The organism is Niveispirillum sp. GW835-FHT14G11 (assembly GCF_058793615.1).
In genome coordinates this window covers 1-55603 of the sequence record NZ_JBXAFZ010000005.1, presented here as the reverse complement: position 1 = coordinate 55603, position 55603 = coordinate 1, and the positions used below count along the sequence as shown (strand labels likewise).

54 protein-coding genes (1 of these 54 cut by a window edge) are annotated in these 55603 nt (G+C 65.0%); 28 read left to right on the top strand and 26 right to left on the bottom strand.

The annotated features are described in order from the left end of the window. A protein-coding gene (locus AC1Q7F_RS10880) for a TonB-dependent receptor domain-containing protein (protein ID WP_492506606.1) crosses the window boundary here: on the top strand, positions 1-19 show its 3' end. The gene continues 2933 nt to the left of window position 1, outside the view; only the last 19 of its 2952 coding nucleotides appear in the window; its start codon lies off the left edge, out of view; the stop codon is at positions 17-19. Positions 20-156: 137 nt separating this feature from the next. Here AC1Q7F_RS10880 and AC1Q7F_RS10875 read toward each other — a convergent pair whose 3' ends face one another. The 4 genes from AC1Q7F_RS10875 to AC1Q7F_RS10860 all read right to left on the bottom strand — a co-directional run bounded on the left by AC1Q7F_RS10875 (position 157) and on the right by AC1Q7F_RS10860 (position 4611). Next, positions 157-1992: a tetratricopeptide repeat protein gene (locus AC1Q7F_RS10875; protein ID WP_492506604.1), complete on the bottom strand. Its 1836-nt coding sequence runs from the start codon at positions 1990-1992 to the stop codon at positions 157-159. Positions 1993-1995: 3 nt separating this feature from the next. Next, on the bottom strand, positions 1996-2745 hold the full coding sequence (locus AC1Q7F_RS10870; RefSeq protein WP_492506602.1) for a 2OG-Fe(II) oxygenase: 750 nt from the start codon (positions 2743-2745) through the stop codon (positions 1996-1998). Between the two features lie 41 nt (positions 2746-2786). Then, positions 2787-3278: an RNA pyrophosphohydrolase gene (locus tag AC1Q7F_RS10865; protein ID WP_492506601.1), complete on the bottom strand. Its 492-nt coding sequence runs from the start codon at positions 3276-3278 to the stop codon at positions 2787-2789. An 85-nt stretch (positions 3279-3363) separates the two neighbouring features. After that, a complete protein-coding gene (locus AC1Q7F_RS10860) occupies positions 3364-4611 on the bottom strand; it encodes a pentapeptide repeat-containing protein (protein ID WP_492506599.1) in 1248 nt (415 codons plus the stop codon). A 353-nt stretch (positions 4612-4964) separates the two neighbouring features. Here AC1Q7F_RS10860 and AC1Q7F_RS10855 point away from each other — a divergent pair, with 353 nt between their 5' ends. The 7 genes from AC1Q7F_RS10855 to AC1Q7F_RS10825 all read left to right on the top strand — a co-directional run bounded on the left by AC1Q7F_RS10855 (position 4965) and on the right by AC1Q7F_RS10825 (position 15929). After that, on the top strand, positions 4965-8462 hold the full coding sequence (locus AC1Q7F_RS10855; RefSeq protein ID WP_492506597.1) for an indolepyruvate ferredoxin oxidoreductase family protein: 3498 nt from the start codon (positions 4965-4967) through the stop codon (positions 8460-8462). 29 nt (positions 8463-8491) lie between these two features. Beyond that, positions 8492-8734, top strand: coding sequence for a DUF4160 domain-containing protein (locus AC1Q7F_RS10850; protein WP_492506595.1), 243 nt, complete (start codon positions 8492-8494; stop codon positions 8732-8734). After that, positions 8709-8951, top strand: coding sequence for a DUF2442 domain-containing protein (locus AC1Q7F_RS10845; RefSeq protein ID WP_492506593.1), 243 nt, complete (start codon positions 8709-8711; stop codon positions 8949-8951). The genes AC1Q7F_RS10850 and AC1Q7F_RS10845 overlap by 26 nt, the downstream gene beginning before the upstream one ends. 81 nt (positions 8952-9032) lie before the next feature. After that, the gene (locus tag AC1Q7F_RS10840) at positions 9033-9992 is read left to right on the top strand and encodes a LysR family transcriptional regulator (protein WP_492506591.1); all 960 of its coding nucleotides are present in this window, start codon (positions 9033-9035) and stop codon (positions 9990-9992) included. 426 nt (positions 9993-10418) lie between these two features. Next, positions 10419-11588, top strand: coding sequence for an efflux RND transporter periplasmic adaptor subunit (locus AC1Q7F_RS10835; RefSeq protein WP_492506589.1), 1170 nt, complete (start codon positions 10419-10421; stop codon positions 11586-11588). A 167-nt stretch (positions 11589-11755) separates the two neighbouring features. After that, positions 11756-14932, top strand: coding sequence for an efflux RND transporter permease subunit (locus AC1Q7F_RS10830; RefSeq protein WP_492506587.1), 3177 nt, complete (start codon positions 11756-11758; stop codon positions 14930-14932). Positions 14933-15137: 205 nt separating this feature from the next. Continuing rightward, positions 15138-15929, top strand: a complete 792-nt coding sequence (locus AC1Q7F_RS10825; protein ID WP_492506585.1) for an SDR family NAD(P)-dependent oxidoreductase — start codon at positions 15138-15140, stop codon at positions 15927-15929. A gap of 152 nt (positions 15930-16081) precedes the next feature. On the opposite strand, the gene AC1Q7F_RS10820 is transcribed toward AC1Q7F_RS10825, so the two are convergent. Continuing rightward, positions 16082-19618 (bottom strand): glycosyl hydrolase 2 galactose-binding domain-containing protein, encoded by a 3537-nt coding sequence (locus AC1Q7F_RS10820; RefSeq protein WP_492506583.1) that lies wholly within the window; start codon positions 19616-19618, stop codon positions 16082-16084. 289 nt (positions 19619-19907) lie between these two features. Here AC1Q7F_RS10820 and AC1Q7F_RS10815 point away from each other — a divergent pair, with 289 nt between their 5' ends. After that, the gene (locus AC1Q7F_RS10815; RefSeq protein WP_492506581.1) at positions 19908-21002 is read left to right on the top strand and encodes a branched-chain amino acid aminotransferase; all 1095 of its coding nucleotides are present in this window, start codon (positions 19908-19910) and stop codon (positions 21000-21002) included. Positions 21003-21091: 89 nt separating this feature from the next. Here AC1Q7F_RS10815 and pepF read toward each other — a convergent pair whose 3' ends face one another. Next, complete coding sequence (pepF, locus tag AC1Q7F_RS10810) at positions 21092-23008, bottom strand: oligoendopeptidase F (RefSeq protein WP_492506579.1); 1917 nt, start codon at positions 23006-23008, stop codon at positions 21092-21094. Between the two features lie 168 nt (positions 23009-23176). On the opposite strand from pepF, the gene AC1Q7F_RS10805 reads away from it, so the two are divergent. Together AC1Q7F_RS10805 and moaB are read left to right on the top strand one after the other, a co-directional pair. After that, positions 23177-24097 (top strand): 4-(cytidine 5'-diphospho)-2-C-methyl-D-erythritol kinase, encoded by a 921-nt coding sequence (locus AC1Q7F_RS10805; protein ID WP_492506577.1) that lies wholly within the window; start codon positions 23177-23179, stop codon positions 24095-24097. 22 nt (positions 24098-24119) lie between these two features. After that, on the top strand, positions 24120-24650 hold the full coding sequence (gene moaB, locus AC1Q7F_RS10800) for a molybdenum cofactor biosynthesis protein B (protein ID WP_492506575.1): 531 nt from the start codon (positions 24120-24122) through the stop codon (positions 24648-24650). Positions 24651-24669: 19 nt separating this feature from the next. Here the strand turns inward: moaB and AC1Q7F_RS10795 are convergent, their stop codons facing one another. Both AC1Q7F_RS10795 and AC1Q7F_RS10790 read right to left on the bottom strand, forming a co-directional pair. Continuing rightward, positions 24670-25044: a hypothetical protein gene (locus AC1Q7F_RS10795; protein ID WP_492506573.1), complete on the bottom strand. Its 375-nt coding sequence runs from the start codon at positions 25042-25044 to the stop codon at positions 24670-24672. A 14-nt stretch (positions 25045-25058) separates the two neighbouring features. Then, positions 25059-25619, bottom strand: coding sequence for a hypothetical protein (locus AC1Q7F_RS10790; RefSeq protein WP_492506571.1), 561 nt, complete (start codon positions 25617-25619; stop codon positions 25059-25061). 289 nt (positions 25620-25908) lie between these two features. On the opposite strand from AC1Q7F_RS10790, the gene AC1Q7F_RS10785 reads away from it, so the two are divergent. Together AC1Q7F_RS10785 and ftsE are read left to right on the top strand one after the other, a co-directional pair. Beyond that, positions 25909-26757, top strand: coding sequence for a hypothetical protein (locus AC1Q7F_RS10785; protein WP_492506569.1), 849 nt, complete (start codon positions 25909-25911; stop codon positions 26755-26757). A 153-nt stretch (positions 26758-26910) separates the two neighbouring features. Next, positions 26911-27609, top strand: coding sequence for a cell division ATP-binding protein FtsE (gene ftsE / locus AC1Q7F_RS10780; RefSeq protein WP_492506567.1), 699 nt, complete (start codon positions 26911-26913; stop codon positions 27607-27609). Here the strand turns inward: ftsE and pgeF are convergent, their stop codons facing one another. The 3 genes from pgeF to lgt are packed head-to-tail and all read right to left on the bottom strand — an operon-like array spanning position 27610 to position 30298. Beyond that, a complete protein-coding gene (pgeF, locus tag AC1Q7F_RS10775; RefSeq protein ID WP_492506565.1) occupies positions 27610-28374 on the bottom strand; it encodes a peptidoglycan editing factor PgeF in 765 nt (254 codons plus the stop codon). A 2-nt stretch (positions 28375-28376) separates the two neighbouring features. Then, positions 28377-29474, bottom strand: coding sequence for a class I SAM-dependent methyltransferase (locus AC1Q7F_RS10770; RefSeq protein ID WP_492506563.1), 1098 nt, complete (start codon positions 29472-29474; stop codon positions 28377-28379). Next, on the bottom strand, positions 29471-30298 hold the full coding sequence (gene lgt, locus AC1Q7F_RS10765; protein WP_492506561.1) for a prolipoprotein diacylglyceryl transferase: 828 nt from the start codon (positions 30296-30298) through the stop codon (positions 29471-29473). The genes AC1Q7F_RS10770 and lgt overlap by 4 nt, the downstream gene beginning before the upstream one ends. A gap of 182 nt (positions 30299-30480) precedes the next feature. Between lgt and AC1Q7F_RS10760 the strand changes: the two genes are divergently transcribed. The 4 genes from AC1Q7F_RS10760 to AC1Q7F_RS10745 all read left to right on the top strand — a co-directional run bounded on the left by AC1Q7F_RS10760 (position 30481) and on the right by AC1Q7F_RS10745 (position 32854). After that, positions 30481-30741 (top strand): accessory factor UbiK family protein, encoded by a 261-nt coding sequence (locus AC1Q7F_RS10760; protein ID WP_416574317.1) that lies wholly within the window; start codon positions 30481-30483, stop codon positions 30739-30741. A 216-nt stretch (positions 30742-30957) separates the two neighbouring features. After that, positions 30958-31461, top strand: coding sequence for a type III secretion system chaperone family protein (locus AC1Q7F_RS10755; RefSeq protein ID WP_492506558.1), 504 nt, complete (start codon positions 30958-30960; stop codon positions 31459-31461). Positions 31462-31532: 71 nt separating this feature from the next. After that, on the top strand, positions 31533-32339 hold the full coding sequence (gene proC, locus AC1Q7F_RS10750) for a pyrroline-5-carboxylate reductase (RefSeq protein ID WP_492506556.1): 807 nt from the start codon (positions 31533-31535) through the stop codon (positions 32337-32339). A 20-nt stretch (positions 32340-32359) separates the two neighbouring features. Beyond that, a complete protein-coding gene (locus tag AC1Q7F_RS10745; protein WP_492506554.1) occupies positions 32360-32854 on the top strand; it encodes a YbaK/EbsC family protein in 495 nt (164 codons plus the stop codon). A 4-nt stretch (positions 32855-32858) separates the two neighbouring features. Here AC1Q7F_RS10745 and pdxR read toward each other — a convergent pair whose 3' ends face one another. Together pdxR and AC1Q7F_RS10735 are read right to left on the bottom strand one after the other, a co-directional pair. Then, entirely contained in the window at positions 32859-34382 is a 1524-nt protein-coding gene (gene pdxR / locus AC1Q7F_RS10740; RefSeq protein ID WP_492506552.1) for a MocR-like pyridoxine biosynthesis transcription factor PdxR, read from the bottom strand. 231 nt (positions 34383-34613) lie between these two features. Then, a complete protein-coding gene (locus AC1Q7F_RS10735) occupies positions 34614-34913 on the bottom strand; it encodes a hypothetical protein (RefSeq protein WP_492506550.1) in 300 nt (99 codons plus the stop codon). A gap of 199 nt (positions 34914-35112) precedes the next feature. Between AC1Q7F_RS10735 and AC1Q7F_RS10730 the strand changes: the two genes are divergently transcribed. After that, positions 35113-35832, top strand: a complete 720-nt coding sequence (locus AC1Q7F_RS10730; protein ID WP_492506548.1) for a response regulator — start codon at positions 35113-35115, stop codon at positions 35830-35832. Next, positions 35829-37148 (top strand): ATP-binding protein, encoded by a 1320-nt coding sequence (locus AC1Q7F_RS10725; protein ID WP_492506546.1) that lies wholly within the window; start codon positions 35829-35831, stop codon positions 37146-37148. Before AC1Q7F_RS10730 ends, AC1Q7F_RS10725 begins: the two co-directional genes overlap by 4 nt. 35 nt (positions 37149-37183) lie before the next feature. Here AC1Q7F_RS10725 and AC1Q7F_RS10720 read toward each other — a convergent pair whose 3' ends face one another. After that, the gene (locus tag AC1Q7F_RS10720) at positions 37184-38014 is read right to left on the bottom strand and encodes a MipA/OmpV family protein (RefSeq protein WP_492506544.1); all 831 of its coding nucleotides are present in this window, start codon (positions 38012-38014) and stop codon (positions 37184-37186) included. 102 nt (positions 38015-38116) lie between these two features. Between AC1Q7F_RS10720 and AC1Q7F_RS10715 the strand changes: the two genes are divergently transcribed. Next, positions 38117-38281 carry a hypothetical protein gene (locus AC1Q7F_RS10715; RefSeq protein WP_492506542.1) on the top strand — a complete coding sequence of 55 codons (165 nt, stop codon included), beginning with the start codon at positions 38117-38119 and terminating at the stop codon, positions 38279-38281. On the opposite strand, the gene AC1Q7F_RS10710 is transcribed toward AC1Q7F_RS10715, so the two are convergent. Continuing rightward, positions 38269-39072, bottom strand: coding sequence for a MipA/OmpV family protein (locus AC1Q7F_RS10710; protein WP_492506540.1), 804 nt, complete (start codon positions 39070-39072; stop codon positions 38269-38271). The two genes, AC1Q7F_RS10715 and AC1Q7F_RS10710, sit on opposite strands and share 13 nt — an antisense overlap. A 170-nt stretch (positions 39073-39242) precedes the next feature. Here AC1Q7F_RS10710 and AC1Q7F_RS10705 point away from each other — a divergent pair, with 170 nt between their 5' ends. Further along, positions 39243-40424, top strand: a complete 1182-nt coding sequence (locus tag AC1Q7F_RS10705) for a M20 aminoacylase family protein (protein WP_492506538.1) — start codon at positions 39243-39245, stop codon at positions 40422-40424. Positions 40425-40428: 4 nt separating this feature from the next. Further along, the gene (locus AC1Q7F_RS10700; RefSeq protein WP_492506536.1) at positions 40429-40950 is read left to right on the top strand and encodes a protease complex subunit PrcB family protein; all 522 of its coding nucleotides are present in this window, start codon (positions 40429-40431) and stop codon (positions 40948-40950) included. 25 nt (positions 40951-40975) lie between these two features. Here AC1Q7F_RS10700 and AC1Q7F_RS10695 read toward each other — a convergent pair whose 3' ends face one another. Both AC1Q7F_RS10695 and AC1Q7F_RS10690 read right to left on the bottom strand, forming a co-directional pair. Next, on the bottom strand, positions 40976-42376 hold the full coding sequence (locus AC1Q7F_RS10695) for a PleD family two-component system response regulator (RefSeq protein ID WP_492506534.1): 1401 nt from the start codon (positions 42374-42376) through the stop codon (positions 40976-40978). A gap of 36 nt (positions 42377-42412) precedes the next feature. Then, the gene (locus tag AC1Q7F_RS10690; RefSeq protein WP_492506532.1) at positions 42413-42817 is read right to left on the bottom strand and encodes a response regulator; all 405 of its coding nucleotides are present in this window, start codon (positions 42815-42817) and stop codon (positions 42413-42415) included. A gap of 142 nt (positions 42818-42959) precedes the next feature. Between AC1Q7F_RS10690 and AC1Q7F_RS10685 the strand changes: the two genes are divergently transcribed. Further along, positions 42960-44255 carry a DNA polymerase IV gene (locus AC1Q7F_RS10685; RefSeq protein ID WP_492506530.1) on the top strand — a complete coding sequence of 432 codons (1296 nt, stop codon included), beginning with the start codon at positions 42960-42962 and terminating at the stop codon, positions 44253-44255. Positions 44256-44296: 41 nt separating this feature from the next. Here the strand turns inward: AC1Q7F_RS10685 and AC1Q7F_RS10680 are convergent, their stop codons facing one another. The 3 genes from AC1Q7F_RS10680 to AC1Q7F_RS10670 all read right to left on the bottom strand — a co-directional run bounded on the left by AC1Q7F_RS10680 (position 44297) and on the right by AC1Q7F_RS10670 (position 47699). Beyond that, positions 44297-44926: an outer membrane protein gene (locus AC1Q7F_RS10680; RefSeq protein WP_492506528.1), complete on the bottom strand. Its 630-nt coding sequence runs from the start codon at positions 44924-44926 to the stop codon at positions 44297-44299. A gap of 174 nt (positions 44927-45100) precedes the next feature. Then, entirely contained in the window at positions 45101-46147 is a 1047-nt protein-coding gene (locus AC1Q7F_RS10675; protein WP_492506526.1) for a retropepsin-like aspartic protease, read from the bottom strand. Between the two features lie 241 nt (positions 46148-46388). Continuing rightward, positions 46389-47699 carry a hypothetical protein gene (locus tag AC1Q7F_RS10670; protein ID WP_492506524.1) on the bottom strand — a complete coding sequence of 437 codons (1311 nt, stop codon included), beginning with the start codon at positions 47697-47699 and terminating at the stop codon, positions 46389-46391. A 294-nt stretch (positions 47700-47993) separates the two neighbouring features. Between AC1Q7F_RS10670 and AC1Q7F_RS10665 the strand changes: the two genes are divergently transcribed. Continuing rightward, complete coding sequence (locus AC1Q7F_RS10665; RefSeq protein ID WP_492506522.1) at positions 47994-48704, top strand: fused DSP-PTPase phosphatase/NAD kinase-like protein; 711 nt, start codon at positions 47994-47996, stop codon at positions 48702-48704. Between the two features lie 14 nt (positions 48705-48718). Here AC1Q7F_RS10665 and AC1Q7F_RS10660 read toward each other — a convergent pair whose 3' ends face one another. The 4 genes from AC1Q7F_RS10660 to AC1Q7F_RS10645 form a co-directional block, all read right to left on the bottom strand. After that, positions 48719-49297 carry a universal stress protein gene (locus AC1Q7F_RS10660; RefSeq protein WP_492506520.1) on the bottom strand — a complete coding sequence of 193 codons (579 nt, stop codon included), beginning with the start codon at positions 49295-49297 and terminating at the stop codon, positions 48719-48721. A gap of 60 nt (positions 49298-49357) precedes the next feature. Then, positions 49358-49792, bottom strand: a complete 435-nt coding sequence (locus AC1Q7F_RS10655) for a CBS domain-containing protein (protein WP_492506518.1) — start codon at positions 49790-49792, stop codon at positions 49358-49360. 81 nt (positions 49793-49873) lie between these two features. After that, positions 49874-51151 (bottom strand): RNA polymerase sigma factor, encoded by a 1278-nt coding sequence (locus AC1Q7F_RS10650; RefSeq protein WP_492506516.1) that lies wholly within the window; start codon positions 51149-51151, stop codon positions 49874-49876. A 4-nt stretch (positions 51152-51155) separates the two neighbouring features. Beyond that, entirely contained in the window at positions 51156-51512 is a 357-nt protein-coding gene (locus AC1Q7F_RS10645) for a YciI family protein (RefSeq protein WP_492506514.1), read from the bottom strand. 146 nt (positions 51513-51658) lie between these two features. On the opposite strand from AC1Q7F_RS10645, the gene AC1Q7F_RS10640 reads away from it, so the two are divergent. Continuing rightward, positions 51659-51832 carry a hypothetical protein gene (locus AC1Q7F_RS10640; protein ID WP_492506512.1) on the top strand — a complete coding sequence of 58 codons (174 nt, stop codon included), beginning with the start codon at positions 51659-51661 and terminating at the stop codon, positions 51830-51832. Between the two features lie 46 nt (positions 51833-51878). Here AC1Q7F_RS10640 and AC1Q7F_RS10635 read toward each other — a convergent pair whose 3' ends face one another. Further along, positions 51879-52082 carry a hypothetical protein gene (locus tag AC1Q7F_RS10635; protein WP_492506511.1) on the bottom strand — a complete coding sequence of 68 codons (204 nt, stop codon included), beginning with the start codon at positions 52080-52082 and terminating at the stop codon, positions 51879-51881. Between the two features lie 97 nt (positions 52083-52179). Between AC1Q7F_RS10635 and AC1Q7F_RS10630 the strand changes: the two genes are divergently transcribed. The 3 genes from AC1Q7F_RS10630 (at position 52180) to AC1Q7F_RS10620 (ending at position 54986) form a co-directional block, all read left to right on the top strand. Further along, positions 52180-53937 (top strand): monovalent cation:proton antiporter-2 (CPA2) family protein, encoded by a 1758-nt coding sequence (locus AC1Q7F_RS10630; protein ID WP_492506509.1) that lies wholly within the window; start codon positions 52180-52182, stop codon positions 53935-53937. Between the two features lie 231 nt (positions 53938-54168). Further along, on the top strand, positions 54169-54510 hold the full coding sequence (locus AC1Q7F_RS10625; protein WP_492506507.1) for an acyl carrier protein: 342 nt from the start codon (positions 54169-54171) through the stop codon (positions 54508-54510). 50 nt (positions 54511-54560) lie between these two features. Then, positions 54561-54986, top strand: coding sequence for a DUF1489 family protein (locus AC1Q7F_RS10620; protein WP_492506505.1), 426 nt, complete (start codon positions 54561-54563; stop codon positions 54984-54986). A 420-nt stretch (positions 54987-55406) separates the two neighbouring features. On the opposite strand, the gene AC1Q7F_RS10615 is transcribed toward AC1Q7F_RS10620, so the two are convergent. Then, positions 55407-55603 (bottom strand): hypothetical protein (locus AC1Q7F_RS10615; protein WP_492506503.1); only part of this gene is annotated, 197 nt, incomplete at its 5' end.

The window sequence follows — 55603 nt, the reverse complement described above, 5'->3', positions numbered from 1 at the left end:
CATGAACGTCAAGTTCTAATGCTCTCCGGTATCCCGCCCAGGATGGCCTCACCATCCTGGGCGGGGACTGGAAACGACAAAAAAGGCGGCTTTCCCTTGTGGGAGAGCCGCCTTTTTCATGACTGACCGTTACTATCTGCGTTGGCCGGAATGACCTTACGGAACCGGCACGATGTCGAAGGCGACGGTCGTGCGGAAGGCCGGTGCGCTGAAGGGGATGGTGCCGTGCCAGAAGTAGGATGGAAACAGCACCATCATGCCTGGTTGCGGCTGCACGGCCCTGGCCCAGTCCAGCCGGGCCCCGATATGGGCGGCGGGTTCACCGAATTTCAGCCAGCCCATCCGGGTGTCCACATCGGCGCAGACATCGGGCACTTCTATATAATAGACGCCGCTGATCCAGCCGGCTGGATGGACGTGATCGGTGTGATAACCCTGATCATGCAGGCGCGCGGACCAGGAGCCGCTGAACCGGATGGTCCGCGCCATGGCACGGCGTGACAAGAAGGGGTGGGTCGGATCATCGGGTAGATTCTGGATATAGGCTGCCGTCGCCGTTTCGATCATCCGCTGCAGGTCGCGCAGGGAGGCCGGCAGGTCGGGGCGTCCGAACAGGATCTCCGATGTCTGGGTGCCGTGTCGCAGCGTCTGGTCGATCGGGGCATCCACCGTGCTTTCATGCATCTCCAGCAGGTCGGCCAGCAGTCGCGCATTGAAGGCGTTGATGGATGGATAGGCGGGCGGCGGCGTCAGGATCGTTTGCCCGATAAGCCGGTCGTAATCATTCAGCCAGGTCGCCTCCGTCTCCCGCTTGGCCAAGCGCAGTGCCAAGCCGCGCAGGGCCAGCGCCTTCTGGTCGGTGGGCGCCTGACGCAGCAATGTATCGCAACTGTCCAGGGCCAGGACCGGATCACCCATGCGCAGCGCCGCCTCCGCCACGCCCCGCAGGGCGATATCCGCGCCTGGCGTGATGGTCAGCACCCTATTGAAGGCCAGCACCGCTTCGGCCGGGCGATCCAGGCTGAGGTGCAGACGGCCCAGGGCCGCCAAGGCCGGAGCATCACCCGGCGACAGGTCCAGGATGTAACGCAGGGTGGCTTGCGCACCGTCCAGCATGTGGAACCGTATCTGGGCCTGCGCCAGCATCAGCAGGGTATCCAGGGAATCCGGATGCCGTTCAAGGGCGGCCGCGTAGGAGGCCAGCGCCTCTTCATGCCGACCCAGACGCCAGAGCAGGTTCGACAGATTGTCGTGTGCTTCGCCATTGGCAGGATTGAGCGCCAGGGCCTGCCGATAGGCGCCGATGGCTTCATCATTTCTGTTGAGGGCGGTCAGCGCATTGCCGAGATTGTGCCACGTCTCCCAATAGCCGGGATCGAGCGTCAGGGAGCGCTGGTAACAGGTTGCCGCCTCCTCGTAACGGAAGCGATGCTTCAATGCCAGGCCCAGATTCATATGCGCCTTGGCCGAGCCCGGCAGCAGATGCACGGCCCGCTCCAGCGCTTGTGTCGCCTCCTCATGCCGGTCCAACTGCATCAGGGTGACGCCGCGATTAATCCAGGCCGGACCGTAATTGGGGTTGAAACCAAGCGCCTTGTCGATGGAAGCGAGGGCGTCGATGGGGCGGCCAAGGGCCGAAAGCGCCTTGGCCCGGTTGAACCAGGCCTCCACATAGCCCGGATTCTGCCGCAGCGCGGCGTCATACTGTTCCAGCGCCACACCGTGCCGCCCCAGGTCGAGCAGCACGTTCCCCAGGTTGTTCAGCACATGTGGCTGGCGTGGTGACGCCGCCAGGGAACGTCGCATCCATTGCTCAGCATCCACCAACCGGCCGGCGGCCTTGGCGATCAGGCCGCGCAGCTGCATGGCGTCGTTATTGCGCGGGTCCAGCGCCAGGACCCGTTGAAACAGAGCATCGGCCTGATCGCGCCGCCCGGCCTGCTGTGCTTCCAGGCCTTGCTTCAACAATTGCGCAATCTGTGCCTTGATCATGCTTCATTCGCCATTCGTTTTGTCGCGCAACCAGCCTGTCAGGCCATATCGGCCACCGGCGGCGAAAGGGGCGACATAGCTGACATGGTGCCAGATCGGCACATGGAACAGGTTCAGCGTGTTGAAGCAGGGGGTGAACCCCTCAATCACCTTGCCATCCTCATCCATGAATTCCAGGATACCGCCCCATTCCGTGCGCCATTCCGGTGTCATGTTCAGCACATAGGCCAGACGCCGCCCCTTGTAGGTATGGTCGCGGTCGGTATGGCGCGACAGGAAATGCCCGGCCTTGAACAAGGTGGCCTGGGAATCGGCCATGTCGATGGACGGCACCTCTGAGATATAGCGGATGAAGTCGAGAAATTCCGGGCTGTTGAAGAATTCCACGAACTTGAAAACATAGAGGTCGGGGGCGATCTTCTTGTGAAGAAGATCCCAGATCGGGTAATTATGGTAAAGGAACTGATAGTCGTAGCGAGCCTTGTTGTTGATATAGTCGGTTAACCACTGGCTCTGTGCCGGGGTCATCGCTGCCACCTGGATCGGGTGCATGGCGTGTACTTTTTCATCCCCGTCGCTGAAGATCGTGTTCCATTCGATCTCCTTATCAAGGCAATGGTAAAGCCGTTCGGCGACCTGCGGAGGGAAAATCTCTGGGATCTGCACGCGGCGGCGTTGCCGGAGCTGTTCGCGGATAGCGTCGCGATCAAGATCCTTGTTGAGATGGACGGGGGGAAAGGTCCGTTTCGTCATGGTCGTTCCGCGGAAAGGACGGGAGTGCCGGGGCGACGGGGTCAGGGCTGGGCAGTGGCCAGATGGCCCAGTTCGGCCACCACCTGTTCATAGGTGGCGCGCTTGAACGGCACGATCAGTGCCGCCAGCTTGTCCAGCGGTACCCATTGCCAGGCGTCGAATTCCGGATGGGCGGTGGCGATATTGATATCGGCGTCGGTGCCGGTGAAGCGGCAGGCCACCCATTTCTGGGTCTGGCCCCGGTACTTGCCGCCCCAGACCTTGCCGATCAGGTGCGATGGCAGGTCATAGGAAAGCCATTGGCCGCTTTCGGCCAGCAGGGTGGCCTTGGCGGTGCCGATCTCCTCCTCCAGCTCACGCAAGGCGGCATCGGCAGCGGTCTCGCCCTTGTCGATGCCGCCTTGGGGCATCTGCCAGGCGTCGGGCGTATCAGTACGCTTGGCCACGAAGATATGGCCGTCCTTGTTGATCAGCATGATGCCGACGCAGGGACGATAGGGCAGGGTGCTGGGGTCGGGCTTGTGCTTGGCCATTTTTATCGATCTTTGGATTGCTGCTGACGCATGTTGGCTGCCAGCCTAGCCCAGCGGTGGGGCCGGCGTCATCTGTCGCGATGTGTCAACGGCGTGCGCGGCGCAATTCCGGCAAGGTGGCGGTGCCGCTATCCAGCACAGCCCCCCGCAGGTCGGCGGCGGCGAAATTGCCGTCGGCGAAATTGGCCCCTTCCAGCTTCGCACCCCGCAGGTTGGCCCCGCGCGCGTCGGCACCGGCCAGATTGGCCCCGCGCAGGTCGGCGGCCCAGTCGCGGCCCGTGGATTTACCGTCGGCATCCCGCAGGGACACCGGGCCGAATTGTGCGTCGAGCAAGCTGGCCTCCCGCAGGTCGGCCCGCGACAGGTTGGCGCCGTCAAACACCCCGTCCCGCAACTCGGCCCCCCGGAAACTGCACCCTGTCAGCTTGGCCATGCACCAGACGGAACCGCGCAGGTTGGCCTTGTCGAAGCGGCCATAGGTGATTTCCGCTCCGGAAAGGTCACAGCCCGTCAAATCCGCGCCCGACAGGTCGGGGCGCAGCAACACCATGCGCAACCCTTCCCGTCCGTTGCTGATGATCCAGCGCTGATGCTCGGCGATGGCTTCGCGAACGTCAGGTGCCAGTTTGCCATGGTCGGCGCTGAACGCCGCGCCGTCGGTGTAGGCGGCCTTGAAATTGGCAGCGTTGGGGGCAACGTTGCGCAACCTGGCTTCGCGCAGGTCGGCGCGGGCAAAGTCCGCCCCTGTCACCTGCGCATTGTCCAGGATGGCACCCTTCAGTTTGGCATCCATGAAGCTGGCGCCCCGCAGATCGGCCCCGGACATATTGGCGGCGAACAGATGAGCGCCAGACAGGTTGGCGCCTGCGAGGTTGACATTGCGCAGGTCCGCCCCGGAAAGATCGGCCCCGGCCAGCGAGGCACTGGACAGGTCGGCGCCGGACAGATCGGCGGTCTGCACCACCTTCTGCTGTACCTTGCCGACCCAGATTACCAACTGGCCTTGCCGCAGGTCGGCACGGTCCAGACAGGCGCCACGCAGATGGCAACCGGCCAGATTGATACCGCGTAGATCGGCACTGACCAGGCTGGCCCCCACCATATCAGCGCGGGCTAGATTGGCGCCGAACAGGTCTGATCCATCCAGAACGGCCAGACGCAGGGCGGCATCTTCCAGGTTCACGCCGCTGAGCAAGGCGTTACGCATATCGGCACTGGCCAGATTTTCACCGCGCAGATCCTGCGACTTCGCCTCCAGCCGTCTACCGCCGGGACGTCCTTCCAGAAAACGCTGATGCAGGGTCAGCATCTGTCGAAGGTCGAAATCCGCCACCACAGCCTTGCCATCCTGGTTGCCGACACGCCCGTCCGGAAACCTTGATTACCATGAAAGAAGGTTAACGCCGTGCCCGATTCCTATGCGCGAAAGGATAGATCGGGGCGTTGACGCACCGCGCGCGGCTCCCACCCGAATCGGCAATTTCCCGCCGCATTGCGATGTCGCATCGCAGCAGTAATAAACCACCCCATAGCCCGGAAATCCATGCACGAATCCACGCGTCATTCACCCCGTTTCGGATCGAAAATAAGTCAGTAGCATTGACCTATTTTGTGGGTTACGGTCAACCCCGACAGGGTCAATAATCGGGCTTCGATAGAGCGGCCCGATAGGGGAGGGTATTAAGAATGGCCAACGCCGCCCGCACGCTTGCCACCGTCTCTCTAGACGACAAATATACCCTCCAGCAGGGTCGTGCCTTTATGAACGGCACCCAGGCATTGGTGCGCCTGCCCATGCTGCAACGGCAGCGGGACCAGGCGGCGGGTCTGAACACGGCCGGCTTCATCTCCGGTTACCGCGGTTCGCCCCTGGGTGCCTATGACCAGGCGCTGTGGCAGGCGAAGAAATTCCTGGCTAAGGGCAATATTCATTTCCAGCCCGGCGTGAATGAGGAACTGGGCGCCACGGCCGTCTGGGGCAGCCAGCAGGTCAACCTGTGGCAGGGTGCTAAGGTCGATGGCGTGTTCGGCATCTGGTATGGCAAGGGGCCGGGCGTGGACCGGTCCATCGATGCCATCAAACATGCCAATTTTGCGGGCACCAGCCGGCATGGCGGCGTGCTGGCCTTCGCCGGCGATGACCATAGCTGCAAATCCTCCACCCTGCCGCACCAGTCGGACCAGGCCTTTATCCATGCCTTCATGCCGACCATCAACCCGGCCGGGGTGCAGGAATTCCTGGATATGGGTTTGGTCGGCTTTGCCTTGTCACGCTATTCCGGCGCCTGGGTGGGCTTCACCTGCATCGCCGATACGATCGATACCACGGCCATCGTCGATATCGATCCGGCCCGTCTGGTGATCCAGGAGCCCACGGATTTCGAGCTGCCGCCCGGCGGGCTGAATATCCGCCTGCACGACACGCCGCTGATCCAGGAAGCGCGGATGATCGATTGGAAGCTGGACGCCGCCCGCGCGTTCGCCCGTGCCAATCACCTGGACAAGATCGTCTTCGGCCACCGTGCCCCGCGCCTGGGCCTGGTCACCATCGGCAAATCCTATCTCGATGTGCGCCAGGCGCTGGACGAGTTGGAGATCAATGAGGAGATGGCGCAGGCCTGGGGCCTGGGCATCTACAAGGTGGCCATGGCCTGGCCGCTGGAACCCCAGGGCATGCGCGCCTTCGCCCAGACCACCGAGGAATTGCTGGTGGTGGAGGAAAAGCGCTCCGTCCTGGAGTTCCAGATCAAGGAGCAGCTGTTCCACTGGCAACAGCGTCCCCGCGTGCTGGGCAAGACCGACCATACGGGCAAGCCCTTGTTCACGGAGAAGGCGGAACTGAGCCCCGTGGACATCGCCCGCGTGCTGGCCGCGCGTCTGCTGTCCTTCGGGCCCAATGATTACGTAGCGGAGCGGCTGGCCCGCATGGAGCATCGGGTGCGGCAGAGCACGCCGTCATCGACGGTGGTGCGCACGCCGTTCTTCTGCTCCGGTTGTCCGCACAACACCTCCACCCGCCTGCCGGAAGGCAGCCGGGGGCTGGCCGGTATCGGCTGCCATTACATGGTCACCTGGATGGGCCGCGGCACCGACGTGTTCAGCCAGATGGGCGGCGAGGGTGTGCAGTGGATCGGCCAGTCGGCCTTTTCCGGCGAAGACCATGTCTTCGCCAATCTGGGCGACGGCACCTATTTCCATTCCGGGCTGCTGGCGGTGCGCGCCGCCGTCTCGGCCAAGGTCAACATGACCTACAAGATTCTCTATAACGACGCGGTCGCCATGACGGGCGGGCAGCCGGTGGACGGCACCCTGTCGGTCTATGACATCGCCCAGCAGCTGGATGCCGAAGGTGTGGCCCGCATCGTGGTGGTCAGCGACGGGCCGGAGAAGTACGGCCTGGGCCGCGGCCTGCCGCACGGCACCAAGATTTTCCACCGCGACGAACTGGACCAGGTGCAGCGCGATCTGCGCGAGGAGAAGGGCGTCACGGTCATCATCTATGAACAGACCTGTGCCGCCGAGAAGCGCCGCCGCCGCAAGCGCAACAAGTACCCCGATCCCGCACGCCGTGTGGTGATCAACGAGCTGGTCTGCGAAGGCTGCGGCGATTGCTCCGCCAAATCCTCCTGCCTGTCGGTGGTGCCGGTGGAGACGGAGTTCGGCCGCAAGCGTCAGATCGACCAGTCCAGCTGCAACAAGGATTTCAGCTGTCTGAAGGGCTTCTGCCCCAGCTTCGTGACGGTGGAGGGCGGTTCGTTGAAGAAGCCCAAGCCGGCGGCGGCGAAGGGGGAGGATTGGGGCCCGCTGCCCGAACCGGTGATCCCGGTGCTGGACAAGCCCTGGAACATCCTGGTCACCGGCATCGGCGGCACGGGTGTGGTCACCATCGGCGCCATCCTGGGCATGGCCACGCATCTGGAAGGGCGCGGCTTCACGGCCATGGATATGGCCGGCCTGGCGCAGAAGGGCGGGTCGGTGACCAGCCATCTGCGCATCGCCGAGCGGCCGGACCTGATCCATGCCAACCGCATCGTGGCCGGTGGCGCTGATCTGGTGCTGGCCTGCGACATCGTCGTGGCGGCCAATGCCGACGCCCTGTCCAAGATGGCGGCGGGGCGCACCCGGGCCGTAGTGAATACGGCGGAGACGATGACGGCCGCCTTCATCGCCAACCCGGACGCCAATGTGCCCTCGGCCAGCCTGACCCGCACCATCGCCTCGGCGCTGGGTGGGGTGGATGCGGTGTCGGCCATCGATGCGCAGAAGATCGCCACGGCCCTGTGCGGCGACAGCATCGCCACCAACCTGTTCATGCTGGGCTATGCCTATCAGCAGGGCCTGATCCCGACGTCGGGTGCGGCCATCGAAAAGGCCATCGAGATGAATGGCGCGGCCGTGAAGATGAACACGGACGCCTTCCGCTGGGGCCGTCGCGCCGCCATCGACCTGGGCCGCGTGCTGGAGGCCGCCGCCCCCAAGCCCGACAAGTCCGGCGCCTTCGGCCATCGCCGCGCGTCGGAAACCCTGGCGGAGATGGTGGAGCGGCGCGTCGCCTTCCTGACCGATTACCAGGACGCCGCCTATGCCGGCCGCTACAAGACGCTGGTGACCCGTGTGCAGGCGGTGGAGGCCGAGCGCACGCCCGGCCGCGATGCCCTGTCGCGCGCGGTGGCCCGCTATTTGTTCAAGCTGATGTCCTACAAGGACGAGTATGAGGTGGCGCGCCTTTACAGCGACGGCCGCTTTCACGCCCAAATCGCCAGCCAGTTCGAGGGCGACTACAAGCTGAAATTCCATCTGGCCCCGCCGGCCACCGCCCCGCGTGACCCGGTTACCGGCCACCTGAAGAAGCAGGAATTCGGGCCGACCATGATGCTGGGCTTCAAGATGCTGGCCCGGCTCAAGGGCCTGCGCGGCACCAGCCTGGACATGTTCGGCCGCAACCCGGAACGGGTGATGGAGCGCCAGCTGATCACCGACTATGTCGGCGTGGTGGAGGAACTGCTGGCCGGCCTGTCGCCCGCCAACATGCATCTGGCCGCTGACATCGCCGCCATTCCGGAGAAGATCCGGGGCTATGGCCATGTGAAGGAAGAGCATCTGGCCAAGGCCAAGGCGGAGGAAGCCGAACTGCTGTCCCGCTGGCGCCGCCCGGTGCCGCCGGTCAGCGCGGCGGCGGAGTGAGGCTGCAACGGCGGTAACCGGGGGAAGGCATGCCAACAATCCTGCGTCTCGACGGTTACCGCTTCTTTTTCTACTCTCTTGAAAATGACGAGCCGCCGCATATTCATATCGAGTATGGTGACAAGACGGCGAAGTTCTGGACTGACCCTGTGCAAATGGCCGAATCCCATGGGTTCCGGTCGCATGAGGTGACAAGGTTGCGGGCTATGGTAATCGCCCATCGCGTCAAGTTCGTGGAGGCGTGGCATGAGCACTTCGGCAATCCGCCTTGATCCCGCCGCGACATCGGTTCGGGTGGATGACCACGCCCTGCATGTCGTTCTGGCCGATGGGCGGGAACTGGCCGCACCGCTGGAATGGTTTCCCCGGTTGCGCGATGCCGATCAGGCCCAGCGCGCCAACTGGCGGCTGATCGGTCGGGGGCAGGGCATCCATTGGCCCGACCTGGATGAGGATATCTCCGTCAAAGGGTTGATGCGGCTGTCCTGATCCCTGTGACGGGCCGCATAGCCGCAGCCCGACCGGGCGGCTATGCTGTGCGGCTTACCAGCGGTGTTGCCAGAGGGCTATATGGACAAGTTGCAGGCCATGCAGGTCTTTGTGCAGGTGGTGGAGCTGAACGGCTTCGCGCGGGCTGCCGACAAGCTGGGCCTGCCGCGCGCGTCGGTCACCACCATCATCCAGAACCTGGAGGCCCATCTGGGCACCAGCCTGCTTCAGCGCACCACCCGCCGCCTGTCGCTGACCGCCGATGGCGAGGCATTTCATGAGCGCGCCATCCGCATCCTGGCGGAGGTGGAAGAGGTGGAGACGGGCTTCATCGAGGGGCGCCGTCATCCCAAGGGGCGGCTGCATGTCGATATGCCCACCTCCATCGGTCGGCTGGTGGTGATCCCGGCATTGCGGGAGTTCCATGCGCGCTATCCGGATATCGAGTTGAAACTGGGCATGAACGACCGGCAGATCGACATCGTGCAGGAAGGCGTGGATTGCGTGCTGCGGGTGGGGGAACTGGCCGACAGTTCACTGATCGCCCGGCGCCTGGGCCTGTTGTCGCGGGTCACCTGCGCCAGCCCGGCCTATCTGGAGAAGCACGGGGTGCCGCGCGGCCTGGATGACCTGACCGCTCATCAAGGCGTGCGCTATTTCTCCCCCAATCTGGGCAACCGCTCCTACCCGTTCGAATTCAGGACCGACGGGGCCAATGTGGAGATCCCGCTGAAGGGAGCGATCTCCGTCAATGACAGCGAGGCCTATATCGCCTGCGGCCTGGAGGGCTATGGCTTGATGCAGCCGGCCCTGTTCATGGTGCTGAGCCAGTTGCAGAGCGGTGAGCTGGTGGAGGTGCTGCCCGAGTTCCGGCCGCCGCACATGCCCATCGCCGCCGTCTATCCCCAGAACCGCCAGCCGTCGCAGAAGGTGCGGCTGTTCGTGGATTGGGTGGTCAGCCTGTTCGAGAAATGCCCGCTGTTGCAGGGTTCGGACAAGGCGTTCGATTGCTATCGGCAGGAGACGCGGGGCGCTGCTTGATTGTTCGTTCCAGACGAATTGTCTGCTCAGAAAAACCGACTTTATTCATGGCGCCTGATGGGTGATGCTGCACCCGCTCACATGCCTCCGGATGTTCATCCGTGGGGCTGATCCTGTTTATCACATTGAACCAAAAGGACTTCCCTTGCCGTCCAAAATTGCATGGGTGGCAGATGAAAAAGATTTAATGAGTGCGACGGCCATCACAGCGGCACCGCAGCAAACCCGATAAAAGCGAGAATTGAGGGAGCTTCATCCGACCGGGTGCGGTTCCGAAACCCAAAACCAGAGTTGTTGGACAGGGGCTCCGGATAGCCGGCGCCCAGCGGCGGAGCTGTCACAGGCAGGCCAGCCGTTTCGTGATCCCCCGCCGGTGGCGGCGGCGGGAAACCCTTGTCCGCGCTCTTTTGCTCAGGAGCTGACTCAATGTCTGTTACGCGCAGCAAGCTGGCCTATCTGATGGCCGCCGGTGTGTCGCTGGCCGTGATCGCCGGCGTCTCCATCCAGGGACAGGCCGAGGACAAACCCGTCGCCATCGCCGCCGCCCCCGCCGTGGAGGTGGATGTGGCCCCCGTCGTGGCCCGCAAGGTGGTGGACTGGCAGAGCTATTCCGGCCGGCTGGAAGCCGTGGAACGCGTGGATATCCGTCCCCGCGTCTCCGGCACCATCACTGAGGTCCACTTCAAGAACGGCGCCCTGGTGAAGAAGGGCGACGTGCTGTTCACCATCGACCCCGCCCCCTATCGCGCCGAGGTCTCCCGCGCCGAGGCGCAACTGGCCGCAGCCCAGGCCCGCGTCCGCTTCGCCGGCGCTGAACTGGAACGCGCCACCAGGCTGGTCGCCGACAGCACCATCACGCGCCGCACCCTGGATGAGCGGGAGCATAATGCCCGTGACGCCCAGGCTACCTTGCGCGGCGCCCAGGCGGAGTTGGAGGTGGCGCGGCTGAACCTGGGCTATACCAGTGTCACCGCCCCCATCAATGGCCGCGTTTCCCGCGCGGAAATCACTGTGGGCAATGTGGTGGCGGCCGGGGCCGGGGCGCAGTCACTGACCACCCTGGTCTCCGTCTCCCCCATCTATGCGTCGTTCGATGTGGATGAGCAGACCTATCTGCGCCATATCGCGTCGGTGAAGGATCAGGCGGGCGTGCCCGTACAGCTGGGCCTTGCCAACGAGGCGGAATATTCCCGCAACGGCACCGTCGATGATGTGGACAACCGGCTGGATCCCGTGTCGGGTACCATCCGCGTCCGTGCCCGCTTCGACAATCCCGACGGCATGCTGGTCCCCGGCCTCTATGCCCGGATCAAGGTGGGCGGGTCGGACCCGCAGCCGGCGGTGATGGTGGATGAACGTGCCATCGGCACCGACCAGGACAAGAAATTCGTGCTGGTCGTCGGTGACGACAACAAGGTCTCCTACCGCCCCATCCTGCTGGGCAGCCGGCAGGAAGGCCTGCGCATCGTCACCGGTGGCTTGCAGCCGGGCGAGCGCATCATCGTCAATGGCATTCAGCGCGCCCGTCCCGGCGACGTGGTGAAGCCCAAGGCGGTGGCGATGGAACGCCCGATCACGCAGGTGGCGGCGCGGTAACGCACGCTCTTCATTCTCTACCGTCACCCCGGCGAAGGCCGGGGCCCAGATCACAAGCGCCTTGCTCAACGACTTGGGCCCCGGCTTCCGCCGGGGTGACGGTAGGATATTGTCTGACATTTAAGCCCACCCCATTCCGCACTCCCTCGCGGAGCCCGAGGCTTGCCATGAACATCTCCCGTTTCTTCATCGACCGGCCCATCTTCGCGGGTGTGCTGTCAGTGGTCGTCTTCCTGGCAGGGTTCATCGCCCTGTTCCAGTTGCCCATCTCCGAATATCCCGAGGTCGTGCCGCCGTCGGTGGTCGTGCGCGCCCAGTATCCGGGTGCCAACCCCAAGGTCATCGCCGAAACCGTCGCTTCGCCGCTCGAAGAGCAGATCAATGGCGTCGAGGACATGCTGTACATGCAGTCCCAGGCCAACAGCGATGGCAACATGGCCCTGACCGTGACCTTCAAGCTGGGCACCGACCCGGATCAGGCCACGCAGCTGGTGCAGAACCGTGTGTCCCAGGCGCTGCCGCGCCTGCCGCAGGATGTGCAGCGGTTGGGTGTCACGACCGTCAAGTCGTCGCCGACCCTGACCATGGTCGTGCATCTGCGCTCGCCCGATAACCGCTATGACATGACCTACCTGCGCAACTACGCCGTCCTGAATGTGCGCGACCGTCTGGCGCGCATTTCCGGGGTGGGCGAGGTGCTGTTGTGGGGCTCGGGCGACTATGCGATGCGCGTCTGGCTGGACCCGAACAAGGTGGCCGAACGCGGCATGACGGCCAACGACGTCATCAATGCCATCCGCGAGCAGAATGTGCAGGTGGCCGCTGGCGTCATCGGTGCCAGCCCGTCGGTGCCCGACGCGCCGTTGCAGCTGTCGGTCAATGCCCAGGGCCGGTTGAAGACCGTCGAGGAATTCCAGGACATTGTCCTGAAGACCGCCGACGGTGCCGTCACCTATCTGCGCGACGTGGCGCGGGTGGAACTGGCCGCCTCGCAATATGGCCTGCGCTCCCTGCTGGACAACCAGCCGGCGGTGGCCATCGCCATCAACCAGGCGCCGGGTGCCAACGCGCTCGCCATCTCCAACAATGTACGCGAGGCGATGGCGGAGCTGCAGGGCGACATGCCCGACGGCGTGGAATATTCCATCGTCTATGACCCGACCCGCTTCGTGCAGGCCAGCATCGACGCCGTGATCCATACGCTGCTGGAAGCCATCGCCCTGGTGGTGCTGGTGGTGATCGTGTTCCTGCAGACCTGGCGCGCGTCCATCATTCCGCTGCTGGCCGTGCCGGTGTCCATCGTCGGCACCTTCTCCCTGATGCTGCTGTTCGGCTTCTCCATCAACGCCCTGTCGCTGTTCGGCATGGTGCTGGCCATCGGCATCGTCGTCGACGACGCCATCGTGGTTGTGGAGAATGTGGAGCGTAACATCTCCGAAGGCCTGGCGCCTAAGCAGGCCACCTACAAGGCCATGCAGGAGGTGAGCGGTCCCATCATCGCCATCGCCCTGACCCTGGTCGCCGTGTTCGTGCCGCTGGCCGCCATGTCGGGCCTGTCGGGCGAGTTCTACAAGCAGTTCGCGATGACCATCGCGATCTCCACCGTCATCTCCGCCTTCAACTCGCTCACCCTGTCGCCGGCTTTGTCGGCGCTGCTGCTGAAGAGCCATCATGACAAGCCGGATTGGCTTTCCCGGGCCATGAACAAGGTCCTGGGCGGCTTCTTCCGGGGTTTCAACCGCGTGTTCCAGCGCGGGTCGGAAGCCTATGGCAAGGGTGTCGGCGGTGTGGTCCGGCGCAAGGGCGCCATGATGCTGGTCTATGTGCTGCTGCTGGGCCTGACATTCGTGCTGGGCCGGGCGGTTCCGGGCGGCTTCGTGCCGGCGCAGGACAAGGAATATCTGATCGCCTTTGCCCAGTTGCCCACCGGCGCCTCCCTGGACCGCACCGAGGACGTGATCCGCACCATGACCGACATCGCGCTGAAGCAGCCCGGTGTGGCCAGTGCGGTGGCCTTCCCCGGCCTGTCGGTCAACGGCTTCACCAACTCCTCCTCCGCCGGCATCGTGTTCACCACCCTGAAGCCGTACGAAGAGCGGCAAAAGCAGGGCCTGTCGGCCAATGTCATCGCCACCAGCCTGCAGCAGCAATATAATGGCGTGAAGGAAGCCTTCGTGGCTGTGTTCCCACCGCCGCCCGTTATGGGCCTGGGCACGCTGGGCGGGTTCAAGATGCAGCTGGAGGATCGCGGCGCGCTGGGGTATGAGGCGCTGGCCAAGGCCACCAATGATTTCGTGATGAAGGCGCGCCAGACGCCGGAGCTGGGGCCGACCTTCAGTTCCTATGAAATCAACGTGCCGCAGCTGGACGTGAACCTGGACCGTGTGAAGGCCAAGCAGTTGGGCGTGCCCGTCACGGATGTGTTCGAAACCATGCAGGTCTATCTGGGCTCGCTCTATGTCAACGACTTCAACACGTTCGGCCGCGTCTATCAGGTGCGGGTGCAGGCCGATGCCCCGTTCCGTGCCCATGCCGACGATATCGGCCTGCTGAAGACCCGCAATGAGCAGGGCACCATGGTGCCGCTATCGTCGCTGGTGACGGTGACGCAGAGCTATGGCCCGGAAATGGTCGTGCGCTATAACGGCTATACCGCCGCCGACATCAATGGTGGTCCGGCGCCGGGTTACTCCTCGGGTCAAGCCGAGGCGGCGGCGGAGCGCATCGCGGCAGAGGTGTTGCCGCGCGGCATCAAGTTCGAATGGACGGACCTGACCTATCAGCAGATCCTGGCCGGCAATGCCGCCCTGTGGGTGTTCCCGATCTCCGTACTGCTGGTGTTCCTGGTGCTGGCCGCCCAGTATGAGAGCCTGACCCTGCCGCTGGCCATCCTGATGATCGTACCGATGAGCCTGATGTCGGCCCTGGCCGGCGTCTGGATCACGGGAGGGGACAACAATATCTTCACCCAGATCGGCTTCATGGTGCTGGTCGGATTGTCGGCGAAGAACGCGATCCTGATCGTGGAATTCGCCCGCGAACTGGAACATCAGGGCCGTACCGTGGTTCAGGCGGCGATCGAGGCCAGCCGGTTGCGCCTGCGCCCCATCCTGATGACGTCGATCGCCTTCATCATGGGCGTGGTGCCGCTGATCACCTCCAGCGGGGCCGGGGCGGAGATGCGCCATGCCATGGGTGTCGCCGTGTTCGCCGGCATGCTGGGCGTGACCCTGTTCGGCCTGCTGCTGACCCCGGTCTTCTATGTCCTGCTGCGCTTCATGGTGGGTGGCCACCGTCAGCAGAGCCAAGCGGAAGTCCCGGTGCAGATGGTCCCGGCGGAGTGATCCCGCCCGGTTGATGCCAGGTAGAAAGCCCCCGCCGGAGCGATCCGGCGGGGGCTTTTCCTATCTGGTCCCCGGATGCGCGAACCGGGATCATTTGTGCCTATAATTCACAAATATTGTGCTGACGCTCCGGATACCGCGACGGTCGTGCCGGGCTTAGATTGATCTTCATGAACATCAACCGGCGACCAACAGGAGTTTCGCCATGGACTTGCAGATCAAGGGCAAGAAGGCCCTCGTCACCGGTTCCACCGCCGGCATCGGCCTGGAAATCGCCCGCCTTCTGGCCAAGGAAGGGGCATCCGTTGTCGTGTCCGGCCGCGACCGTGCCAAGCTGGACCAGGCGGTGGAGAGCATCCGTGCGTCAGGCGCGGCGGACGTCACCGGCGTGCTGGCCGATGTGACGGTACCGGCGGGCGTGGATGCGCTGCTGGCCGCCGTGCCATCGGTCGATATCCTGGTCAACAATCTGGGTATCTATGAAAGCAAGCCGTTCGCAGCGATCAGCGATGCCGACTGGCAGCTTTATTTCGACGTCAATGTCATGAGCGGCGTGCGCCTGACCCGGCATTATTTCCCGCTGATGCTGGAACGCAATGACGGCCGGGTGATCTTCATCTCCAGCGAGACCGGGCTGGCCGTCGATCCCGGCATGATCCATTACGCCATGACCAAGACGGCGCAGCTGTCCATCGCCCGTGGTCTGGCCGCCGCTGCCAAGGGCACGCGCGTCACCGTCAATTCCGTGCTGCCCGGCCCCACCCGGTCGGAAGGCATTGTCGGCTTCCTGAAATCGGTGGCCAGCAGCCCCAACGTGACGGATGCCCAGGCCGAAGCGGAATTCTTCGCCGGTGCGCGGTCAGCATCGCTGCTGCAGCGGCTGATCGAGGCGGAAGAGGTGGCGAACATGGTGGCCTTCCTGGCCAGCCCGCTGTCCGCCGCCACCAACGGTGCGGCCATCCGCGTGGAAGGCGGGTTGGTCAATACGCTGGCGTGAGGCGCGGGGCACCGTCGTTCCCACCTTCTCTACCGTTACCCCGGCGAAGGCCGGGGCCCAGAATCACAGGCGCTTTGCTCCACGAACTGGGCCCCGGCCTTCGCCGGGGTGACGGTAGAATTTACTGAAATATCAGTGCCTTGAACCTTTTATCAAGGAGTGATCGTCACCGTCACGCTGGTCGGCTGAATGTTCCAGCCCCGCAACGCGACCATCGGCGTCCCCGTCCCGCCGGCGCTGGCCGAATAGGTCACGGTGACCTGCCGCGTCTCGCCGGGCAGCAGCGTGACGTAATTGTCGCCGATATAGGCGGGCAGGATGCGGCTGCCATCGGCCTTCTGCGGGGTCAGCTTGGCCAGCAGGGCGGGCGCCGTCCCCTGGTTGGACAGAGTGACATCCAATACAACCTCCCCATCCGTCCCGACCTTGCCCTTGGCCGACAGGGTGACGGGGACGGCGGGCAGTTCGTTCAGGCGCTGGTGGGCGGGGGCATCGGCTGCCACCCAATAATCGTTTCGCGAGAGGACCGTCCCGGCCTTGTCCTTCAGTTCCAGGCTGACCAGCACCAGCTTTTCCGCCGCCAGCGCCGCTTTCAGGTCCAGCGTGAAGGGATGGACGGCGGCGCCGGCACTGGCATCAACGGTATCCGTCCGGTCGGATAGCGCCTTCCCGGCCACCGAACGCACCCGCGTGGACAGGGTCAGGCCCTTCAGCGCCGTTTGGGTGTTGTTGACCAAGGTGATGCGATGGTCGGGCAGGTCCAACTGCGCATGCACCGGTTCCGACGCCTTCTTGACGCCATAGAAGGCGCCATGGGTGTCGTAATCATGGGTCAGGATCTGCCACATGGTGCTGGGCCAGGCGGGCTGGGTCATCCACAGCATGCGGCCGGAATGCTTGGTCCACAGGCTGGCATTCATGCCCTCGAAGATGGCGCGGTAGCCCTCGTAATTCAGCATCTGGGCCTTGCGCTCGAAATCCTCCAGGCTGGTGGCGGGGCCGAACTTAACCGCCATGGCATCCATGAAGGTCTGGGTGGCGCCGTTCCCGGTCTGGTGCCAGTCATGATAGGCCCAGGTGTCGGAGATCGGCCATTGCTCGCTGGCCGGAACGGCGGCCTTGAATGCCTCCAGCGTCGGGAAGGACGGCGTGCCCAGCTCCACCGAGAAGCCCTGGGCGTGTTCGGTGAAATAGGTGTCGGGCTCGCGGTAATTATAGGGCCCGCTGCCGGCCAGATTGACGCGGTTGGACGAGCCGGTGAAATGGCGGGTGCCATCCTCCGCCCGGATCATGTCGGCCAGCGCCTCGTTCAGGATCGGCTGCGGCACGCCCTCATTACGCCCGAACCACAGCACGATGGACGGGTGATGGCGATAGCGGCGCACCGTGTCCGTGGCGTTGGCCATGAACAGCGGCACGTCTTGCGGTTCCAGCTGGTAATCCTGGGTGCTGGCCCAGAAATCGTTCAGGACCATCAGGCCGTATTCGTCGGCCAGATCGAAGAATTCTTCCTCCGTGTTCTGGCCCACCCAGTTGCGGATGACATTGACATGGGCGTCGCGGTGCAGGCGGAAATAGGGTTCCAGCCTGTCCTTGGCCACCCGCTTGCGCCAGTCGTCGGTGCCCCAGTTGCCGCCGCGCGCCGCGATGCGCACGCCGTTCACCTTGATCACCAGATGCGGCGACAGTTCGGCGGCGTCGGCCGGGGTGACGGCGGGGGAGTTTTCCGCACCGGGATAAAGCGAGGCGGCCCAACCGTCGGGCACCTTGCGGATGCCCTCATGGCTGACATCGATGATCTTCTCCCCGCGCGCCTTGGCATCGGTCAGATCGACCTCGACCCGGCGCAGGGCACCCTTCTGGTCCATCAAAGACAGTTCATAGGTGATCTCGCGGATGCCGAAGCGGATATCGCGGCTGTCGGATGGCTGGCTGTCCGCCGCTACGCTCACCTTCATGTCGTGCAGTGCCGGCTCGCCATAGCCGTTGGGCCACCAGAGCTTGGGGTTTTTTACCGACAATTGCGGGAATTCGGTCGGCGACAGGGTGACGGCACCGCCGCCGGCCGGGATACTGGCCTGCTTGGTGACGGTGATGCCATCGAAACTGGCGGTCACGGTGGCGTTGACCGGCTTGCCCGACAGGTTCCACATCGGGACCGTGACGGTGACATCGGCGACCGAACCGTCGTTGCGGGGCAGCGACGTAACAATCTGTGTATCGCCCAGGCGCAAATCGCCCGTGGCGCGCAGGGTCACCCCCCGCCACAGGCCGGTATTGCGGTCGCGCACCGACGGGATCCAGTCCCAGCCCTCAGACGCCACGAAGGTGGGGCCGTCCAGCGCCATGATGCCACCATTCTCTCCCACCGCCGAGGTAAGGCTTTCCTCATGCGGCAAGCCGGGGCGCGGCGGCGGGCTGACGCGGATGGCCAGGGCATTGGGCTGGCCGGGTTTGGCGATGCCAGTCACATCGAACCGGCCACGGATGAAGGCGCCCTTCATGCTGCCCAGCCGTTGGCCGTTCAACCAGACCTCCGCCTGATAATTCACCCCGTTCAGCACCAGCTGCAGGCGCTTGCCGGTCTGGTCGGCCGGCACGGTAAATTCCGTGCGATACCAGTAATCCTGCTTGTTCAGGCTTTCCGGGATGGCCAGGTTGTTCAGCCCGTAGTCGGGGTCGGGATAGACACCGCGTTCCACCAGGGTGGTCAGTACCGTACCGGGCACCACCGCCGCATACCAGGATTTGGCATCATATCCCGGTTGCGACAACGCAACCCCGTCGGCCGCGACCTTCGGCGCCTCCACCAGCTTCCAGGCGCCCAGCACCCATTCCCCGGCAGCCTTGAGCGCCAGGGCGGGGGTTTCCACCACGGGTTTGGCGACGGGGGCGGAGAAGCCGGTCTTGGATGTCGGCCGTGTCCAGGGGTCCTGCGGGGCCACCTGTCCATACATCTGCCGCACCTGCACGGGCCAGGTGGGGGCACCGCTTTCGAAATTGGTCAGGTCCACAACGGGCTTGGGACCACCTGCCAGCGCCTTCACCTCATCCGCCGACAGGGCGCGGGGCAGGGCGGTGAAGCCGGCCAGCCGGCCGGTGAAGGGCACGGAAGCCGTGGATACGAAGGGGGTCGTAAGGCTGCGGCGCGGGCCGAGTTGGATCTGCGCTCGGGCGGCCTGGGTCTGCAGCTCGCCCGATGCCACTTCGCTTCCATCGGCATAGAGACGGGCGCGGGTACCATCGTAGCTGGCGGACAGGAAGGACCATTGCCCGGCGGCGGGTGCCTTGCCGCCGCTGATGACCTTCGATCCCGCGACCAGGGCCGGCTTGCCATCCATCAGCGCCAGGAACCAGGCCGGCGCCTTGCCGTCTGCCGTGGAGAAGCCGCCTAGCAGGCTCTGTCCCTTGGCGGGAGCGGCTTCGCCCTGTACCCAGCCATACAGCGTGAAGGGGGCGCCGGCCGGAACCGTGGCGGGGGATTGCTTTTCGTCCAGCTTGGGCTTTGCGATACCGTCGCCGCCGGCCGGGAATTCCGCGTCGAACGGGCCGAAACTGCCCGGTCCCGCCGCGCCGCTGCCACCCAGCCCCTGATGCGCCTGTCCCCAGGCCAGCGGCACCGCCAGGCCGGCGGCCAGCGTTGTCATCATGGACGTGCGCAGCCAACGGCGCAGAACTGCCTTCTTCATCGCGGTTTCCTTCCCTGCCGGCCCCTGTTCCGGGGCCTTTTGATCATGAACGCAACCGATCCCGATATGACCGACAGCGATGTCAAAATAAGTAAATCAAATTTCATAATTGGGAAAGGGTCAAGGCGGGCCGCCTGTGGCTTTTGTCCGCTGCCCCGCACCAGGGATGGCTGGGTGGCGGGAGGGGCATGCCCGGCGCTGCTTATGGGGATGGACCCGGAAGCGGCTTCGGTCCATCCTTGCGGCCACCAAAAAAGGACCCCACCTGCCGCCGGGAGAATTTGGGCAAATGAGTGCCAAGATCGACATCCGTCACATCCCCCACGCCAAGCCCACGCCCGCCGATGTCCGGGCCGGGCTGATTGCCGATCCCGGCTTCGGGAAGATTTTCACCGACCATATGGTCACGGTACGGTGGTCGGCGGAGAAGGGCTGGCACGACGGGCAGCTGCGTGCGCGGGAGGCATTCACCCTGGACCCGGCCGCCGCCGTCCTGCATTACGCCCAGGAAATCTTTGAAGGCATGAAGGCCTATCGCACCAGCGACGGTGAGGTACTGCTGTTCCGGCCGCTGGAGAATGCCCGCCGCTTCCAGCGTTCGGCCGAGCGCATGGCCATGCCGGAACTGCCGGAGGAGATTTTCCTGGACGCGGTGGAAACGCTGGTCCGTGCCGATGTCGACTGGATTCCGGGCGGGGAGGGGGCCAGCCTCTATCTGCGGCCCTTCCTGTTCGCCGACGAGACGTTCCTGGGCGTGAAGCCGGCCGCCAGCTATATTTTCTGCGTCATCGCCTGCCCGGTGGGCGCCTATTTCAAGGGCGGGTCCAAGCCGGTGTCGGTCTGGGCGTCGCAGGATTATACCCGCGCGGCGGCCGGTGGCACCGGTGCCGCCAAGTGCGGCGGCAACTATGCTGCCAGCCTGGTGGCCCAGGCTGAGGCCATCCGCAATGGTTGCGACCAGGTGGTGTTCCTGGACGCGGCGGAAAAGAAGTGGGTGGAGGAACTGGGCGGGATGAACGTGTTCTTCGTCTTCGATGACGGCACGCTGCTGACCCCGGCCCTGACCGGCACCATCCTGCCCGGCATCACCCGCGACAGCATCATCAAGCTGGCCCGCGCCGATGGGCTGACCGTGAACGAGGCACCGTACTCGTTCGAGCAGTGGCAGGTGGATGCCGCGTCGGGCCGCCTGCGCGAAGTGTTCGCCTGCGGCACGGCGGCCGTGGTGTCGGCCATCGGCACCGTGCGGCACAAGGGTGGCAGCTTCAATATCGGCGGCGGCAGCGACGGGGAGATCACCCGCACCCTGCGCACCCGCCTGACCGCCATCCAGCGCGCCGAGGCGCCGGACCCGATGGGCTGGCGGCACAAGGTGGCTGTGTAAGCGGCGGCGTTTGCAAAGAAAGAAGGGGCGGACGGGGGATGACCCGTACGCCCCTTCTTCATTTTTCATGCCGGGGAAAAGCCGGCGGATCACTGTGCCAGCAGCTTCTCCATCTGATCCATGGTGGCGTCCATGCGGCGCACCAGGGCCTGATAGGGGGCGGGGGTGGCCATGTCCAGGCCCGCCTTCTTCAGCAGCGGGTACGGGTATTCCGACCCGCCGGCCTTCAGCACGTTCAGGTAATTGTCCCGCGCCTTGGCGCCGCCCTTTGAAATCTGCTCGGCGAAATAGGTGCCGGCAGAGATGGAGGTGGCATACTGGTACACATAGAAGGGGCGATAGAAATGCGGGATGAAGGCCCATTCCGCGCAATATTTCTCATCGATCTTCAGCACGCCCTCGGCGTCGCCATGATACTTCTTCAGCAGGCCGCAATAGATGTCCTTCATCTTCGCACCCGACAGGGCTTCGCCCCGTTCCACCGCGTCATGGGTGGCCAGTTCGAATTCGGCGAACATGGTCTGGCGGAAGAAAGTGCCGCGCAGCCCTTCCAGCGACTGGCCCAGATAGAACAGCTTCTCCTGCTTGGTTTTGGCGTTGGCGACCAGATGGTCGGTCAACAGCATCTCGTTCGCCGTCGACGCGATCTCCGCCATGAACAGCGAATAATTGGCCAGTTCATAGGGCTGGGTGGCCTGGGCCAAGGCCGAATGCATGCCATGGCCCCATTCATGGGCATAGGTGGACATGGAGTTATAGTCGTCCTGATGGTTCAGGAAGACATACGGGTCCACGCCATAGGTGCCCCAATGATAGGCACCGCTATCCTTGCCGTCGGAAGGGTAGACATGCATGGTCCGCTTTGACGTCAACTCCGCCAGCTTGTCGGTATAGGCCTTGCCCAGCGGCTTCATCGCGGCCAGCGTGATGGTGCGGGACTCATCCAGCGTGAACTTCCGGTCCAGCTCGATGACCGACGGATAGATGTCGTAATAATAGAGATCGGGCAGCTTCAGCATCTTCTGCCGCAGCTTGAAATAGCGGTGCAGGGTCGGCAGGCCCTTGTTCGCCTCCGCCACCAGGGTGCGGTAGACGCTTTCCGGGATATCGTTATTGGCCAGCGAGGCCGCCACGGCGGTGGGATATCCGCGCAGCTTGGCATCGATGGTACCGGCCTGCACGGCGGCCCCCAACGTATTGCCCATGGTGGTGGCATACTGGCCGAACTTGCCCCAGAAAATGTCGAAAACCTGCTTGCGCACCGCACGGTCGGCGTGCTGACGCAGGGCGGAGTATCCGGCCTGGTTCAGCTTGCGCTTGGTGCCGTCGGGCAGGGTGATTTCCGGCCAGTCGATATCGGCATTGGCCAGGGCGGAATAGGTGTTGCTGGCTGATCCCAGCACGGGGCCATAGGCGGCCAGTGCCGCTTCGGTTTCAGCCGTCAGGGTATGTGCCTTCAGGCGCAATATGTCGTTCAGGCGGAAGGCATGCTTGGCCAGGCCGGGATCGGCCTTGATGAAGGTGCCCACCTTGTCCGCACCCAGCGCCTGGATTTCCGGTGACAGCCAGGCCACGGCGGATTGCGCCTGGCTGGACAGGGCCTGGCTCAGGCTCTGGCGTTCCTGGAACGTGTCGTTGCGGGTGTCGGTCGAATATTGCAGATAGGCATAGACCAGCACCTTCTCCACCACATGCCCGACTTCCGACATGCGGTCCAGGCTGGCGCGCAGGGTGGCGGCGTCCTTGCCCAGAGTACCCTTCATCGCTTCCAGGGCCGGCAGGTCGGCCAGGGCCTGCTTGCGCGCCGCATCCCAGGCGGCGTCATCCTTGAAGATCGGCGTCAGGTCCCAGACGAAGCGCGGGTCGACCTTGGCCGGGGCGGATGCTGTCGGCGTCGGCTGCTGCGCGCCGGCGGTGGCCAGCGGGGAAAGGGCGGCGGCCAGCGCGATGGCCGATGCGCCCAGCAGGCGGCGGGTGGAAATCACGCGATGATGGTGCTTGTTCATGCTGTCCCTGTCCGTTCGGGGGCCGTGTTCGCGTTACCCGCGCCGGCCGTTGGTGGGAACGTTATAAATCGGTGGCTGAAACGTGCCGGACGGAAAATTGTAACGGGGTGGTTTCAGTGCGCGGCCTCTGCCAGAATGCCACGGCCGCCACCTTTCGGACGCCGCCCCATGACCATCATACGCGCCTATGCCGCCGCCAAGCTGAACCTCTATTTGCATGTGCTGGGCCGTCGCGAGGATGGGTACCATCTGCTGGACAGTCTGGTGGCGTTTGCCAGCGCCCATGATCTGGTGGAGGTCGAAAGCACGCCTTATTTCAGCCTGCAGCTGCATGGTCCCAACTCGCTCCCGCTTCTTCTGGAGGATACGGAGAGCAACCTGGTGACCAAGGCGGTGAAGCGGCTGGCGGACGCGCTGGGCCGCAAGCCGGAGGTCACCGTGAAACTGACCAAGAACCTGCCGCTGGCGTCAGGCATTGGCGGCGGGTCGGCGGATGCGGCGGCGGCGCTGCGCGCGCTGTGCGCCCTGTGGGACGTGCCCCTGGACCATGCGGCGGTGGTGGAGCTGGCCGCCAGGCTGGGCGCGGACGTGCCGGTCTGCGTCGGCTCCCGCACTGCCTATTTCGGCGGCACGGGCACGGACCTGTCGCCAGCCCCCGACCTGCCGGAGGATTGCTGGGTCGTGCTGGTCAATCCCGGCGTGTCCATGCCGACCCCGGCCGTGTTCGAGGCGCGGCAGGGCCCCTTCTCAAGCCCGGCCCGACTGACCACATCCATCCAGGATGTACGCGAATTGGCGAGCTTGTTGAAGGATGGGCGGCGTAACGATCTGGCCAAGGCGGCGGAACGGCTGAGCCCCGTCATCCCCCAGGTGCTGGCAGCATTGGATTCGACCACGGGTTGCCTGCTGTCGCGCATGTCGGGCAGCGGGGCCACCTGTTTTGGGCTCTATGTGGATTTCGACCATGCCGTGGCCGCCGCCGAAATGATCGCCGGAATCCGCCCCGGCTGGTGGGTGCAGCCGGCGACGCTGCTGAATGATTTGTCGGGCCTGGAGGTGCTGGAAGGCACCCTGCTCGATTGGCCGTAAAGATACTTGAGGAGTTGAGAACATGTCCCGCATTGACGATTCCCGCCGCTTTCTGCCGGTGAATATCGCCGTGCTGACCGTGTCGGACACGCGCGACCTGTCGGATGACAAGTCGGGTGACACGCTGGTGGAGCGGTTGAAGAGCGATGGTCACACCCTGGCCGGTCGCGCCATCGTCCGCGACGATGTGCGCGCCATTGTCGACCAACTGCGCGTGTGGATCGATGATCCGGCCGTGGATGTCGTGATCTCCACCGGCGGCACCGGCCTGACCGGCCGCGACGTCACCCCGGAAGCGTTCGAGAGCCTGTTTGAGAAGACCATCGCCGGCTTCGGGGAGATGTTCCGCATGCTCTCCTATCAGAAGATCGGCACCTCGGCGCTGCAGTCCCGCGCCACGGGCGGCCTGGCCAAGGGCACCTACCTGTTCGCCCTGCCGGGCAGCCCCAGCGCCTGCCGCGACGGCTGGGACCTGATCCTGAAATACCAGTTGGACAATCGCCACCGCCCCTGCAACCTGGTCGAGTTGATGCCGCGGTTGCAGGAGAAGTGAGACTTGTCGTCTGCGGGCCTCAGGTGGTGCTCAGCCCCGACTCGGTCCAGGCCGGGGCGGTGAAATGCAGGCCGGTGGCGGCGGACAAGGCCCCCCACAGGCTGTTCACCACCGAATTCCATAATTGCTCCGCGGTGACCAGGGCCAGGCCGACCAGCACGCGCACGAAATTCTGCGCACTCTCCTTCAACTGATCCAGGAAGAACTGCTGCAGCGACGGGCGGATCTGCCCGGTGGCGATGCCGCCGGCGATGGTTTCAGCCTGCTGGGCCATGGCCGCCAGCTGGTCCTGGGAGAAGCCCTGCGCATTCTCGATATTCTGGCCCAGGATGGCCGAAGCGGTGCTTTTGATCTCGTCGATCAGGGCGGGGACGTTGATGGGCGTGATGGTCATCGTTCACTCCTGCCTTATTGCTGCGGCGGGGCCGGCTGCGGCACGCCGCGGGCCAGTGCGTTCTCATAGGTCAGCGCCTGTTGGATATCGATGCTGAATTGTCCCTGGAAAGCCTGCGCCTCCAGCGTGCTGATGCCGCCGGACTGGTCGGCCTGCTGCATGGTGGTGAACTGGGCGGCGATCTTGGTCAGGATGTCGCCCGTGGGGGCCGCCAGGGTCTGCAGCTTGGACCAGTCCTTGACCTTCGATTCCAGGAATTTCGGCAGGGTCGTGGGGTCCGGCCGTGCGACGGCCAGATTGGCCAGCGCGTTGGTCTGCCCGATCAGCTGCGTATAGGTGGCCTGGCGCTGCGGAAACGTGGCGGCCGTGACGCCGCCCGCCACCTGGGCATAGAGCAGCATGGCCTGCTGATTCAGGCTGGCGACACCATTGGCAATCGACGGATCATAGGCGGGCGCCAGTTGCGCCGTACAGCCGGCAAGGGCGCCGCCCAGGCAGATCAGCGCCAGGAACAACCGCAGTCGGGCCAGGGATTGCCCCCAGGACAGATGCAGGCGTTGAACGGGAATGATCACGGGCCTCTCCCCCTTACTGACGGCAGGTTGGCGGAAATCTTACAGGTATGATGACCAATGAACCATCAAAGATTTATTGATAGACACACTCTACACGCAAAGGCCGCAGGCGGTCAGCCGCGACCAATGATGGAATTCATCTAAAATCACCGCCTGTCCGCCCGGCGGCATTGAAGGCGGACGGGAAAACGGGTAACGATTCCGCCGCTGCGAACGGCAGCGGGCGGAGCCGTCCCCGCCATCGCCGTCGCAACCGGATTTTCAAGGCTGGGCGCAGGAGACAACTGGCATGACGCGGACCTTCATCTCGATGGCGAAGACGGGTGGACAGGGCAAGACCCTGACGGCCCAGATGCTGGTGCTGCAGCACGAGCAGAAGGGCGTGCCGGTCAAGCTGGCGGCCGCGGACAGCGACAGCCTGAACCAGCGGTCCAAGTTCGGCCGCCTGTTCCGCAATGTGAAGGAACTGGGCATCGGTGAGGACCTGACCAAGGTCAAAAGCTCCACCGACCCGAACCTGGCCATCAAGTACTGGGACGAATTCGGCCGCACCGTGCTGGAAGGCGGCTATATCATCGATGTCGGTGCCAATGTCGCGGCCGAGCTGTTCGCCTGGGCCGAGGCGCGCAACGCCGGTTCCCTGCTGCGCCGCCGCAACTCGCCCCCCATCGACCTGGTGGTGACCACCAAGGCCGAAAGCCAGGCCATCGAGGATGCGAGAGGCCTGATCCAGTACAGCTTCGACAAGAACGAGTGGATGCCGATCGGCCGCCGCTATGTCGTGCTGAACGAGGTGTCGGGTGGCTTCGGGGCGTATGAGAACGATCCCAACTTCAAGCGCCTCAAGGCCTATCAGGGCATGGGCGTGCATATCGTCACCATGAAGCGCTGCGAGAGCGACATCTGGACCTTGCTGGAACGCGAGCTGATCTCCGTCCGCGAGGCGCTGAAGATGACGGAAGTCGATCTGGAGAAGCGCTTCGGTATCGATGTCTGGACCGGCCATGGCGGCCTGACCGATCTGCGCAGCTGGGCTGAGGAGACCCTGTCCTCGTTCGAGAAGGTGGGGCTGGTGCCCGTGCGCGACGGCGCCCACCATGATGGTGGCGTGGAGGCTGTCGGCGCCGGCTGTTCCTGAAAGGAGCCGGACCCGGCGCCAGAACCTTCGCCACCGCCACGGCCGGAGCCCCCCAGGCACCCGCATGGTCGGCATAAGAAGAAGCGCCGGAGATGATGTCAGGCCCCGTTCCCGCAACGGGAGCGGGGCCGCTGTTTGAAGGAGGGCCGGGGTTTGGTCCGTTTCGAAAATGTCGGGCTGCGCTACGGCAACGGGCCGGAGGTGTTGCGTGACCTCAGTTTCGAACTCGCACCCGGTTCCTTCCAGTTCCTGACCGGCCCCACCGGGGCGGGCAAGTCCAGCCTGCTGAAGCTGCTGTACCTTTCCGAACGGCCGTCCCGCGGCTTGGTCACCCTGTTCGGGGAGCCATTATCCAAGGTGCCGCGCGACCGGCTGCATGAGTTGCGCCGGCGCATCGGCGTGGTCTTTCAGGATTTCCGCCTGCTGGATCATATGAGCGCCTATGACAATGTCGCCCTGCCGCTGCGCATCGCCGGGCATGGGGAAAAGCACATCAAGGAAGCCGTTACCGAGCTGATGGAATGGGTGGGCCTGTCGGACAAGATGACCGCTTTGCCGGCCACCCTGTCGGGTGGTCAGAAGCAGCTGATCGCCATTGCCCGCGCCGTCATCACCAGCCCGTCGCTGATCGTCGCGGACGAGCCCACGGGCAATATCGACCGCGACATGTCGATGAAGATCATGCGGCTGTTCATCGAGCTGAACAAGCAGGGCACCACCGTCATCGTCGCCACCCATGACTGGCCCCTGATCGACAAGATCAAGCGGCCCATGCTGGAACTGTTCGAAGGCAAGCTGGCCGAGGCGTCCTGGTGGCTGAAGCCGGGGGAACGGCTGGACGAGCCGGTGTGATCACATCAGGCAGATCGCCGACAGGCCCCGCCCGTAATCCGGTTCCTGGCGCAAACACGCGCGCCGGTAGCTGAAGAACAGATCCTCGCGCGCCAACGTGTCCAGGCCGGTGGTTTCCACCTGTCCCAGCCCGGCATCGCGCAGGCGCCGCAGGACATAGAGACCGATGTCGAACATCCAGTGACCGGCCCGTTGCGACGGGCGGAACAGCAATTCATGGCCCGCGTCGATGGAAACGAACCGTTCGCGGAACTCCGGCCCGACCTCGTAACTGTCCTGGCCGATATGGGGGCCGATGCCGGCCAGGATGCGGGGGCGGTCGGCGCCCAGGGTCAGCATCGCCGCCACCGTCGCCTCCAGCACCCCCGTCACCGCCCCTTTCCAGCCGGCATGGGCGGCCCCGATGACACGTGCCACGGGGTCCACGAACAGGACCGGCACGCAATCGGCCGTCAGGATGCCCAGCGCGATGCCGGGCCGGTCGGTGACCAGGGCATCGGCCTTGGGGGCGCTGGTGTGCGGGAAGGGCTCCGTCACCGTCACCACATCGGGGCTGTGGACCTGATAGACGGTGGTCAATGCCTCTGCCGGCACGCCCAGCAGCCCCATGGCGCGGGCGCGGTTGGCGGTGACATTGGCGGGATCGTCGTTGGACCCATAGCCACAATTCATCGCCGCCAGGATGCCCGTGGACACGCCGTCGGTGCGGGTGAAGAAGCCATGGCGCAGGCCGGGAATGGCTGTCAGATGGTCGAGCGTGATCAAGGTCAGCCTCCTGTCAGCGGGGCGAAGCCGGCGGGCACGGGGGCCGCCGGATGGGTGATGGCGATGGCGCGGAACAGGCGGCCCATGCTGGAAGCACCGGTCAGCCGGGTCAAGGCCGTCTGGATGTCCGCCTGCTGGGCTGGTGTCGCGCGGGCGGACAGCGATGCCGCCCGCGCGCCGATGCCCAATGCGGTCAACAGGGCGCCCTGTTCGACGCTGGGGTAGGGGGCGGCACCCGCCTGCCTGGCGGCCAGGGCCAGGGCGGTGAAATCCACATGCGCGGTCAGGTCGGCCGTGCCGGGATCATCCAGCACGGATACGGGCTTGTGGGCGCGCAGCGCTTGCAGTGTGTCGCCGATGGCCGGGCCGTCATAGCCGTAATCGATGATCAGGGCTGCGCCCGCCTGTGCGGACAGCCGCCGCCCGATCTCTCCCGCCACGGCGATGCCGGCGGGGCAGGTCTCGGCCACCGCCCCCGGTGGGATGCCGGGATCGCGGTGCAGCGGGGACAGCAGGGCACCGCCGGGGGTGGGGTCGAAGGTGAAGGCCAACTGGCCCTGGCTGTTCAGCCCGACCTTGCGCTCCGCCCAGCCGGCGGGTGTGCGGATGAACTGGCGGATGGGCAGGGCGTCAAAAAATTCGTTGGCGACCAGCAGCATCGGCCCGTCGGGCACATCGCTCAGGCTGTCATGCCAGAGGGGGCTGAAGGCCGACAAGGCGGCGGCCTGGCATTCGCGCAGCGCCGGACTGGTTTCCACCAGATGCAGGCGGATGGCCGCATGGAAGCCCGGCACCCGTGCGGTGGCCCGCAGCGCGTCGGCCATCAGCGTGCCGCGCCCCGGCCCCAGTTCCACCAGTTGCACGCGCTCGGGGTACCCCTGGTTGATCCAGCAATCGGCCAGCCACACCCCCACCATCTCCCCGAACATCTGGGAAATCTCGGGCGCCGTGGTGAAGTCACCCTTCGCCCCCAGTGGGTCGCGGGTGATGTAATAGCCATGCTGGGGATGGCCCAGCGCGTCGGCCATGAAGGCGGCAACGGAAATCGGCCCGGTCATGGCGATGCGCCGGACCAGCAGATCATGCAGCGCGCCGGTCATTTCGGCGGTTCGGCCGGGGCCGGCACCGGCTTTCCCCAGGGTGCGCGCAGCACGATGAACACGCCCGCGATCAGCATGGGCATGGACAGCAACTGCCCCATGGTGGTGCCGAAGGTCAGGAAGCCCAACTGCGCATCGGGCTGGCGGAAGAATTCACCGATCAGGCGGGCCAGGGCATAGCCGATCAGGAAGATGCCCGACAGGGTGCCCGTGCGCGCCCGGATGGCGGGGGCGCGGGCCAGCAGGAAGATGGCGATGAACAGCAGCACGCCTTCCAGTCCCGCCTGATAGAGCTGGCTGGGATGGCGGGGGATCTGGTCGGGATCGGTGGGGAAGATCATGGCCCAGGGCACGTCGCTGGGCCGGCCCCACAATTCGGCGTTCACGAAATTGGCCAGCCGCCCCAGCAGCAGGCCCACCGGTGCGGCGCACGCCACCAGATCGCCTAGCGCGAAGGGCGAGAAGCCCCGGCGCAGCGAGAAGATGATGATGGCCACGATCACGCCGGTCAGCCCGCCATGGAAGGACATGCCCCCATGCCAGACGCGGAACACTTCCAGCGGGTCATCCAGATAGCGGCCAAGGTCGTAGAACAGGATGGAGAACAGCCGCCCGCCGATCAGGATGCCACCCGCCGCCCAGACCACGAAATCGCCCAGGTCGTCCACTGTCGGGCGCAGACCGCTGCTGCGGGCCAGCCGGCTGCAATACCAGAGCGCAAACGCGATGCCGACCGCATAGGCCAGCCCATACCATTTGATGGAGATGGGGCCAAGCGCCAGGGCTACGGGGTCCAGATCGGGGAAGGGGATGGCGAAGATCATGCGATATCCCGTCATGCGCCCTCGCCGGCGGGGAGGGTGACGCCTATATAGAGGGTCGGGGACACGGACGGCAAGGCGCGGCGGCGGGAGCGGTTTTCTGGTGACCAGATACCCGCCCAACGCCATGGACAGGTCCATGCCCGATCCCCATAATGCGGCGCTTTTTTGGAAGGGGACCCGCCATGCAGGTGGAAAACAAGCTGTTCGATGATCTGGCCCGTGTCGCCAGCGGCGCCATGGGGGCCATCTCCGGCATCCGTGGTGAGGTCGAAGGCCAGATTCGCCAGCAGTTCGAGCGTATCCTGGCCCAGATGGACCTGGTCAGCCGGGAAGAGTTCGAGGCGGTGAAGGCCGTCGCGGCTGAGGCACGGTCCCGCCAGGAGGCGCTGGAGGAGAAGCTGGCGGCCCTGGAGGCCAAGCTTTCCAACGAGTCGCAGGGCTGAGCCCTCCGTCGGTGGCGGTCCGCATCCATTCAAGATTTTTTTCACGAAATGGCAAGGAACCGGAATCCGGTTGCGCCTGCGAAATGGCGCTGGCACCGTATTGCTGGTGGTTCCATAGCCGATAGGGCCACAATATCTGGGTACCCTGATTTGTGGCCTGCTGCGAGACCCTGGGGACGGGTGCCGTGGCCGGTTTCTGGGAGTTAGGGGGACGGCATGACCGCGTTGAATATCGAGACCCAAGCGTCGACCCACAATCCGCTGGACATGCTGGAAGAGATGGTCGTCGCCAATGAATGGGCCTTCGACCGCGTCTCCGAAGAGGAGATGGTGGTGGAGATCGGTGGCCGCTGGTGCGAATACCGGCTGTTCTTCATGTGGCAGTCGGAAGTGTCCGCGATGCAGTTCTCCTGCCAGTTCGATATGAAGGTGCCGGGCGGGCGCAAGTCGGCTGTGTCGGAGCTGCTGGCGGAGATCAATCCCAAGATGTGGCTGGGCCATTTCGACGTCTGCCACGACCAGCACACGCCGATGTTCCGCCAGACCACCCTGCTGCGCGGTGCGCGCGGGGCCAGTGCCGAACAGCTTGAAGACCTGATGGACATTGCGCTGGCGGAATGCGAGCGTTTCTACCCGGCCTTCCAGTTCGTGATCTGGGGCGGCAAGACGGCCAGCGAGGCCGTTTCCGCCGCCATTCTGGATACGGTGGGCGAGGCCTGACAACCGGACGGGGCTGCAATTGCGCCGGGGACGACCCCGACGCCCCCGCCGGACAACAGGGGGAACACCGGATGAGTGCGAGTTTGTTGCTGGTCGGGTGCGGAAAGATGGGCGGTGCCATGCTGGCCGGCTGGAAGGCCGCCGGTGCTGCCGGGTCGGTGGTGGTGGTGGAGCCGTTCGGTGCACCCAGGGGTCTGCCCGCCGACGTGCTGGTCGTCAAGGAAGCGGCGGAAATCCCCGCCGACTTCACCCCCGATGCCGTCATCCTGGCCGTGAAGCCGCAGATGATGGATCAGGCCCTGCCCTTCTATGCCCGCTATGCCGGGGCGGCCCTGTTCCTGTCCATCGCGGCGGGCAAGCCGATATCCTATTTCGAAAAGCATCTGGGCGCCGATGCGGCCATCGTGCGGGCCATGCCCAACACGCCAGCCGCCGTGGGCCGCGGCATCAGCGCCGCGGTGCCCAATGCCCACACCAGCGACGCCCAGAAGGCCCTGGCCCGCACCCTGCTGGGTGCCGTGGGCGAGGTGGCCTGGGTGGCGGACGAAACGCTGTTGGACGCCGTGACGGCCCTGTCGGGCAGCGGTCCGGCTTACGTCTTCCTGCTGGTGGAGGCGATGGCCCGTGCTGGCATCGCCGCCGGCCTGCCGCCCGACCTGTCGATGCAGCTGGCCCGCGCCACGGTGATGGGCTCGGGCGAACTGCTGCGCCAGAGTCACGAGTCTGCCGAACAACTGCGCCGCAACGTCACCAGCCCCAAGGGCACGACGGAGGCGGCGCTGAATGTGCTGATGGCCGATGGGCCCGGCGGCCTGCATGAATTGATGACCCGCGCCATCGCGGCGGCCACCGCCCGTTCCCGCGAACTGGCGGGTTAAGGGAAAGGGGTATCGTTGGGATGGCTGGACCGTTGAGCCCGAGTGCGCAGAAAATCCAGAACCTGCTGAACGATCTGGGCCATCCCATCCATGTGCTGGAATTCGCCGCTTCCACCCGTACTTCGGCGGAGGCGGCGGCTGCCATCGGCTGTGACGTGGCGCAGATCGCCAAATCCATCATGTTCCGGACGCGCGATACAAGCCGGCCGGTGCTGGTGGTGGCGTCGGGCAGCAACCGGGTGAACGAGGCGACGGTGATCCGCCATCTGGCCGGGGCGCTGGGCGGGGAGAAGCTGGCCAAGGCCGATGCCGATTATGTGCGGCAGAAGACGGGCTATCCCATCGGCGGGGTGCCGCCGCTGGGGCATGCGGTGCCGCCCATCACCCTGTTCGACCGCGACCTGCTGAACTTCACCACCGTCTGGGCGGCGGCGGGCACGCCCAACACGGTGTTCCCCATCGCGCCGGATACCTTGGCCCGTATTGTCGGTGGCGCGGTGGGAGAGGTGGTCTAGCGGATCACTCCGCCGGTACCAGCCGTCGTGCCGCCATGACCCGCCGGGCTGGCGTGCTGCGGGCCTTGTCCAGAACCATGGCCAGCCGCTCGGCGGCGCGGGACAGCCGTTCAGGCGTGAAGGCGGCATAGCCGAGGATGACGGTCCCCGGATCACCGGTGACGCCCGGCCCCCGGCGATAGGCAGACAGCGCGGGCAGGGCGATGCGGGCCTGGGCCGCCAGGGCCGACAGGGTGGTATCATCTACGCCCAGGGTCGCTGACAGGTGGCCCACAAGATGCAGGCCGGAACTGGCGGCATCCACGCAGATGGCCCCCGTCCAGTGCCGCTCCGCCGCGAATAACAGCGCTTGCTGACGTTCTGCATAAAGGCGGCGGGTTCGGCGCATGTGGCTGGCATAATGGCCCTCCACCAGAAAGTCATGCACCGCCATCTGTTCGGGCAGGGGCACATGCAGGTCCATGCGGGCGCGCAGGCTTTGTGCAGCCGCGACCAGGGAGGAGGGAACGACCAGCCAGGCCAGGCGCAGGGCCGGCACCAGCGTATTGTCGAGTGCGCCCAGATGCAGCACCCGTTCATTCTCGTCCAGGCCCTGCAGGGCGGGCAGGGGGCGGCCCGTATAGCGATAGCCGCCGTCGCGGTCATCCTCCAAGAGCCAGGCGCCGCTGCGCCGTGCCCAGGCCAGCACCGCCATGCGGCGGCGCAGCGGCATGGTGCCGCCCTGCGGGAACTGCCAGCCCGGCGTCACCACCGCCAGCCGCGCATCGGGCGCCAGGCGGGCGCCGCGGTCCGGATCGATGCCGTCGGCATCGACGGGCACATGGGCGATGTTATAGCCGCGCTGGCCCAGGGTCAGGGCTTGCACGGGGCAGCCCGGTTCCTCCAGCCATACCGTGTCGCCCGCGGTCAGCAGCAAGGTGGACACGAATTCCAGGCCGGAGCGGCGATCGGGCAGGATCAGGATCTGTTCAGGGTCGCATGCGATGCCCCGGCTGGTCTGGAGATGGCCTGCCAGGACGCGCCGCAACGCCATCCAGCCGCCGGCCGTGTCATGACCCAGCAGCAGCCCGCCGGCATCGCGCCAGCGTTTGGCCAGCACCCGGCGCCAGGTATCGATGTCGAACTGGTCATAGGCTGGCACACAAGGCTCGAACGGCAGCAATTCCGCACCGGCGGCTGGCACGGGCACGGCAGGCTTGGGTGCAGGTGTCGCGCGGAGGGCGGCGCTGGGCGCCAGGCGCACGGCAGGCGCCATGGCATCGTCGGGCAAGGTGCGGCAGACGAAGGTCCCGGAACCGATCCGCGCTTCCAGATATCCCTCCGCGGTCAGCCGGTCGACCGCTGCCACCACCGTGTTGCGCGACACGCCCAGATCGACGGCCAGCGTGCGGGTGGAGGGCAGCCTTTCCCCGGGGCGGATGGCACCGTTGATGATGGCGCCGCGCAGGCGGTCGAACAGACGCTGCTGCAGGGGCGTGCCGTCGGTGCCGTCGAACAGGGAGAGCAGGGGGGCTTGGCTGAGTTTCATGCGCGGATACCTCGGGCGATCAACCGGGCGTCATTCCGGACCTCGGGTCGGAACGGCGCCCCTGCTTCGTTCCGTGGATTTCGGGAAAGGGAGAGGGTGGTAAGCCGACGGGCAGGGCATGATGGGGTCGCCCAAGGCCCGCCGGCCAACCCTGGAGCGGCCGGACACCGGGGAGGCCGCTCCACCATCACCGGCGACGGGGCTTGCCGGTGATGATTGGGGATGCTGCCGTTAGCTGACGATCTGGCCGGTGGCCGGGTCGATCTTCAAGGTGGCGAAGCGGATGCCATCGGCCGACTTCAACTCCACCAGCAGCAAGCCATTCTTGGAGCGGATGTCGCCGACGCGGCCGAAGCGGTAATTGTTATCCTTCATCCAGGTCTTGGCGATGTCGCGGGCTTCCCCGGTGGTGACGGGTTCAGTGCGGGCGACGGCGGCGGGCTCCTTGGCCGCGACCTGGGCGCTGTCGCTGGCATGGGCGGCGGTGACGCCGAGAGCGGCGGCGAAGGCGAGGGCGATCAGGGTGCGCATTGGTGCTTCCTCTTCTCATCTCTGGTTCTGGGTGCCGGTGTTTCTCCGGCGACAGACCCATCTGATCATTGCCGCTTTACCGGTGGATGACCGGAAAAGGGGCGTTGTGAAACACTCTGTTTCCAAGGGCCCAAGACGTTACATTGTGGTAACAACATGGCCGTCGGCAGCCCGTCGGCGCTTCGTTTATGATTGCGACATGACCGAGAGCAGCACACACCTCCTGGTCGTCGATGACGACCGTGAAATCCGCGATCTGCTGACGCGCTACCTGACGCGCCATGGCTACCGTGTGACGGCGGCCAAGGACGGGCAGGAGATGCGTCGCTATCTCGCCGACCGCAATATCGACCTGATCGTCCTGGATCTGATGATGCCGGGCGAGGATGGGTTGTCGCTGTGCCGCGCGGTGCGGGCCGAAGGCGGTCCACCCGTGGTCATGCTGTCGGCCATGGGGGAGGATGCCGATCGCATCCTGGGCCTGGAGATCGGCGCCGACGATTACCTGCCCAAGCCCTTCAACCCGCGTGAACTGGTGGCCCGGATCAAGGCCGTGCTGCGCCGGGCGGCCACGCCGACGGGCAATGCCCAGGTGACGGCGGGTGCCATCAATTTCTCCGGTTTCGTGCTGGATCAAGCGCAGCGCCGTCTGACCGACGCCAAGGGGGAAGAGGTGACACTGACGGCCGGGGAATATGAATTGCTGGTGGCGCTGGCCACCCGCCCGCGCCGCGTGCTGTCCCGTGACGATCTGCTGGAGATCACGCGCGGCCGGTCGGCCGGTCCCTTCGACCGGTCCATCGATGTGCAGATCAGCCGCCTGCGCCGCAAGATTGAGATCGACCCGGCGGAACCCACCATCATCAAGACGGTGCGGTCCGGCGGCTACATCTTCTCCCCGGAGGTGCAGGCACCATGAGGGCGCTCACCGACCGCATGTCCTATTCGATCTTCGCGGTGCTGGTCGGTGGCATTCTTCTGTCACAGGCCATCGCGCTCGGCCTGTACCGCTCTGACCGGGCCGAGGCCGTGGCGGATGCCGAAGGCGGGCAGCTGGCCAATTGCCTGGCCGGATTCGCCCAGGTGATCGAGGATCAGCCCACGGAAGTGCGCCTGTCGGTGCTGCGCGGGCTGAAGGAACGCGAACTGACGGTGCGCACCAGCAGCGGACACACCGTCTTGCTGGACGTGCATGAGAAGAAGCCCAAGGCGCCCGGCCAGCCGGAAATGTCGCCGGCCGTGTCCATCCCGCCGTTCGGCCTGCCCGTGCCGCCACCGCCGGAACCCAATGTCATCGAAGTGTCGCGCCAGCTGAAGGACGGGACCTGGATGCGGTTCCATGCGCCTGTGACGGCAACGGACGCGCTGCGGGAGCCGGGCTTCATCGCCTCGCTGGGCGGGTCGGCGGCGGTCGCCATCCTGCTGTCCGCCTGGGTGCTGGGTTTCACGACCCGGCCGCTCCGCCGGTTCGCGGCCGCTGCCAACCGGCTGGGCATCGACATGAATGCGCCGTCGCTGGATGAGGCGGGGCCACGCGAGGTGCGGCTGGCCGCAGCCGCCTTCAACAAGATGCAGCGCCGCCTGCGCGCCTTTGTGGAGGACCGGACCCGCATGCTGGCGGCTGTCAGCCACGATCTGCGCACGCCCTTGACCCGTCTGCGCCTGCGCGCCGAGTTCATCGATGATGATGTTGTGCGCGACAAGATGCTGGAGGATCTGTCGGAGATGGAGGCGATGATTGGCTCCACCCTGGCCTTTGCCCGTGACGAGGCGGCGAAGGAAGCGATCGAGCCACTGGAGCTGAACGCCATGCTGGCCCGGCTGGGCGAGGATATGCGCGATGCGGGCAAGCCCGTGGGCGTGGCGCCGGCGCCGTTTTCCATCCCCATCACCGGCCGCCGCATGGCGCTGCGCCGGGCGCTGGGCAATCTGATGGAAAATGCCGTCAAATATGGCCAGACGGCCCAGGTGGCCGTGGCCGTGACCGGGGAGAATGTCACCATCACCATTGATGATGAAGGTCCCGGCATTCCGGAAATGGAGTTCGAGAATGTGTTCCGGCCCTTCTTCCGGCTGGAGGCATCCCGTTCCCGCGATACGGGTGGAACGGGCCTGGGCCTGTCGGTCGCCAATGACGTGATCCGGGCGCATGGCGGTGAGATCCGTCTGGCGAATCGGCCCGAAGGCGGGCTGCGCGTCACCGTCGTTCTGCCCATGGAACAGGTTGCGGCGTAAGGCTGGCGGGCCCTGTGACCCGCCAGCCTGCCCGTTCAGAACGTGTAGGCCAGCCCCAGCCCGCCCATCAGCTGATCGCGGCTGCCATTATCCTTCACGAAGGGACTGTCGGCGGCATCGCCCAGCAGGCGGGAATATCCGGCGATGCCCATGATCGACCAATTGTCGTCCAGTGGGTGGATCACGATGGCCGTCAGCCCGGCATTCTTGAACCCGGCTTCGGCCTTGTAGCCGGTGCGGGAACCGGGCGGGGCCACCAGTTCCAGGGGGCCGGCCGGACGCAGCCGGTCGGTGGTCGTGCTGAAATAAGAGTGCGTGTAATCGTCACTGGCCCAGGTCAATGACGGACCGACCATCACCATGGTCCGTCCCGTAGGGTTGAACATCCAGGTGGCGGACAGCGTTGCCTCCGTCCCCTTGTGCCCATCGCCCAACAGGTCGGTCGCGACATCCGCCGACAGCATCAGCCGGTCGATGGTATATTCGGCGAAGACGCGGCCGATGGCCGTGTTTCCGACATTGCGATACCCGCTCAACGCCTCGTCCTTGCTGGATTTACGCCCGCCATCGAAGGCGATTGCGGCCCCCACGGTCAGATTGTCGGTGGCAATCAGGTTGGCGCCCAGCCCCTGGCGGGACAGGAAGAAGCGGTTGTCATAGGTGATCTCGATATCGGGAACGGGCTGGACCCGGTAATGGTCCGACCCTTCATATTCGGGGGTGAAGAGGCCCAGCGCACCCAGGCGCACATACCATCCATCCTCGCTCTGGCCAGGCTGGGCCAAGGCGGTGGTGCCACAGGCGAGCGACATTAGGGCGCCCATGGCCACAGCCATGCGCAAGCGCCCGGTGAAACGGGTTCTCATGGTCTCTCTCCGATAAGGACACGGGGTTTTTTTCTGTGAATGGCCACTGCCCCGCCATTCCCCGTGCCGGCACCATGACAAAGTGCCTGGAGACCAGATGTGATGGACATCACCAAAATGAACGTCGATCAAAATATTTGTCAGCACTCTGTTAACCATCTTTTCGGGCTGGCCGAATCGGCACGGGTGATGGTTCCAAGCCGTTTCCGGTGCCCCGGAAACGGCATCGCCCGCGCTCAAGGAACACACATGGTTCAGAACGTGTAGGAGAGACCCAAGCCACCGCTGAACTGGTCGCGGCTGCCCTGATCCTTCACAAAGGGGCTGTCAGCCGCGTCGCCCAGCATGCGGGCATAACCGGCATGGCCGATCAGGGACCAGCGATCGCCCAGCGGGTGGATCAGGATCGCCGACAGGCGGGCATTCTTCAGTCCCGCGCCGGCGTCGAATCCGGGGCTTGAGACGGGAACCACCTGACCCGTGCGGGCCGCGTCGTTCAGCCGGTCCGGCGTGGTGGAGAAGAAGCTGTGCATATAGCCGCTGCTGCCCCAGGTGAGGCTGGGGCCGACGACCAGTGTGGCCTCGTCATAGGGGCTGGAGGTGACGTGGATGCCGACCGTCGCCTGGGTGCCGCCATGCCCGTCACCCAGCAGGTCGGTGGCGATGTCGGCGTGCAACCGCACCGCCCCGATGCGGTAATCCACCATCAGGCGGCCAACGGCCGTATCGCTGATGGACCGGTATCCGGTCAGCGCCGCCGCCTTGCCGGAGGACCGGCCGCCGTCATAGCCGATGGCGAAGTTCACCTCCAGCACCTCGCTGCGCGGCGTCAGGTTGATGCCCAACCCATGGTGGGACAGGAAGAACTGACCGTCGTAGGTGACCTTCACCACGGGCATGGCGCGCAGCTTGTAGCTGTCCCCGCCTTCATATTCCGGCATGCCCAGGGCCATCGCCCCGATGCGTGCATACCAGCCGGTTTCATTGCTGCCGGCCTGGGCGGCGGCCTGAACGGTACCCGACAGGGCCAGCGCCGCCGTCAGGATACAAGGTAACATCTGTCGCCTTACCCTCATCTTTCCTCTTTTCCCTCCGTTTCACCGTTCCCTGCCGAGGACTTAGCCGATAAAATGACCCGTAACGTCGTTTCTCGACCCTCAGTGACCAGGGCGAACGGCCATGACCCTCGTCAGGGCAACACCGCTCGCCTGCCGGAGTTTCAGCGACCATGCCCATTATCAACCGAATTGCCGATTTCCACGCCGACATGACCGCGTGGCGGCACCATATCCATGAGAACCCGGAGACCGCGTTCGAGGAGTTCCAGACCTCCGACTTCGTGGCGGAGAAGCTGCGGGATTTCGGGATCGAGGTGCATCGCGGCATCGCGGGCACCGGCCTGGTCGGTGTGCTGCATGGCAAGGACGGGCCGACGGGCAAGGCCATCGGTCTGCGCGCCGACATGGACGCGCTGAACATGGATGAGGGCAATACGTTCGCCCATGCCAGCAAGGTGCCAGGCAAGATGCATGGCTGCGGCCATGACGGGCACACGACCATGCTGCTGGGGGCCGCCCGCTATCTGGCAGAGACGCGCAATTTCAGCGGTACCGTGAATTTCATCTTCCAGCCGGCCGAGGAAGGGGCCGGCGGGGGGCGCCGCATGGTGGAGGAGGGGCTGTTCGACCGGTTCCCCTGCGACATGGTGTTTGGCATGCATAACTGGCCAGACTTGCCGCCGGGCGAAATGGTGGTGAAGGCCGGCCCGATCATGGCTGGTGCTGACCAGTTCGAAATCAAGGTGGCGGGCAAGGGCGGCCATGCGGCCCTGCCGCACCATGCCATCGACCCGGTGGTCATCGCCGCCCATATCGTGACGGCCACCCAGACCATCGTCAGCCGCAATGTCAGCCCCATCGAAAGCGGCGTCATCTCCATCACCCAGATCCATGCGGGCAGCGCCTATAATGTCATCCCGCAGGAAGTGATCATGCGTGGCACGGTGCGCGCGCTGAGCCATGAGGTGCGCGACCAGTTGGAAAGCGGCCTGCGCCGCATCGTGGAGACGCTGCCCACCGCCTTCGGGTCCAGCGCCACCATGACCTATCGCCGCGGATATCCGCCCACGGTCAACCATGAGGGTGCGCCCACCAACCTGGCATCCCGCGTCGCCAAGGATCTGGTGGGCGCGGACAAGGTCTATGACAATGTCGGCCCCAGCATGGGGGCGGAAGATTTCGCCTTCATGCTGCAGGAGCGGCCCGGCTGCTATGTCTGGATGGGCCAGGGCGGGGCGGCGCTGGGCTGCCTGCTGCATAACCCGGCCTATGATTTCAATGACGAGATCCTGCCGCTGGGCACCAGTTATTGGGCGCGGCTGGTGGAAACGGCCTTGCCGGCGGCGGCGTGATCCCATGGTAAAGCGGGTCGGCGGGACGGTTGGGGCGATCGCCCTGGCACTGATGGCCCCCCTGGTGCTGTCTGCCTGTGGCGGCGGTGCGGGGGCTTGGCTGGCGGGGGAGACGGCGGGGACCGTTTCCGGCATGGCCGGCGACGCGCCGCCACCGCTGGCCACCCGTGCCATGTGGCGGGCGGAGAATGCCCGCGCCCAGTCGCAATCCTTCCTGGTGGCCCGCACCGATGCTGAATGGGTGGCGCTGTGGGATCTGGCCGGCCGGGCACCGCCGGGCCGCCTGCCGCCGGACCAGATGGCGCTGGGCGTGTTCCTGGGGACCCGCACGACCACGGGCTATTCGGTGGACATCCTGCGCCTGCGCCCCGAGCGCCGCGATGGGCAGCGCGACCGACTGGTCGTGGAATATCGCGAACTGACACCGCCTGACGGCCTGATCACGGCCCAGGTGCTGACCAGCCCCTATGCCATCATCATGGTGGACCGCAGCGAGGCGGTGGTGCGGTACAACCGGATGCCATGAGGGGGTAGAGCCCCTTACCCTTCCCTTATTCGCCCGCCCCGTCCGCCACCACCCGGTTGCGGCCGCTGCGCTTGGCCTGATACAGCGCGGTGTCGGCGCGGCGCAGCAGGGCATCGCCCGATTCCGGTTTGCCCTCGGCATCCAGAGCGCTGTCGGCCACGGCCACGCCGATACTGATCGTCACGTCGATCTTGCCCACCGGTGCGGACACGGCGAAGGATTCCTCGGCGATGCGTCGGCGCAGGCGTTCGGCAACGACCATGGCTTGGCTGGCATCGGTGTCGGGCATGATGACGACGAATTCCTCGCCGCCCATGCGGGCCACCAGGTCGAAATTGCGCAGGTTGCGGCTGGCGCGCTGCGCCACTTCCTTCAGCACCTCGTCACCCACACCATGGCCCCAGGTGTCGTTCACCACCTTGAAATGGTCGATATCGAACAGCAGGGCCGATACGGGCTTGTTGTTGCCCCCCGACCGGTCCAGCAGGCGCGGCAGGTGGGCCGACAGGTAGCGGCGGTTGAACAGGCTGGTCAGGCTGTCGGTCAGGGCCATGGACAGGCTGGCTTCGTAATTGGCGCGCAGTTTGTCCTGATAACGCTTGCGCCGTACCTGGGTGCGGGTACGGGCCAGCAGTTCGTTCCGGTCGATGGGCTTGATCAGGTAATCATTGGCCCCCAGTTCCAGCCCCTTGGCGATTCGGTCCATGTCCGTCTCGTCCGCCAGCAGCAGGATGGGAATCTGGCGCGTCTTCTCATGGGAGCGAAGCTGGGAGCAGAGGCGCAGGCCATCCTCCCGCATCAGCGTCAGCGAGATGACGATCAACTCGAACTCCTCCGCCAGCGCCAGTTCCAGGCCGCCGGCGCAAGTGTCGGTGTCGGTCACCACATCGCGGTCGCGGGCCACCGTTTCCACGATCTTATCCAGATCAATGGCGCTGTCCTCCACCACCAGCACCCGGGCGGCCTCCGCGGTCTGGGTATGGACCGAATCGGTGGAGACCAGCATGCCCAGCTGGCCGGACGTGCTTTCGCGCAACCGCCACTCGTCCGTCATCATCTTCAGGCGGACGAGCGAGCGGACGCGGGCAAACAGGGCCACGTCATTGACAGGTTTGGTCAGGAAATCGTCGGCCCCGGCCTCCAGCCCGCGCACGCGATCGGATGCGTCGGACAATGCTGTGACCATGACGACGGGAATGTGCATGGTGGCCGGGTCGGAGCGAATCTTCTCGCACACCTCGAACCCATCCATGCCGGGCATCATCACGTCCAGCAGCACGATGTCCGGGTGCTGGGCACGGATGCGTTCCAACGCTTCGGGCCCGGAATTGGCCGTTACGACGTCGAAATATTCCCTGGTCAGCTTGGCTGCCAGCAGCTTTACATTGGGCAGGACATCGTCAACGACAAGAACCCGAGCCGACATGGTTTTCACACCCACCGGCCCGGTACGTCCAGGCCGTCAAAGGAAACGTTGCACCGTTTGCAGAAACTTCGCGACGGAGATTGGCTTGGCGATGTAATCCTCGCAACCGCCCTCGCGAATTTTCTCTTCATCCCCCTTCATGGCGAAGGCGGTGACGGCCACCACGGGGATGACCTTCAGTTCATCATCTTCCTTCAACCACTTGGTAACCTCAAGCCCGGATACCTCGGGGAGCTGAATATCCATGAGGATCAGGTCGGGGCGGTGCAGCCGGGCCAGGCGCAACGCGTCCATCCCGTCCTTTGTCTGCAATGTCGCATAGCCGTGCGCTTCCAGAAGGTCGTGGAAGAGCTTCATATTCAGCTCATTATCCTCCACGATCAGCACGCGGCGCTGGCGCGGTGCTGCCTGATCGGCGTCCTGGATCTGGTCCACACTCATCGGCACCGCTCCGCATCCTCACCTGTGGTCGCTGGTCACGCCCGTCGTCTGGGCACGATCCCCGCGTCCGGCCCCCCGTTGGGCATCCGTCATTAGACGGGTACGACTCTTAACCATTCGTTACCTTTTGACATCATCCACTATGCCGACCGATCCGCCAATGTCCGTTTCCATTCCAACGCCCGACGCGCTGTGCCGTGATTGCGGGGAACCGCAGACGGCGGCGCGGCGTTGCGTGGCATGCGGATCGGTGCGGATGGTCAAGCATCCGGAACTGCATGGGCTGTCCATCGCCCATATCGACTGCGATGCCTTCTATGCCAGCGTGGAGAAGCGCGATCGGCCGGAGCTGGCCGACCAGCCGGTGATCGTGGGCGGCGGGCATCGCGGCGTGGTGTCGGCCTGCTGCTATATCGCCCGGCTTTATGGCGTCCGGTCGGCCATGCCGATGTTCAAGGCGCTCCAGCTCTGTCCCAACGCTACCGTCATCAAGCCCGACATGCGCAAGTATGTGGCTGTGGGGCGGGAGGTGCGGACCCTGATGCAGGAGACAACGCCGCTGGTGGAACCCATCTCCATCGATGAGGCTTTCCTGGACCTTTCCGGCACGGAACTGCTGCATGGCGGCAGTCCGGCGCGCACCCTGGTGCGGCTGGTGCGGCGCATCGAGACGGAGGTGGGGGTCACCGCGTCGATCGGTCTGTCGCACAACAAGTTCCTGGCCAAGCTGGCCAGCGACCTGGACAAGCCGCGCGGATTCGCCACCATCGGCAATGCTGAGACCCTGTCCTTCCTGGCCTCCAAACCCATCGGCATGATTTGGGGCGTGGGCAAGGCGCTGGCCACCAAGATGCAGGCCGACGGTATCCGCACCATCGGCCAGATCCGCGAACTGGAAATGAAGGAACTGGTCCGTCGCTATGGCTCCATGGGCATGCGGCTCTATCATTTCTCGCGCGGGCAGGATGACCGGCGCGTCACGCCGCATAGCCCGATGAAAAGTATCTCGTCGGAAACGACCTTCAACCATGATCTGTCGGCGCTGGCGGATCTGGAACGGGAACTATGGCCGCTGGCGGAGAAAGTGTCGAAACGGATGAAGGCCGGCGGCCATGCCGGCATCACCGTGACCTTGAAGCTGAAAACTCCCGATTTCAAGCTGATCACCCGCAACCAGCGCCTTTCATCGCCCACGCAACTGGCCGACCGCATCTTCCGCACGGGGCGCGACCTGCTGCGCGTGGAGTGTGACGGCCGGCGCTTCCGCCTGCTGGGCATCGGCTGCCATGATCTGGTCGACCCGCGCGACGCCGACCCGCCCGATCTGGCCGATCCAGGCCAGCAGCAGCGCGCCAAGGTGGAACGCGCCATCGACGCCGTGCGGGCGAAGCTGGGTGGTGACGCGATCCTGAAGGGCAGGGGCCTGAAGGGGAGCTGATTGTGCGAAAGACCTGATGGGCGCCCGCAGGGGCGCCTGGGTCACTTCCCGAAGGTGAAGCGCACGCCGGCAAGGGCGGACCAGGTCTGCGCCGTGCCATGGGCAGCGAAATCATCGGTGGCGGTGAAGCTGGGTTCCCCGCCGCGTACATAGCGGCCGTCGGCGAAGAAGGAGAAGCTACCGCTGACGGGGACCGACAAGCCCACCACGCCCTGATAGGCGAAGCTGTCGGCGCGTGCGTCGGTATAGCCCATGGCCAACCGCTCCGCCTCCGTCCGGGTCCAGCCCATGCCGATGCCGACATAGGGGGTCAGCCAGTCGGTCACCTTCATATTGACCCTGGCATTGGCCATGGTGCCCAGCGATCCGATCGCGCCATCAACGCTGGGAGCGGTGAGCAGGGCCGAATCGCGGTCGCGATAGGCATATTCCAGTTCCAGGCGGAAGCTTTCCATCGGATGCCAGTCATTGCCTGCCGACAGGCCGGGATTGGTGGAACTCAATCCATATGTAGCGGCATTACCGGCCGGGCCAGCGACATAGCGGCCCGACAACCCCTGAATATAAGCGCTCGGCAGTTCGGAATCGGGCGCGCCCGCATCCTGCGCCAGGGCAGGGGCGGTGACGAGGCCGAAACAAACGGCGAAGAGGGCGGTTTTCAGCGGCTTCATGACATTACTCCGACTCGTCTTGTAATAACCGACGTTGCCGATAAAGTCATGTGCGGAGCAGGGTTAATGCCTTCCAACCTAAGGAACGTCTGCCATGTGTGTCGGCGTAGACACGGAATTTTATTCCCACTGCCTTTGTGTATAGGTGGTCATAGGCGGGGCCAAGCCTGTCCTTCAGGTGGCGCGATCGCCCAGGCGCGAGCCATATGGCTGCGCGGTGCGGGCCGACATCCGCATGCGAAGATGCAGGCTGCCGGTACCGAAATCGATGGCGAAGCCGTCGCTGAGACCCAGTACATCCATGCCCAGGATGAAGGCCGGTTCATCCTCCAGCCCCAGGGCCGTGTAAGCATGGGCATCGACCATCGTTGCAGGCAGCCCGGTGAAGCTGACCGGCCCGATCTTTATCCGGGGCATCAGGAACACCTCCCCCGTCCGAGTCTCCCCGGCCAGATTCACCACCTCGATCTTGCCGATCAGACTGGCGGGCTTACCGCGATTCTTCAGCGCTTCCAGCAGTACGGGGTTGAACATTGATCGTTCCGCTCCCGTATCGACCAGGCCGTTCACGATCAGGCCGCCGATCTCCACCGGCACGATGACCAGGCCTGTGGGATGGACGCGGCCCTTCACTGAATCAAAGCCGGTGGGGGCAAAGCGCCGGGACTGTTCGATCTTGATCTCATCGCGGCGGAAATTCACCGACAGGCGCTTGCCCTGCAGGCTGTTGGTGCCCAGCACGCCACCGGCCCCCGACAGGTCGCCGAAGGACAGCACGGGCGTCACCATATCCTCCGCCACGAAGCGGCCCATATCGATGCGGCCGACCCTCATGGTGGGCATGATCACCGGGCCCAGCACGTCATGCACGCGCACCATATTGCCGGTGACGGTAACATCGGCGCCCATGCCCATGCCGGGCAAGGGGGCGGGTGGCGCCACGAAGCCCAGGGTACGGGCAATGTCCATTCCGATCATCGTACCGGAACAGCCGGTATCGACCAGGAAGCGCACAGGGCCATAACCATCCACCACCACGGGCGCCAGCACGCGGCCCGCGCGGTCGGGGCGGGTGGGGATGGCATAGATGGGGCCGGGAACCGTTGGCGGCGGGGGTGGCGACATCTCTGCAGCGACTGGGGCAACACCCAGCAGCAGCAGGGTCGCGGTACCGGCAAGGCGGCGGACAAGGCCACGGTGTGTCGGGACTGCACGTGTCATGGACGTCCCTCCCTGATTGCCGACATCTTCTGGAGTGGATACCGGTCTCAGGTATAGTCTAATCCAAATCCCGGCCTGTACTTCCACTCATCACGACATGGCTGGACCCGTGAAGGTCCGCTTTAATGAGGGTGGAAAGGGCCATTGCGGGCAGTTTATTGCAGCTGTGCAAAGAAAAAGGCCGGGCGCTGAGGCCCGGCCTTTCCAAATCAACCCGACGGGACGGGCCCGCCGGTCGTGATCAATTCCCCTTCGGTGCGGTGGCCGGGGCTGGCGCGCCGGGAGTGGGCAGGGGTTCCTTGCCCTTTTCCTTCAACACCTTGATGATGCCGGCGGACGCCGCATCAGCCTGGGCCTTCTCCGCTTCCACCGCCTCATGCGAGAAGACGTTCAGCACGCGGATCGCTTGTTCCTGGCCCTGCTGCTTGGGCAGTTCGATCAACTGCATCACCAGGGCGACATGGATCTTGCTGTTGGCCGCCTGGCACGATACGGAGCCGGAACGAAGCTGATAGGCAGGCAGTTTTTCCACCGCACCCATGGTGGGCGTATAAGTGCCTTCGCAGCTTTTCTTCAGCTGCTCCATGTAGGTATCGGCCACCTTGGTGAAATCGCCGGCCTGTTCCCCCATGGGGAAGCTACGCACGGCACCCAGCACCTTGTCGCCAATCTGCCAGGCATAATCGCCCGGGCGCTGCTGCGGCGGGAACTTGTCCACCGGAATGGCATGGGCATTCTGCAGGCCGGCATCGACCAGGAGCTTGGCCAATGTCGGGGCGATCACCGGCTCCGTCGGCTGCGGCAGCTGCAAAGTCCCGGCCACGCCCTTGTCGACGCAGCTGGTCAGCTCGTTCATGGCCTTGGTCGTGCCCTTCAATTGGAAGGACGCGGTGTCGCCCGGCACCTCGATGGTCAGGATCGACCCCGTGGTCAGGCCCTTTAACAGTTCCGCATCATCACCCAGGCCGATGGCCAGGGCGTTGGGCTGGCTGACGACGGCGCCCAGTTCACGGTTGATCTTGCCATCGATGGAAACCTTCAGCGCCGCACGCTGGCCCGTGGGCATCTGCGCGCCGGGGATGCCCAGCACCATCTGCACCCGCTTGGCCGGATTGCGCAGGAAGATCAGATGCAGGTTATTGTCGTATTCGACCGAGGCGCCGCACATCTTGAAGCTGCCATCGGTGAAGACCTGAGGGCCGACCTGCCATTCGCCCTTGGGCGCGCCGGGCTTGCCAGCCGGCTTGGGCGGGGCGACAGCGGCTGCGGGGCGGGGACCGCCCTGGGCGGCGGCGCCCACGGTGCCGGCGGCCGGCGCCTGACTGGCCTGCGGAGCCTGCTGCCCGATGGTGCCTGCGGCCGGGCCAGCACCAATGGTGCCGGCGGCCGGGCCACCCGATTGCTGCGGCCCGGCACCGGGCAGGATCAGGCCGCTGCCCGAGGAGGGCTGCTGCTGGCTGGAGGATTGGGCGGAAACGCCGCCCGTCGCACACAGCGCGGCGGCGCCGGCAAGCAGAAGATGCCGCAGAACGCGCGGCGCGGAAAACGACAAGCTGGGAACCACGGGAAACAACCCCTCTCCACATTGGGCGCAGGGACCCTAGGCCGGTTCCAGGCACAAGGCAAGGGGGCATATGAAGGGCCGAATGGCCAGCAATCGCGCGGCTGACCAGCGTTTGAACGGCGCTCAGACAGCGTGAAACAGGCAGCGTCAAATAAACATAACCGAATGCAGCGCTTTTTGCGCTCGCCCCGGCTTGGGCGGCTGTCGTATGTATGGGGCGTCGGCAGAGGTAGCACCAACGAGTGTCACAGCCCTCTCCGACGCTGGGGCGAGGGAACGGGCATGCAGTACGAAGAGACCCGCCTGCGACATGCCGGGATCGGGGTGCCGGAATGGGCACGGTCCGACTGTCGGCGGTTGTTGGCCCGGCGCTACGCCGACATGCTGTTCAAAGACCATGCGTTCATCCGCATGGCTTATCGTAATTTCCATCGCATCGGCCCGGACATGTACCGGTCCAGTCAGCCCACCCGCGGGCAGATGGACGATCTGGCCCGCATGGGTATCCGCACAATCATCAATCTGCGTGGTCGGCGCACCACCTGCGGTTCCTATTTCTTCGAGGTGCGGGCCTGTGCCCGTCTGGGGATCGAACTGGTCGATTTCACCGTGCGGTCGCGCGACGTGCCCCGCAAGGAGGATCTGTTCGCAGCCCGTGAACTGTTCCGCCGCCTGGAAGGTCCCACCGTCATGCATTGCAAGGCCGGCGCGGACCGGGTCGGGCTGATGAGCGTGCTGTATCAGTTCGTGGGCCAGGGCCAGCCGCTGGAGCAGGCGATGGCGCAGCTTTCCTGGAAATACGGGCACCTGCGCCATTCCAAGACCGGCATCCTCGACCATTTCTTCGAAAGCTTCCTGGCCACGGGCAGGCGCACGGTCGATGAATTCTATGATTGGGTGGAAAAGGAATACGATCCCGTCACCATGAAGGCCGGGTTCCGGTCGCGCCGCTGGGCCAACCTGATCATGGACAAGGTGCTGCGGCGGGAGTGAAGCGCCGCTGCTTATTACGCAAGCCTGTCGATCTGCCGTGCCGTCAGGTTGCCGGGCACGATGACCAGCGGAATGTCCAGCGATCCCGCCAATTCCCCCGCCAGCCAGGAAATCAGCCTCCCCTTGCGCGCGGAGGGCGGTGCTGCCCCCACCACCAGGGCATGGATGTCGCCATCCTCGCGGATCGCCTCCAATATTTCGGTACCGATGGTGCCGCGCCGGAAGTTCAATTCCGGCCGCAATCCGGTCAGGGCCCAAACCTCCCCCGCCAGATCCTGGAGCAGGCATTCGGCTTCTTCCCGCTGTTCGGCTTCCATCGTGTCGGCCACGCGCATCCAGCCTTGGCAATCCACTGGTTCGCATACATGCAGAAGGGCTAGCAGGCCGCCGGTGTTGCGGGCGCGCAAGGCGGCAAAGCGCAGGGCGGCGCGGCTTTGCGCACTGCCATCCACGCAGACCAGGAACTTGAACCGTTCCGCGGGATCGACTTGCCCATCAGGCAAGGGCTGATCCCGCAGGGGGATGGATGGCGCCCTATCGACGGCCGGCTCCCCCCGGCGGGACCACAGCCCGCCATTCATGGACATGAACATCGTCGATCTCCTGTCATTCGTGGGCAGGGGACGCGGATTTTCAACAAATGGTCGGGGTTGTCAGCCCCGGCCGGCCACATAGTCGCGCAGGCTCTCCACCTCGTGGGTATATTCCGCCAAACGGAACTTCACCACGTCGCCGATGGAGATGACGCCGACCAGGATACCGTTCTCCACCACGGGCATGTGACGGAAGCGGCCTTCGGTCATCCGGCTCATCACCGTCGCCACGCTGTCGGCCGGCGCGCAGGAGACGACCTTGGCCGTCATCAGGGCCGATACCGGCTTGTCCAGTACGCTGGCGCCGTGCAAGGCCAGGCCCCGCACGATGTCGCGTTCCGACAGGATGCCGGCAATACCCCCGGCATCATTCAGCACCAGGATGGCGCCGATACGGTTGGCATGCAGGACATGGGTGACGGAAGCGACATTCTCATCCGGGCGCGTGGTGATGATGGTGGCGCCCTTGTTCTTCAGGATGGCTGACACATGCATTGAGCGGTCCTCCCCTTCCTTAATCCGGGGTGAAACCCCCTTATGGTTAAGGGAACGCGATGTTGCGCTGCACGCGCAAGCCTATTCCGACAGCCTGTCCAGACGGAGAGCCAGCAATCGCCGATCGGGCTGGTTGATCCCTATCCGATCGGCGATGTTGATGGCCTGGCGCAGCTGTTCCACCGCCAGCTCGCGCTCCCCCAGCCTTTCCAGAAATGACGCCTTGGTGGCCGCGAACAGGGGATAGCGGGCGATCAGCGCATCGCCTTCCAGCGGTGCCAATGCCGCCAGGCCGGCGGCCGCGCCATCCCGTTCGGCCAGCGCCACCGCCCGGTTCAGCAGCGTCACCGGGCCCGGCGACAGCATTGCCAGCCGATCATAGAGCGTGGCGATATGGCCCCAGTCGGTGGCCTGCCAGTCGGATGCCATGGCGTGAGCGGCGGCGATGGCCGCTTCCAGGTGCCATCGCGTTTCCTGCCCACCGGCCATGCTGGCCTTCAGATGGCGGAATCCAGCGGCGATCAGGCCCTTGTGCCAGCGGCCCCGATCCTGGTCGGCCAGCAAGATGGGCATGCCGTCCGCATCCTGGCGGGCTGGCAGCCGGGCGGCTGTCAGGCAGGTCAGTGCCGCCATCGCTTCGGCCTCCGGCCGGCCCGTCACCGGATGGTCAGCCAATTGCCGGGCCAGATGCAGCGCGTCGGATACCAGATCGGCGCGAATCATCTCCGCCCCGTCGCTGCTGCCCACCCCTTCATTGAACAGCAGATAGAGTGTGCCCAGCACGGCATCCAGCCGTTCCGGCAGGTCATTCCCGGCAGGAATGGTAAAGGGTACACATGCCTGCGCCAACTTGGCCTTGGCGCGCGTGATGCGCTGGCCCACCGTGGGTTCCGGCAGCAGGAAGGCGCGGGCGATCTGTCCGGTGCCCAGGCCGCAAACGGCCTTTAAGGTCAGGGCCACCCGCACCTCTACCGGCAGGACCGGATGGCAGCAGGCGAAGATCAGGCCCAGCTTCTCATCCGTCAGTTCGGCGGCAAAGCGCGGGTCCGCCGGCCGCGCGCCCTCGTCGGGCAAACTGTCGGCCAGATCGTCGGGCGTGACCGGAGCGGTGAAGCGGCGGCGGCGCAAGCCGTCCACCGCCTCGTTCCGGGCTGCCCGCCACAGCCAGCCGGCGGGATTGTCGGGGATGCCGGTGCGCGGCCAGGCGTGCAGGGCCTTGGTCAAGGCCGACTGCACAATCTCCTCCGCCTCCTCCAGCCGCCCCGGTCCCAGCAGCCGGGCCAGCCGGGCGGTCAGCCGACCGGCCTCCGTGCGGAACAGCCCCTCGACCAAAGGACCGGCATCGTGCCCGTCGGCCATAGCATCAGCCGCTGCAACTGCCATCGATCTGCCGGATCTCGATCAGGCCGAAGCGCAGATGCGGGCAATCGGCCGCCAGCGCCTCCGCCCCGGCATAATCCGCGGCCTCGACCATGAAGAAGCCGCCGATCACCTCCTTGGCTTCCGCATAGGGGCCATCGGTGGCGACCAGGGCGCCGGATCGCGCCGTCAGGTGGCGCCCGCCCTCGTCGCACAGCTTCTCCCCGCCGGCCAGCAGCCCGGCCTGCGCCAGCTTCTCTCCCCAGGCGCCGTATTCAGTGATGATGGACTGCATCTCATCTGGCGACATGGCGGCAAAGGTGGCGGGGTCTTCACGCAGGATCAGCACGAACTTGGCCATGGGTTACTCCCTTGGAAAGAATCGGGGCCGGCGCCGATCGCCGCTCCCGATCCCCTGACGGCCCAGCTTTGGTGCTTTCGACATCATTGTCGAAAAAAAACCGTCACCCCAGTATCTAGGGATGTTCCTGGTGGTTCGAGGCGGTGATGAAGCTGGAAGATCGTATGGCCGTGAAGCTGCTGGCCCTGGCGTCGGTGCAGTTGGGAAAGGCGATAAACGAGACTCTGTGTACGGAGCCCGACCCGCGTCTCATCAAGGGACTGCTGGCTGATGTGAAGGAAATGCTGTCGGATTTCGAACAGCAATATTTTCAGGAATAGAAAAGCCGGCGGATGTGCCACCGGCTTTTCTATAATCTGTCTGCTGTTACGCCCTGCCCACCTGGGCCTTGCGTAGCTGGTGGTCGGTGGGGCGCGCCGCGCGCCATTCGACCTCACGCAGGTCCTGCGCGCCTTGTTCATTGGCATGGGATTGACGTGCGGCCGGATGCTGCGCCGGACCGGGTGTTTTCTTCGCCAGGCGCCATTCGCTTTCGGCCAGGCGGGGGGAAGTGGGGTTCTGTGTCGGCATGTTGACCTCCATGGCTGGGGGCGGGCTGACATTCGATGCCCGCCATTTCCATCCGCTCTCAACAAATCAACAAAGCCCTGCTAGGGATGTTCCGAATTTGTCCGAGCGTTGGGGGACGGTGGTGGAAGGAACAGCATTGACGGCCCATGCGGCCCACGGCTTTTCCATGGTGGAAGAGACGCTGATGTTCCTGGCTGTCGCCGTCAGTTGCATCCTACTCCTTCACCGGCTGCGAATCAGCCCTGTTTTGGGCTATCTCGCGGGCGGGCTGATTCTGGGCCCGTCAGGTTTCGCCATGGTATCGCTGGAGGAGGATGTCCGCGCCGTGGCGGAACTGGGCGTCGTGTTCCTCTTGTTCCTGATCGGGCTGGAACTGTCGGGGGAGCGGTTGCGCGCCCTGCGCCGCTGGGTCTTCGGCCTGGGCGTGGCGCAATTCCTGGTGACGGGCGCCTTGCTGGCCGCGGTCGGTGTGGTGTTGGGTCTGCAGGTACCCGTCGCTGTTTTGCTGGGCGGCGGGCTGGCGCTCTCCTCCACCGCCGTCGTGGTACAGTTGCTGATCGAGCGTGGGCAGGTGGCCTCCTCCACCGGCCGCGTCACCTTCGCCGTGCTGCTGTTGCAGGATCTGGCCGTAGTGCCGCTGCTGCTGCTGGCCACCACCCTGTCGGGCCCGCCGGGACAGTCGGTGCCGCTGGCGCTGGCCATCGCGCTGGGCAAGGCCGTGTTGGCCGTGGCCGCCATTCTGCTCCTGGGCCGCTTCACATTGGGTCCGCTGCTGCGGGCCGTTGCGGCGACGCGCAGCACGGAACTGTTCACGGCCACCGCCTTGATGATCGTGCTGGGCACCGGCTGGGCCACGGGGCTGGGCGGGCTGTCGACGGCGCTGGGTGCCTTCCTGGCCGGGCTGGTCCTGGCGGGTACAGAGTTCCGGCATCAGGCCGAATCCGACATGCAACCCTTCAAGGGCCTGCTGCTGGGCCTGTTCTTCCTCTCCGTTGGCCTGGGCATCGATGTCGCCGCCATCGCCGACCGCGCACATTGGATCGTGCTCGGCGTGGTCGGCCTTATCAGTTTGAAGGCTTTGGTGGCGGGATTGCTGGCCCGGGCCTTTGGCGCGGCGCGGGATGTGGCCATCCGCACCGGACTGCTGCTCGGGGAGGCGGGAGAATTCGCCTTCGTCATCCTGGCCGCGGCTGTGTCGGGCAAGCTGATCGATAATGCGCTGGGACAGTCGCTGGCGGCCATGGTTGGCCTGTCCATCGCCGTCACCCCCTTCCTGCCGGCTTTGGCCGATCGGCTGGTGGCCCGGTTCGCCCCTGTGGCATCGCCGACGGCAGTAGGTGCCGCCGGTGCAGAGGAACCGCAACACCATGTCATCATCTGCGGTTTCGGCCGCGTCGGCCAGACCGTGGCGGCGTTGATGGCGCGTCAGCAGGTGCCCTTCGTGGGCATCGACACGAATGCCGATCTGGTGCGACAGCACGCGACCGTCGGCGCCCACCTCCATTATGGCGACAGTTCCCGGCATGAGACGCTGAAGCTGCTGGGTGCCGACCATGCCGTGGCTGCCATCATCACGCTTGATGACCCGCACGCCGCGGCCCGCACCGTGGCCGCCTTCCGCGACCATTGGCCGAACCTGCGCCTGTTCGCCCGCGCCCGCGATCGGGCCCATGCCGCGGCCCTGCTGGCCCTGGGCGTGGAGGCGGTGGTGCCGGAGACTTTCGAGAGCAGTCTGGTCCTGGCGCGCGGCGCGCTCGAATCGCTGGGCGTGCCGTCGGCGGCGGTGGATGAACTGGTGACGCTCTATCGTGAGACGGACCATGGGATGACACGGCCCACCGACGGCCAAACCTGATCTTGTCGACAAGATGCCCCGCAGGGCCGAACGGCGGTGACGGACGCCGCGGGCCTCGGGGCGTGTCGGCCGGGGTGACGGATGTCGGCGCCGCTGCTGCGGGCAACGAAATGGGACTATCCTTCCGCACCACAAAAAAAGATTAACGCTCCTGTCGGATAGTGCGATGGTTCGCGCCTGCGGACCTCCCCCGGACGGGGTAGCAGCATCTGTATAGACGGGAGCGGGATCGTGAGCCGATCCATTGAAGGCGTTTCGAACTGGATGCATATGTTCCGCTGGATCGTGAAGCTGATCCGCGACGAATATGGCGTCGATGAGAAGATCCTGACCCGCACCGCTGTTCTGGAGACCGATTGCGGCCTTTCCATCGAACAGGTGGAAGAGATGCTGGAGGCGATTTCCGAAAGCTTCGAGGTGCGCTTCCCCAGCGGCACCCTGGACGAGGTGCTGAAGCTGGAGGAATTGTGCATGCTGGCGGCCTGGCTGCGCGGCCTGTTCAAGAAGCCGGAATTCATCTCCACCGATTTCGAGGGACGCTGCCGCGCTTCCAACCCGCTTGCCGGGGCCTGAGCGCCGGTCCATATCAGACGCCCGAAAGCGACTTCCGGGTCCATGCCATCATGACCATTCATTTCCTGCGTCTGGCCGTTGGTGCCGACAGCCTGCAATCCATGCGCGACTGGCGCCGCGACCATCAGATCACCTGGAATGGCCGTCAGGTTGTCCCCACCTATACCAAGCGGGCACCGACCCGCACGGCAGAACTCCTGGATGGCGGCTGCATCTATTGGGTGGTGAAGGGTTTCGTGCAGTGCCGGCAGCGTTTCGTCGGCTTTGATCAGGTGCGCGACCCGGACGGTACCGATTATTGCCGCATGCTGATGGACCCGGAACTGGTCGAAACCCAGGCGATGCCCAAGCGTCCCTTCCAGGGCTGGCGCTACCTGAAGCCGGAGGATGCGCCGCCCGACCTGGCCGACAGCCAGGGGGGGGACGTGCTGCCGGAACATCTTCTGGCCGAATTGCGGGCGCTGGGTCTGGTCTGACAGAAAATGCGGCGCTTCTCGAAAATAGTTGTTGCAGCGCCCAATCACCGGGGCTATACCCCGGCTCCCGATTGGGACGGTGGCTTCGCCGCTGAAACAAAACGGGCAAAGGATAAGGGTTTCGGCCAGTATCCATGGTTCTTCGGTCGGTCCCCGGCCAGACAAGTTAACAAGCGGTTGATCATCGTTTATCTGGTGATTGTTCAGGGATTGTTAAGGATCCTGGTTCGATTGTTGGAATAGTTGGTCGGTTTGGTTTGTTTTTTGGAGCTGCGAGCGGCGACGAAAAAAGGCAGAAAAAACCGGTTGACAGGGTTTGGTAAGGTGTTTAGAAAGCGCCTCACCGACGCGCCGGGTTCGCTTGGCGGCGATGGTTGACTGATCCCTGGATTTGGGGCTTGACGGTTTAGACCGGACGGCCTAGATGAAGGGGGTGACGCGGTGGCTGAGGCTGCTGCGATTGATGCCTTCCTTGCAGATGCGGGGTTTGGTTGCCGGAACTTCGGTTCGGGTGGCGGGTGTCGTTTGGCCATTGGCCAAGGGTTCTTTGACAAGTGAATCTGTTGAGAAGGGATGCGCAGGCGGCGGATCTTGATGAGCTGGCGGGTCTGGTTCGT

What these genes read in the sequence shown, in the direction of transcription:
- AC1Q7F_RS10875 (WP_492506604.1), bottom strand. Translation starts at nt 1,992, where the DNA reads ATGATCAAGGCACAGATTGCGCAATTGTTGAAGCAAGGCCTGGAAGCA.
- AC1Q7F_RS10870 (WP_492506602.1), bottom strand. Translation starts at nt 2,745, where the DNA reads ATGACGAAACGGACCTTTCCCCCCGTCCATCTCAACAAGGATCTTGAT.
- AC1Q7F_RS10865 (WP_492506601.1), bottom strand. Translation starts at nt 3,278, where the DNA reads ATGGCCAAGCACAAGCCCGACCCCAGCACCCTGCCCTATCGTCCCTGC.
- AC1Q7F_RS10855 (WP_492506597.1), top strand. Translation starts at nt 4,965, where the DNA reads ATGGCCAACGCCGCCCGCACGCTTGCCACCGTCTCTCTAGACGACAAA.
- AC1Q7F_RS10850 (WP_492506595.1), top strand. Translation starts at nt 8,492, where the DNA reads ATGCCAACAATCCTGCGTCTCGACGGTTACCGCTTCTTTTTCTACTCT.
- AC1Q7F_RS10845 (WP_492506593.1), top strand. Translation starts at nt 8,709, where the DNA reads ATGAGCACTTCGGCAATCCGCCTTGATCCCGCCGCGACATCGGTTCGG.
- AC1Q7F_RS10840 (WP_492506591.1), top strand. Translation starts at nt 9,033, where the DNA reads ATGGACAAGTTGCAGGCCATGCAGGTCTTTGTGCAGGTGGTGGAGCTG.
- AC1Q7F_RS10835 (WP_492506589.1), top strand. Translation starts at nt 10,419, where the DNA reads ATGTCTGTTACGCGCAGCAAGCTGGCCTATCTGATGGCCGCCGGTGTG.
- AC1Q7F_RS10830 (WP_492506587.1), top strand. Translation starts at nt 11,756, where the DNA reads ATGAACATCTCCCGTTTCTTCATCGACCGGCCCATCTTCGCGGGTGTG.
- AC1Q7F_RS10825 (WP_492506585.1), top strand. Translation starts at nt 15,138, where the DNA reads ATGGACTTGCAGATCAAGGGCAAGAAGGCCCTCGTCACCGGTTCCACC.
- AC1Q7F_RS10820 (WP_492506583.1), bottom strand. Translation starts at nt 19,618, where the DNA reads ATGAAGAAGGCAGTTCTGCGCCGTTGGCTGCGCACGTCCATGATGACA.
- AC1Q7F_RS10815 (WP_492506581.1), top strand. Translation starts at nt 19,908, where the DNA reads ATGAGTGCCAAGATCGACATCCGTCACATCCCCCACGCCAAGCCCACG.
- pepF (WP_492506579.1), bottom strand. Translation starts at nt 23,008, where the DNA reads ATGAACAAGCACCATCATCGCGTGATTTCCACCCGCCGCCTGCTGGGC.
- AC1Q7F_RS10805 (WP_492506577.1), top strand. Translation starts at nt 23,177, where the DNA reads ATGACCATCATACGCGCCTATGCCGCCGCCAAGCTGAACCTCTATTTG.
- moaB (WP_492506575.1), top strand. Translation starts at nt 24,120, where the DNA reads ATGTCCCGCATTGACGATTCCCGCCGCTTTCTGCCGGTGAATATCGCC.
- AC1Q7F_RS10795 (WP_492506573.1), bottom strand. Translation starts at nt 25,044, where the DNA reads ATGACCATCACGCCCATCAACGTCCCCGCCCTGATCGACGAGATCAAA.
- AC1Q7F_RS10785 (WP_492506569.1), top strand. Translation starts at nt 25,909, where the DNA reads ATGACGCGGACCTTCATCTCGATGGCGAAGACGGGTGGACAGGGCAAG.
- AC1Q7F_RS10770 (WP_492506563.1), bottom strand. Translation starts at nt 29,474, where the DNA reads ATGACCGGCGCGCTGCATGATCTGCTGGTCCGGCGCATCGCCATGACC.
- lgt (WP_492506561.1), bottom strand. Translation starts at nt 30,298, where the DNA reads ATGATCTTCGCCATCCCCTTCCCCGATCTGGACCCCGTAGCCCTGGCG.
- AC1Q7F_RS10760 (WP_416574317.1), top strand. Translation starts at nt 30,481, where the DNA reads ATGCAGGTGGAAAACAAGCTGTTCGATGATCTGGCCCGTGTCGCCAGC.
- AC1Q7F_RS10755 (WP_492506558.1), top strand. Translation starts at nt 30,958, where the DNA reads ATGACCGCGTTGAATATCGAGACCCAAGCGTCGACCCACAATCCGCTG.
- proC (WP_492506556.1), top strand. Translation starts at nt 31,533, where the DNA reads ATGAGTGCGAGTTTGTTGCTGGTCGGGTGCGGAAAGATGGGCGGTGCC.
- AC1Q7F_RS10745 (WP_492506554.1), top strand. Translation starts at nt 32,360, where the DNA reads ATGGCTGGACCGTTGAGCCCGAGTGCGCAGAAAATCCAGAACCTGCTG.
- pdxR (WP_492506552.1), bottom strand. Translation starts at nt 34,382, where the DNA reads ATGAAACTCAGCCAAGCCCCCCTGCTCTCCCTGTTCGACGGCACCGAC.
- AC1Q7F_RS10735 (WP_492506550.1), bottom strand. Translation starts at nt 34,913, where the DNA reads ATGCGCACCCTGATCGCCCTCGCCTTCGCCGCCGCTCTCGGCGTCACC.
- AC1Q7F_RS10730 (WP_492506548.1), top strand. Translation starts at nt 35,113, where the DNA reads ATGACCGAGAGCAGCACACACCTCCTGGTCGTCGATGACGACCGTGAA.
- AC1Q7F_RS10725 (WP_492506546.1), top strand. Translation starts at nt 35,829, where the DNA reads ATGAGGGCGCTCACCGACCGCATGTCCTATTCGATCTTCGCGGTGCTG.
- AC1Q7F_RS10720 (WP_492506544.1), bottom strand. Translation starts at nt 38,014, where the DNA reads ATGAGAACCCGTTTCACCGGGCGCTTGCGCATGGCTGTGGCCATGGGC.
- AC1Q7F_RS10715 (WP_492506542.1), top strand. Translation starts at nt 38,117, where the DNA reads ATGGACATCACCAAAATGAACGTCGATCAAAATATTTGTCAGCACTCT.
- AC1Q7F_RS10710 (WP_492506540.1), bottom strand. Translation starts at nt 39,072, where the DNA reads ATGTTACCTTGTATCCTGACGGCGGCGCTGGCCCTGTCGGGTACCGTT.
- AC1Q7F_RS10705 (WP_492506538.1), top strand. Translation starts at nt 39,243, where the DNA reads ATGCCCATTATCAACCGAATTGCCGATTTCCACGCCGACATGACCGCG.
- AC1Q7F_RS10700 (WP_492506536.1), top strand. Translation starts at nt 40,429, where the DNA reads ATGGTAAAGCGGGTCGGCGGGACGGTTGGGGCGATCGCCCTGGCACTG.
- AC1Q7F_RS10695 (WP_492506534.1), bottom strand. Translation starts at nt 42,376, where the DNA reads ATGTCGGCTCGGGTTCTTGTCGTTGACGATGTCCTGCCCAATGTAAAG.
- AC1Q7F_RS10690 (WP_492506532.1), bottom strand. Translation starts at nt 42,817, where the DNA reads ATGAGTGTGGACCAGATCCAGGACGCCGATCAGGCAGCACCGCGCCAG.
- AC1Q7F_RS10685 (WP_492506530.1), top strand. Translation starts at nt 42,960, where the DNA reads ATGCCGACCGATCCGCCAATGTCCGTTTCCATTCCAACGCCCGACGCG.
- AC1Q7F_RS10680 (WP_492506528.1), bottom strand. Translation starts at nt 44,926, where the DNA reads ATGAAGCCGCTGAAAACCGCCCTCTTCGCCGTTTGTTTCGGCCTCGTC.
- AC1Q7F_RS10675 (WP_492506526.1), bottom strand. Translation starts at nt 46,147, where the DNA reads ATGACACGTGCAGTCCCGACACACCGTGGCCTTGTCCGCCGCCTTGCC.
- AC1Q7F_RS10665 (WP_492506522.1), top strand. Translation starts at nt 47,994, where the DNA reads ATGCAGTACGAAGAGACCCGCCTGCGACATGCCGGGATCGGGGTGCCG.
- AC1Q7F_RS10660 (WP_492506520.1), bottom strand. Translation starts at nt 49,297, where the DNA reads ATGTTCATGTCCATGAATGGCGGGCTGTGGTCCCGCCGGGGGGAGCCG.
- AC1Q7F_RS10655 (WP_492506518.1), bottom strand. Translation starts at nt 49,792, where the DNA reads ATGCATGTGTCAGCCATCCTGAAGAACAAGGGCGCCACCATCATCACC.
- AC1Q7F_RS10650 (WP_492506516.1), bottom strand. Translation starts at nt 51,151, where the DNA reads ATGGCCGACGGGCACGATGCCGGTCCTTTGGTCGAGGGGCTGTTCCGC.
- AC1Q7F_RS10645 (WP_492506514.1), bottom strand. Translation starts at nt 51,512, where the DNA reads ATGGCCAAGTTCGTGCTGATCCTGCGTGAAGACCCCGCCACCTTTGCC.
- AC1Q7F_RS10640 (WP_492506512.1), top strand. Translation starts at nt 51,659, where the DNA reads ATGAAGCTGGAAGATCGTATGGCCGTGAAGCTGCTGGCCCTGGCGTCG.
- AC1Q7F_RS10635 (WP_492506511.1), bottom strand. Translation starts at nt 52,082, where the DNA reads ATGCCGACACAGAACCCCACTTCCCCCCGCCTGGCCGAAAGCGAATGG.
- AC1Q7F_RS10620 (WP_492506505.1), top strand. Translation starts at nt 54,561, where the DNA reads ATGACCATTCATTTCCTGCGTCTGGCCGTTGGTGCCGACAGCCTGCAA.